Annotated in this window: 52 protein-coding genes and 1 pseudogene (2 of these 53 cut by a window edge); 25 read left to right on the top strand and 28 right to left on the bottom strand. The window is 49.7% G+C overall.

The annotated features are described in order from the left end of the window. From ACKFKH_RS10115 to ACKFKH_RS10125, 3 genes are all read left to right on the top strand, one after another. Nucleotides 1-450, top strand: partial view of a sensor histidine kinase gene (locus tag ACKFKH_RS10115; RefSeq protein WP_446858155.1) — the 3' end only. It extends 1,476 nt beyond the left edge of the window; 450 of the gene's 1,926 nt are visible here — the last part of the coding sequence; the start codon falls outside the window, past its left edge; the stop codon is at nt 448-450. A 473-nt stretch (nt 451-923) separates the two neighbouring features. After that, nucleotides 924-2,120, top strand: coding sequence for an ATP-binding protein (locus ACKFKH_RS10120; protein WP_446858156.1), 1,197 nt, complete (start codon nt 924-926; stop codon nt 2,118-2,120). A gap of 316 nt (nt 2,121-2,436) precedes the next feature. Beyond that, nucleotides 2,437-3,492 carry an adenylate/guanylate cyclase domain-containing protein gene (locus ACKFKH_RS10125; RefSeq protein WP_446858157.1) on the top strand — a complete coding sequence of 352 codons (1,056 nt, stop codon included), beginning with the start codon at nt 2,437-2,439 and terminating at the stop codon, nt 3,490-3,492. A 295-nt stretch (nt 3,493-3,787) separates the two neighbouring features. On the opposite strand, the gene tpiA is transcribed toward ACKFKH_RS10125, so the two are convergent. Beyond that, complete coding sequence (gene tpiA / locus ACKFKH_RS10130) at nt 3,788-4,513, bottom strand: triose-phosphate isomerase (RefSeq protein WP_446858158.1); 726 nt, start codon at nt 4,511-4,513, stop codon at nt 3,788-3,790. A gap of 315 nt (nt 4,514-4,828) precedes the next feature. On the opposite strand from tpiA, the gene ACKFKH_RS10135 reads away from it, so the two are divergent. Then, entirely contained in the window at nt 4,829-5,347 is a 519-nt protein-coding gene (locus tag ACKFKH_RS10135; protein WP_446858159.1) for a nucleoside deaminase, read from the top strand. On the opposite strand, the gene ACKFKH_RS10140 is transcribed toward ACKFKH_RS10135, so the two are convergent. After that, entirely contained in the window at nt 5,333-5,461 is a 129-nt protein-coding gene (locus ACKFKH_RS10140; RefSeq protein ID WP_446858160.1) for a hypothetical protein, read from the bottom strand. The two genes, ACKFKH_RS10135 and ACKFKH_RS10140, sit on opposite strands and share 15 nt — an antisense overlap. 264 nt (nt 5,462-5,725) lie before the next feature. On the opposite strand from ACKFKH_RS10140, the gene ACKFKH_RS10145 reads away from it, so the two are divergent. Next, a complete protein-coding gene (locus ACKFKH_RS10145; protein WP_446858161.1) occupies nt 5,726-6,685 on the top strand; it encodes an orange carotenoid-binding protein in 960 nt (319 codons plus the stop codon). Between the two features lie 334 nt (nt 6,686-7,019). Next, a complete protein-coding gene (locus ACKFKH_RS10150; RefSeq protein WP_446858162.1) occupies nt 7,020-7,346 on the top strand; it encodes a hypothetical protein in 327 nt (108 codons plus the stop codon). A gap of 128 nt (nt 7,347-7,474) precedes the next feature. Here the strand turns inward: ACKFKH_RS10150 and ACKFKH_RS10155 are convergent, their stop codons facing one another. Further along, complete coding sequence (locus tag ACKFKH_RS10155) at nt 7,475-8,341, bottom strand: hypothetical protein (RefSeq protein WP_446858163.1); 867 nt, start codon at nt 8,339-8,341, stop codon at nt 7,475-7,477. 58 nt (nt 8,342-8,399) lie between these two features. Between ACKFKH_RS10155 and rlmD the strand changes: the two genes are divergently transcribed. After that, on the top strand, nt 8,400-9,800 hold the full coding sequence (rlmD, locus tag ACKFKH_RS10160; protein WP_446858164.1) for a 23S rRNA (uracil(1939)-C(5))-methyltransferase RlmD: 1,401 nt from the start codon (nt 8,400-8,402) through the stop codon (nt 9,798-9,800). Between the two features lie 114 nt (nt 9,801-9,914). Next, complete coding sequence (gene lpxD / locus ACKFKH_RS10165; protein WP_446858165.1) at nt 9,915-10,985, top strand: UDP-3-O-(3-hydroxymyristoyl)glucosamine N-acyltransferase; 1,071 nt, start codon at nt 9,915-9,917, stop codon at nt 10,983-10,985. Between the two features lie 25 nt (nt 10,986-11,010). Here the strand turns inward: lpxD and ACKFKH_RS10170 are convergent. The 3 genes and pseudogenes from ACKFKH_RS10170 to ACKFKH_RS10180 all read right to left on the bottom strand — a co-directional run. Beyond that, nucleotides 11,011-11,124, bottom strand: a pseudogene (locus tag ACKFKH_RS10170) (helix-turn-helix domain-containing protein); the annotation flags it as partial. A gap of 596 nt (nt 11,125-11,720) precedes the next feature. After that, complete coding sequence (gene ddpX / locus ACKFKH_RS10175) at nt 11,721-12,386, bottom strand: D-alanyl-D-alanine dipeptidase (RefSeq protein ID WP_446858166.1); 666 nt, start codon at nt 12,384-12,386, stop codon at nt 11,721-11,723. A 134-nt stretch (nt 12,387-12,520) separates the two neighbouring features. Continuing rightward, on the bottom strand, nt 12,521-12,754 hold the full coding sequence (locus ACKFKH_RS10180; protein WP_446858167.1) for a hypothetical protein: 234 nt from the start codon (nt 12,752-12,754) through the stop codon (nt 12,521-12,523). A 204-nt stretch (nt 12,755-12,958) separates the two neighbouring features. On the opposite strand from ACKFKH_RS10180, the gene ACKFKH_RS10185 reads away from it, so the two are divergent. Next, a complete protein-coding gene (locus ACKFKH_RS10185; RefSeq protein WP_446858168.1) occupies nt 12,959-14,080 on the top strand; it encodes an AI-2E family transporter in 1,122 nt (373 codons plus the stop codon). 481 nt (nt 14,081-14,561) lie between these two features. Here the strand turns inward: ACKFKH_RS10185 and ACKFKH_RS10190 are convergent, their stop codons facing one another. Beyond that, complete coding sequence (locus tag ACKFKH_RS10190) at nt 14,562-15,488, bottom strand: LysR family transcriptional regulator (protein WP_446858169.1); 927 nt, start codon at nt 15,486-15,488, stop codon at nt 14,562-14,564. 178 nt (nt 15,489-15,666) lie between these two features. Between ACKFKH_RS10190 and ACKFKH_RS10195 the strand changes: the two genes are divergently transcribed. The 5 genes from ACKFKH_RS10195 (at nt 15,667) to ACKFKH_RS10215 (ending at nt 21,329) form a co-directional block, all read left to right on the top strand. Further along, a complete protein-coding gene (locus ACKFKH_RS10195; RefSeq protein ID WP_446858170.1) occupies nt 15,667-16,587 on the top strand; it encodes an SDR family NAD(P)-dependent oxidoreductase in 921 nt (306 codons plus the stop codon). 129 nt (nt 16,588-16,716) lie between these two features. Beyond that, nucleotides 16,717-17,748 carry an aldo/keto reductase gene (locus ACKFKH_RS10200; RefSeq protein WP_446858171.1) on the top strand — a complete coding sequence of 344 codons (1,032 nt, stop codon included), beginning with the start codon at nt 16,717-16,719 and terminating at the stop codon, nt 17,746-17,748. 180 nt (nt 17,749-17,928) lie between these two features. Next, nucleotides 17,929-19,245 carry a carboxymuconolactone decarboxylase family protein gene (locus ACKFKH_RS10205; RefSeq protein ID WP_446858172.1) on the top strand — a complete coding sequence of 439 codons (1,317 nt, stop codon included), beginning with the start codon at nt 17,929-17,931 and terminating at the stop codon, nt 19,243-19,245. 15 nt (nt 19,246-19,260) lie between these two features. Beyond that, nucleotides 19,261-20,631, top strand: coding sequence for a beta-propeller fold lactonase family protein (locus ACKFKH_RS10210; protein ID WP_446858173.1), 1,371 nt, complete (start codon nt 19,261-19,263; stop codon nt 20,629-20,631). A 269-nt stretch (nt 20,632-20,900) separates the two neighbouring features. After that, nucleotides 20,901-21,329 carry a hypothetical protein gene (locus ACKFKH_RS10215; RefSeq protein WP_446858174.1) on the top strand — a complete coding sequence of 143 codons (429 nt, stop codon included), beginning with the start codon at nt 20,901-20,903 and terminating at the stop codon, nt 21,327-21,329. A 142-nt stretch (nt 21,330-21,471) separates the two neighbouring features. On the opposite strand, the gene ACKFKH_RS10220 is transcribed toward ACKFKH_RS10215, so the two are convergent. From ACKFKH_RS10220 to ACKFKH_RS10240, 5 genes are all read right to left on the bottom strand, one after another. Further along, a complete protein-coding gene (locus ACKFKH_RS10220; RefSeq protein WP_446858175.1) occupies nt 21,472-22,551 on the bottom strand; it encodes a peptidoglycan-binding domain-containing protein in 1,080 nt (359 codons plus the stop codon). Nucleotides 22,552-22,658: 107 nt separating this feature from the next. Then, nucleotides 22,659-23,306 (bottom strand): DUF3318 domain-containing protein, encoded by a 648-nt coding sequence (locus tag ACKFKH_RS10225; protein WP_446858176.1) that lies wholly within the window; start codon nt 23,304-23,306, stop codon nt 22,659-22,661. A gap of 125 nt (nt 23,307-23,431) precedes the next feature. After that, a complete protein-coding gene (locus ACKFKH_RS10230; RefSeq protein WP_446858177.1) occupies nt 23,432-23,608 on the bottom strand; it encodes a hypothetical protein in 177 nt (58 codons plus the stop codon). A gap of 172 nt (nt 23,609-23,780) precedes the next feature. After that, nucleotides 23,781-24,137: a resolvase gene (locus tag ACKFKH_RS10235; protein WP_446858178.1), complete on the bottom strand. Its 357-nt coding sequence runs from the start codon at nt 24,135-24,137 to the stop codon at nt 23,781-23,783. A 218-nt stretch (nt 24,138-24,355) separates the two neighbouring features. Beyond that, complete coding sequence (locus ACKFKH_RS10240) at nt 24,356-25,111, bottom strand: DUF1350 family protein (RefSeq protein ID WP_446858179.1); 756 nt, start codon at nt 25,109-25,111, stop codon at nt 24,356-24,358. A 160-nt stretch (nt 25,112-25,271) separates the two neighbouring features. On the opposite strand from ACKFKH_RS10240, the gene ACKFKH_RS10245 reads away from it, so the two are divergent. Beyond that, nucleotides 25,272-26,849, top strand: a complete 1,578-nt coding sequence (locus tag ACKFKH_RS10245) for a sensor histidine kinase (RefSeq protein WP_446858180.1) — start codon at nt 25,272-25,274, stop codon at nt 26,847-26,849. 237 nt (nt 26,850-27,086) lie between these two features. Continuing rightward, nucleotides 27,087-30,557, top strand: a complete 3,471-nt coding sequence (locus ACKFKH_RS10250) for a HEAT repeat domain-containing protein (protein WP_446858181.1) — start codon at nt 27,087-27,089, stop codon at nt 30,555-30,557. Nucleotides 30,558-30,620: 63 nt separating this feature from the next. On the opposite strand, the gene ACKFKH_RS10255 is transcribed toward ACKFKH_RS10250, so the two are convergent. Both ACKFKH_RS10255 and ACKFKH_RS10260 read right to left on the bottom strand, forming a co-directional pair. Further along, nucleotides 30,621-31,364: a HEAT repeat domain-containing protein gene (locus ACKFKH_RS10255; protein ID WP_446858182.1), complete on the bottom strand. Its 744-nt coding sequence runs from the start codon at nt 31,362-31,364 to the stop codon at nt 30,621-30,623. Nucleotides 31,365-31,783: 419 nt separating this feature from the next. After that, complete coding sequence (locus tag ACKFKH_RS10260; RefSeq protein WP_446858183.1) at nt 31,784-31,984, bottom strand: chlorophyll a/b-binding protein; 201 nt, start codon at nt 31,982-31,984, stop codon at nt 31,784-31,786. Between the two features lie 323 nt (nt 31,985-32,307). On the opposite strand from ACKFKH_RS10260, the gene ACKFKH_RS10265 reads away from it, so the two are divergent. Then, the gene (locus tag ACKFKH_RS10265) at nt 32,308-33,942 is read left to right on the top strand and encodes a transglutaminase domain-containing protein (RefSeq protein ID WP_446858184.1); all 1,635 of its coding nucleotides are present in this window, start codon (nt 32,308-32,310) and stop codon (nt 33,940-33,942) included. 171 nt (nt 33,943-34,113) lie between these two features. On the opposite strand, the gene ACKFKH_RS10270 is transcribed toward ACKFKH_RS10265, so the two are convergent. The 5 genes from ACKFKH_RS10270 to ACKFKH_RS10290 form a co-directional block, all read right to left on the bottom strand. After that, nucleotides 34,114-34,617 carry a tetratricopeptide repeat protein gene (locus tag ACKFKH_RS10270; protein WP_446858185.1) on the bottom strand — a complete coding sequence of 168 codons (504 nt, stop codon included), beginning with the start codon at nt 34,615-34,617 and terminating at the stop codon, nt 34,114-34,116. Nucleotides 34,618-34,690: 73 nt separating this feature from the next. Further along, nucleotides 34,691-35,137, bottom strand: coding sequence for a type IV pilus biogenesis protein EbsA (gene ebsA, locus ACKFKH_RS10275; RefSeq protein WP_446858186.1), 447 nt, complete (start codon nt 35,135-35,137; stop codon nt 34,691-34,693). Nucleotides 35,138-35,248: 111 nt separating this feature from the next. After that, nucleotides 35,249-35,626, bottom strand: coding sequence for a type IV pilus biogenesis protein EbsA (ebsA, locus tag ACKFKH_RS10280; RefSeq protein ID WP_446858187.1), 378 nt, complete (start codon nt 35,624-35,626; stop codon nt 35,249-35,251). 273 nt (nt 35,627-35,899) lie between these two features. Next, nucleotides 35,900-37,810 carry a GTPase gene (locus ACKFKH_RS10285; RefSeq protein ID WP_446858188.1) on the bottom strand — a complete coding sequence of 637 codons (1,911 nt, stop codon included), beginning with the start codon at nt 37,808-37,810 and terminating at the stop codon, nt 35,900-35,902. A 257-nt stretch (nt 37,811-38,067) separates the two neighbouring features. Then, nucleotides 38,068-38,826: a DUF928 domain-containing protein gene (locus tag ACKFKH_RS10290; RefSeq protein WP_446858189.1), complete on the bottom strand. Its 759-nt coding sequence runs from the start codon at nt 38,824-38,826 to the stop codon at nt 38,068-38,070. Here ACKFKH_RS10290 and ACKFKH_RS10295 point away from each other — a divergent pair. Continuing rightward, nucleotides 38,825-38,974 carry a hypothetical protein gene (locus ACKFKH_RS10295; protein ID WP_446858190.1) on the top strand — a complete coding sequence of 50 codons (150 nt, stop codon included), beginning with the start codon at nt 38,825-38,827 and terminating at the stop codon, nt 38,972-38,974. The two genes, ACKFKH_RS10290 and ACKFKH_RS10295, sit on opposite strands and share 2 nt — an antisense overlap. 315 nt (nt 38,975-39,289) lie before the next feature. Here ACKFKH_RS10295 and ACKFKH_RS10300 read toward each other — a convergent pair whose 3' ends face one another. Then, nucleotides 39,290-43,501, bottom strand: a complete 4,212-nt coding sequence (locus tag ACKFKH_RS10300; protein WP_446858191.1) for a CHAT domain-containing protein — start codon at nt 43,499-43,501, stop codon at nt 39,290-39,292. Nucleotides 43,502-44,142: 641 nt separating this feature from the next. On the opposite strand from ACKFKH_RS10300, the gene ACKFKH_RS10305 reads away from it, so the two are divergent. The 3 genes from ACKFKH_RS10305 (at nt 44,143) to ACKFKH_RS10315 (ending at nt 47,733) form a co-directional block, all read left to right on the top strand. Beyond that, nucleotides 44,143-45,849: a CHASE2 domain-containing protein gene (locus ACKFKH_RS10305; RefSeq protein ID WP_446858192.1), complete on the top strand. Its 1,707-nt coding sequence runs from the start codon at nt 44,143-44,145 to the stop codon at nt 45,847-45,849. Nucleotides 45,850-46,221: 372 nt separating this feature from the next. Next, complete coding sequence (locus ACKFKH_RS10310) at nt 46,222-46,983, top strand: superoxide dismutase (protein WP_446858193.1); 762 nt, start codon at nt 46,222-46,224, stop codon at nt 46,981-46,983. Nucleotides 46,984-47,340: 357 nt separating this feature from the next. Continuing rightward, nucleotides 47,341-47,733, top strand: coding sequence for a DUF1499 domain-containing protein (locus tag ACKFKH_RS10315; protein WP_446858194.1), 393 nt, complete (start codon nt 47,341-47,343; stop codon nt 47,731-47,733). 103 nt (nt 47,734-47,836) lie between these two features. On the opposite strand, the gene ACKFKH_RS10320 is transcribed toward ACKFKH_RS10315, so the two are convergent. From ACKFKH_RS10320 to ACKFKH_RS10355, 8 genes are all read right to left on the bottom strand, one after another. After that, complete coding sequence (locus ACKFKH_RS10320; RefSeq protein ID WP_446858195.1) at nt 47,837-48,559, bottom strand: response regulator; 723 nt, start codon at nt 48,557-48,559, stop codon at nt 47,837-47,839. A 220-nt stretch (nt 48,560-48,779) separates the two neighbouring features. After that, the gene (locus tag ACKFKH_RS10325; RefSeq protein ID WP_446858196.1) at nt 48,780-49,181 is read right to left on the bottom strand and encodes a response regulator; all 402 of its coding nucleotides are present in this window, start codon (nt 49,179-49,181) and stop codon (nt 48,780-48,782) included. A gap of 44 nt (nt 49,182-49,225) precedes the next feature. Continuing rightward, nucleotides 49,226-50,029, bottom strand: a complete 804-nt coding sequence (locus ACKFKH_RS10330) for an alpha/beta fold hydrolase (RefSeq protein WP_446858197.1) — start codon at nt 50,027-50,029, stop codon at nt 49,226-49,228. A gap of 103 nt (nt 50,030-50,132) precedes the next feature. Continuing rightward, nucleotides 50,133-50,633, bottom strand: coding sequence for a DUF2243 domain-containing protein (locus ACKFKH_RS10335; protein ID WP_446858198.1), 501 nt, complete (start codon nt 50,631-50,633; stop codon nt 50,133-50,135). 20 nt (nt 50,634-50,653) lie between these two features. Further along, nucleotides 50,654-51,604 carry an MBL fold metallo-hydrolase gene (locus ACKFKH_RS10340; protein ID WP_446858199.1) on the bottom strand — a complete coding sequence of 317 codons (951 nt, stop codon included), beginning with the start codon at nt 51,602-51,604 and terminating at the stop codon, nt 50,654-50,656. A 170-nt stretch (nt 51,605-51,774) separates the two neighbouring features. Further along, entirely contained in the window at nt 51,775-52,686 is a 912-nt protein-coding gene (locus tag ACKFKH_RS10345; RefSeq protein WP_446858200.1) for a succinate--CoA ligase subunit alpha, read from the bottom strand. A 369-nt stretch (nt 52,687-53,055) separates the two neighbouring features. Continuing rightward, entirely contained in the window at nt 53,056-54,255 is a 1,200-nt protein-coding gene (locus tag ACKFKH_RS10350; RefSeq protein ID WP_446858201.1) for an ATP-grasp domain-containing protein, read from the bottom strand. 71 nt (nt 54,256-54,326) lie between these two features. Next, on the bottom strand, nt 54,327-55,238 hold the full coding sequence (locus tag ACKFKH_RS10355) for an SDR family oxidoreductase (protein WP_446858202.1): 912 nt from the start codon (nt 55,236-55,238) through the stop codon (nt 54,327-54,329). A gap of 349 nt (nt 55,239-55,587) precedes the next feature. Here ACKFKH_RS10355 and ACKFKH_RS10360 point away from each other — a divergent pair, with 349 nt between their 5' ends. From ACKFKH_RS10360 to ACKFKH_RS10375, 4 genes are all read left to right on the top strand, one after another. Continuing rightward, nucleotides 55,588-56,181: a sigma-70 family RNA polymerase sigma factor gene (locus ACKFKH_RS10360; protein ID WP_446858203.1), complete on the top strand. Its 594-nt coding sequence runs from the start codon at nt 55,588-55,590 to the stop codon at nt 56,179-56,181. Then, nucleotides 56,178-56,504: a hypothetical protein gene (locus ACKFKH_RS10365; RefSeq protein ID WP_446858204.1), complete on the top strand. Its 327-nt coding sequence runs from the start codon at nt 56,178-56,180 to the stop codon at nt 56,502-56,504. The genes ACKFKH_RS10360 and ACKFKH_RS10365 overlap by 4 nt, the downstream gene beginning before the upstream one ends. 199 nt (nt 56,505-56,703) lie before the next feature. Beyond that, the gene (locus ACKFKH_RS10370) at nt 56,704-57,219 is read left to right on the top strand and encodes a Spy/CpxP family protein refolding chaperone (RefSeq protein WP_446858205.1); all 516 of its coding nucleotides are present in this window, start codon (nt 56,704-56,706) and stop codon (nt 57,217-57,219) included. Beyond that, a protein-coding gene (locus ACKFKH_RS10375) for a YqiA/YcfP family alpha/beta fold hydrolase (protein WP_446858206.1) crosses the window boundary here: on the top strand, nt 57,216-57,671 show its 5' portion. 174 nt of this gene lie beyond the right edge of the window; only the first 456 of its 630 coding nucleotides appear in the window; it begins with the start codon at nt 57,216-57,218; its stop codon lies off the right edge, out of view. The genes ACKFKH_RS10370 and ACKFKH_RS10375 overlap by 4 nt, the downstream gene beginning before the upstream one ends.

Here is a 57,671-nt window from a genome sequence, read left to right on the forward strand (position 1 = left end):
CTCTATGCTGACCTGACCAAGACGCGCCAAAATTTATATAACTTGCTGAGTAATGCCTGTAAATTTACGGCTCAAGGCACGATCGCGCTGACGGTCGAAAAAGGCGCTGGGGCGGGTAATTCTCAACCCTCACCTTCCAAGGCTGATGCGTCACTCAAACCTCAATCGTTTATCATATTTCGCATTTCTGATACTGGAATTGGCATGACAGCAGAGCAGATAGAGAGAGTGTTTCAGGCGTTTACGCAGGCAGACGCATCGACGACTCGCAAATATGGCGGCACCGGGTTGGGATTGGCGATCGCCCAAAGATTTTGTCAAATCATGGGGGGCACGATCGCCGTCGAAAGTGAATATGGCAAAGGGTCAACCTTCACAATGTATCTGCCAGTCGGTCAAGACCCCAAAATTTCACTGTCCGCAACACGAGAGAAAATGCAGTCGCTCTAAATCAAACAACATAGCTTGCATCGATCGCAGTTAGTTTGAGAATTGCTAGAGAAAACACTGAAATATCAGCTAGATGACCAACGAAGCCGTTAAAAGTAATCACAAACGGGAATAACTAACTGAGCGGGACTGAAGATAGACCTTAGACGTTAGACCAAACATAAATTCGCTGAATTTGATAAATGTATTCGCTGCGTTTTTCCACTAGGAAACGCCCCCTAAATCCCCTACCAATGAGGAACTTTGAGCTAGAATTCTTCTCTTAAAGTCCCCCAGAATTGGGAGGTTGGGGGGCAAAAGATTCGATCGACGAAGCGAAAAAACTTGATCTCTTCGAGTTACCCGTAAGGGGCCGAACCAACGCTAGACCAAAGACCAAACATTAAAGTCCAACGTCCAACGTCTAAAGTCTAAAGTCCCGGCTACAACCCCGCCGACTGCCGTTAAAAACACGCATAACCCTGGATCGAACCATGAGCGATACCCTATGGATCATCAGCAGTGCCAGCCTTGTTTTCTTGGTGCAGGCTACTTTCTTATGTTTAGAATCTGGGCTGATGCGCCATCCAAAGTATCGGAGCGCCTTCAAAAAATTGACCGATTTTAGCAGTTCCGTGCTGTTTTTTTGGGCGGGTCATGGACTAATGTTTGGCGCTTTGATGGGATTGGTTTTGCTCACGGGCAAGTCATCTTTAAGCAGCGGTCTGGCCGTATTGACGGGGGCGATCGGGACTCATCTCATTCATCGATTCACAGCCTTACGGGGCACGGTTCACTCTGATCTAGACGCTGAAACTTCCTGCACCCAAATGTTTCAAGAGATCGCCCAGCGCAAACAAATCGAACAAGAACTGCAAGCCGCCAAAGAAAAAGCCGAAGCCGCCAACCGCACCAAAAGTCAGTTTTTGGCCAACATGAGTCACGAACTTCGCACACCCATGAATGCGATCATTGGCTACAGCGAAATGCTTCAAGAAGACGCGATCGAACGCCAACAAACTGAGTTTCTCCCCGACCTTCAGAGAATTCACGCCGCCGGAAACCATCTCCTGGGGTTGATCAACGACATTTTAGACCTCTCCAAAATCGAAGCAGGCAAAACCGAATTATTTGTAGAAAGCTTCGATGTCGCCCAACTGATCCAAGAAGTCGCCTACACCGTCAAGCCACTAATTACCCAAAATCACAATCAGCTAATTGTTTGCTGCCCAGAGGCGATCGGTTCTCTCAACGCAGATCTGACCAAAGTTCGGCAAGTTCTCTTCAACCTCCTCAGCAACGCCGCCAAATTTACCGAAAACGGCACCATCACCATCACCGTTGAGCAAAGCAGCCCATTCCCCAGTTCCTCCCTCCTCCTTCCTCCCCCCTCCCTCCTCTTCCACATCTCTGATACCGGAATCGGCATGACCCCCGACCAATCCACCACCCTGTTTGACCCCTTCACACAAGCGGACACCTCAACCACCCGCAAATATGGCGGCACCGGATTGGGACTGGCCATCTCTCGTCACTTTGTCCGTATGATGGGCGGCGATATTTTTGTCGAGAGCGCTCTAGACCAGGGATCGACCTTCACCGTCTCACTCCCGATCGTCGCTTCAGAATTTTTGCTCGATCGCGATGGCCCAATTAACGGAGACTCGATCACGCTTTGTGCGTCGCTCTGAAACTTTCTAAATCCCCTGATAAGGGCAGATTTTGAACCAGGAATCTTAAAGTCCCCCAAAATTGGCAGCTTGGGGAGCAAAAGCCTTCAACACCAGGGCTAAGAAACTTTACCAACCTTAATTAGCGCTCTCTAGAAAATTTTCCAGAAACCCATTTATCTTCGTGAAAAACGACTCAGGACAATCAGTTAGCGAATCTTGATTTTTTGAAGGGCAAAAAGCAGAAGGCATAGAATAATGAAACTAAGCTTGTAATCTAAGCGACGGGTTAGGTCAGATTGTGCAACTCGATGCAGCAGTAGAGCGGAACAGTGGAATGAGTGACGAACAGGGAACTGTGCTGATTGTGGACGATATTGAGACAAACCGCGATTTGCTCTCTCGTCGATTGAAGAAGCAAGGGCACACGATCGTAATGGCCGAAAACGGACAGCAAGCGCTATGTCTTCTACAGGAGCAGTCTGTCGATGTCGTGTTGCTCGATATTATGATGCCGCAAATGAATGGCTACGAGGTTTTAGAGCATCTCAAAGCCAATCCTGCCCTGCGCCATATTCCCGTGATCATGATTTCTGCATTAAACGATATTGAAAGCGTGGCGCGCTGCATTGAGCTAGGGGCCGAAGATTATTTGTTTAAGCCGTTTAACCCGACGTTGCTCAAAGCTCGGATCGGGGCCTGCCTCGAAAAAAAGCGGCTGCGCGACCAGGAGCAAGCTTATCTAAAACGTCTGCAAGAAGAACAAGAAAAGTCAGAACGCTTGCTGTTAAGCATTTTGCCCAAGTCGGTTGCCGAACAACTGAAACAAAGTTCCAGCACGATCGCTGACACCTTCCCCGAAGCGACGGTTCTGTTTGCGGATATTGTTGGATTTACGCAGCTTTCGACTCAGCGATCGGCGATCGAGATTGTCACTTTACTCAATAAGATCTTTTCTGCCTTTGACCAACTGGCGGATTTGCACGGCTTAGAAAAAATCAAAACGATCGGCGATGCTTACATGGTGGTTGGTGGACTGCCTACGCCCAATGAGTTTCATGCGGCTGCGATCGCAGCAATGGCGCTGGACATGCAGATTGCGATCGCCGACTTTAATCAAGAAACGGGCGAGTCTTTTAGAATGCGAATTGGCATTAGTACCGGGCCGGTCGTCGCTGGCGTGATTGGCACTCGCAAATTTATCTACGATCTGTGGGGCGACACCGTAAACATGGCCAGCCGCATGGAGTCGCAAGGCTCGGCCGGATGCATTCAAGTCACCGCTTCGACCTACGATCGTCTGTTCGATAAATACTGGTTTGAAGAGAGAGGGGCGATCGAGGTGCGCGGCAAAGGCGAAATGATCACCTACTGGCTCAGGGGCAAAAAGTAAATTTAAGGCAACCCTTCTGACATCCAGCCTGTAAATTTAACGTCAGTTCGATGAACGCTTCGCTTCGCTTTTAGATCCAGGAACGCCCCCTAAATCCCCCACGAGTGAGGGACTTTGAACCAGAATTCCTCTCTTAAAGTCCCCCAAAATTGGGGGGTTGGGGGGCAAAAGCCGTGAACAACGAAGCGGAAAACCTCTCATCGAATTCACGTAAATTTAACAACTTAAAATGGGTGCGTTTTGCATGGCTCAACACACTCTACCGATCACTTTGGGCAACCACGGGGCATTGACCCTACTTAAAATTGGCAATTCGGGCAAACCCTTTGGCATCGAGGCTGGCTCCGCCGACCAGAACACCATCGATTTCAGGTTGGGTCATGATTTCGTCGATGTTGTCGGGTTTGACCGAGCCGCCGTATTGAATGGTGACGTGGGGGTTGGTGAGTTTGCTGCGGATCAGTCCGATGACGCGGTTGGCTTCACTAGAGGCGCAAGTATCTCCGGTGCCGATCGCCCAGATCGGTTCATACGCGATCACCAGATTGTACTGGTTGACCTCTATCAGTCCTTTCTCAAGCTGACTAAAGATGTGAGATTCGGTATCGTTTGCGTCGCGCTGCTGTTTGGTTTCTCCGACACACAAAATCGGGGTGAGTCCTGCTTTTTGAGCGGCTTTGAGACGAAGATTCACCGTTTCGTCAGTTTCGCCAAAATATTGACGGCGTTCGCTGTGACCGATGACGACAAATCGCGTTCCTAGCTCGGTCAGCATGGAGCCAGAAATCTCGCCCGTGTATGCGCCTGCGGTTTCCCAATGGACATTCTGTGCGCCAATTTGGATGCGGCTACCATGCAGGCTTCTTGACAAAATCTCCAGATCGGTGAAAGGGACACACAGCACAATGTCTCGATCGTCTGGAATCGTCTCTAGCTCAGAAGTAAAGCCTTGCAAAAACTCTAGGGCTTCTGCCTGAGTTTTATACATTTTCCAGTTGCCAGCAATTACAATTTTTCGCACAGGTCGTCAGGTTAAAAGATCATTTATTGCATCATTTAGTCTACGGCTTTGGGGGATCACTTTTGCAAATCTGGCTAGAAGAAGCTAAGACTACGGTGTACACACAAGTCATTAATTGTCTCCGTTTGAGCCGGCTTCTGCCCCCTAAATCCCCCACGAGTGAGGGACTTTGAAATCTTGAGAAGTTTCTCTGCCTTCTAGAAGCCTTTCTTTCTCAAAGTCCCCCAGACTGGGGGATTTAGGGGGCGAAGCCTATCGCCAACCACAGATCGACCAACTTGTGTGTACACGGTAGAAGAAGCTAAGGAGAGCCGTTTGAGACATCTAGATGAACCGACACGAGAACAGATGATTCGACATTTGCGGCGATCGCACCAAATCGCCCTCCGCGCCCGTCAGTTTGGGCACCATCCGTTTGGGTCAATTCTGGTGGCTCCTGATCACGAAACGGTGCTATTTGAGCAGGGCAACGTCGATACGGTGAATCATGCTGAATCGGTGCTAATTCGCACAGCCTGGATGAATTTTGATTTTGATTATCTATGGAACTGTACGCTTTACACGACAGCGGAACCCTGCGCTATGTGTGCCGGAACGCTCTATTGGGCAAACATCGGTCGCTTAGTCTACGGCATTTCTGAAGCGCGATTATTGGAGCTGACGGGCAATCATACTGAGAATCCCACGTTAAATTTGCCCTGTCGATCGCTCTTTGAGCAAGGTCAAAAGCCCATTAAAGTGTGGGGGCCGATTCTTGAAGTTGAGGCAGAAATTGTGCAGGTGCATCAAGAGTTTTGGCAGGCCACAAGCTCTCCTGATTCAGCTTTCTCTTAAAATTGTGTGAATGCGATCGACAACCTCGCTACAGTCTACGGCGATCGAGTTGAGAACGCCTTCTAGATCAAGAGCGATCGAATTGATTTTGAAATCGCAGGGTGAATGACTCATTTGAATATTTGAAAAACGTATGAATTCTATTTGATTAAGAAATGTATCTAAACTTAATTTTAAAATAAGAGATAAGTAATTCCAATAGAGCAATTTCATTGTGCTTCGTGGCGTTTATCTATCTTGACCTTCTGAGATAAATATAGAAGCGTTTTAACTTTTGTAACGTTCTGTGATAATTTGATAACCGAGAGCAAAACAGCACTTCCAAGATGTCTTGCTTCGCCTTTGGTCAGTTGGAAACTTAATGAGGTAGCCTTTTTTATGGCGATTACTATTGACTCCGCTCGTGGCATTTTTCCCGGCACTTTGTCTGCTGATGCAGTGCCCGCATTGACCGCGCGATTCAACCAACTTAGCGCTGAAGATCAATTGGCATGGACTTGGTTTGCATTTCTGGAAATGGGTAAAACGATCACCGTGGCGGCTCCCGGTGCAGCGAGTATGCAGTTTGCCGAAGGCATTCTTAACGATGTCAAGCAGATGACCTTTGAGCAACAAACTCAAGTCATGTGTGACCTGGCAAACCACGCAGACACACCGATCTGTCGCACTTATGCCACTTGGTCACCCAACATCAAATTAGGGTTCTGGGATCAGCTTGGGAAATGGATGGAGCAAGGCATCGTCGCCCCCATTCCGACGGGTTACCAGCTTTCTGCCAACGCAAAGGCCGTCTTAGAAACCCTCAAGTCCCTGGATCAAGGACAACAGATCACGGTTCTGCGAAACTCTGTCGTAGACATGGGATTTGATGCAGGTAAGCTCGGCAGCTACACCAGAGTTTCTGAGCCTGTCGTCGCCCCCAAAGAACAGTCTCAACGTACCAAGGTCACCATTCAAGGTCTCAACAATCCAACCGTGTTGAGCTACATGAACAACCTGAACGCCAATGACTTTGACGAAATGATCAAGCTCTTTGTCGCAGACGGTGCGTTGCAGCCTCCCTTCCAGAGACCGATCGTGGGCAAAGATGCGATCCTGCGCTTCTTTAGAGAAGAGTGCCAAAACCTCCAGTTACTCCCAGAGCGCGGCGTGTCTGAACCCGCAGACGATGGCTACACTCAGGTAAAAGTCACGGGCAAAGTGCAAACTCCCTGGTTTGGCGCAGCCGTCGGCATGAATATGGCCTGGCGCTTTTTGCTCAATCCTGAAGGCAAAATTTTCTTTGTTGCTATTGACCTGTTAGCGTCTCCTAAAGAGCTTTTAAACCTGGTTCGCTAGGAAGCGCTTAAAGACAAATCAACAGGATCGAGAACGATCGCAATGGGCGCTCTCTTTGTCAGGGCGCTCAATTTTTCTAAGGATCGTGAATTGAATAAGATCGATGATTGCCTGGTTGCTTCGCCCCCTAAATCCCCCATTCTGGGGGACTTTGAGAAAGCAGACATTCTAGAATTTAAGGCAGTTTCGCGGTTCAAAGTCCCCCAAATTTGGGGGATTTAGGGGGCAGAAGCCGAATCAAACGAAGCGAAACCGCGAGAATTACAGATTGTTTAATTCACGATCCTAAGCATTTTTAACCCAACCTACAACCGTACAAACTTTAGACTGGATCATGCAAGTGACTGAAGCCGAGTGGACTGACACCGAAAAAAAAGTAGCCAAAACTGTTTTTGATAAAGCATACAACCGAGAAGTGGAGGCTTTGCTAAAACAAGTTCAAGAACAAGCCAGCACGATCGTTGAGTTGAGTGATCTTTGGAAATTACACGACTTTTTGAGTGCTAAGAGACATGAAATTGACGGTAAATACGACTATCAATATTCTGCTCTACTTTTTGTGTTTGCTGGATTGGTCAAAGAAGGCTGGCTACATCTTACTGAATTAGAGGGATTAGCCCAAGACAAGCGATCAAAAGTGATTGCCCTATCGCGCATGTAGTCTGACCGAATGTAGAGAGCTTTGTATTTGGAGCTTTCAACTTTTTGCGGAGATTGGATGCTTTGCACTTTTCGAGGTTGCTGAGATTTCTCTTGATCTAGCGATCTTCTGATCTGACAATAAATCATTCAAACTGGCAGAGTTGTTACTTCATAGTGAACGGTTCCCAGCCAGGGCGCTTGGGGCAATTGATAGGGCTTAAATCTTACGGGATCTAGGCCCGATTTTTGAATGAGAAAGGTTAGAAAGTGTAGAGAACCTTGAAGAATATCAGCGCCGATCGTTCTCTCTTTCTCCGCCCATTCAATCTTGAGTTTTTGAGTAAAGATCTTATTCAACGACTTCAAAACTCCTGAATCTGGAGACAGTTCTAAATAAGCAAACACACAACTACGAATTTCGGCTTCTAACTTAGCAGGATTTTTTAATTGATTGCCTTCAACCACGCCCGCAAAGCGATATTTAATCAACAGTTTGATCTGCTCCGACAATGCTTTTTTATCGTATTGCAAAATCAGCGTTGACAGGGGGATTTGAGTATTTGAATTGATGATGGCTCCCATTACAAACGCCGCCACATCCGCTGCATAATCAGAATTTGAAGCAAACCGATCAAGCGCTTCCCCCAGGTTTTTGAATTTTTCTGGAGTCGTGCGATAAAGCCCGATCGCTGACCCAATATCCCCAGCCCACGCCGTATGATCAGCCGTCCAGCGCGTAAAGTCTGACCAGCGTAGCCCCGGTTGATTAATTTGATCCGACAGCGAAGCAATTAGATGCCCAAGATCGGTCACTTCACCTGCTAAAGTAAGGTCTTGATTCAGCGTTCCTTCGATAAAAGCTTGCTCAAAACCAGTGGCGATTGTCCACATTTTTGTCGTGTAGCTAGGCTTGGTGTAGCCGCGCAAAATATTAGCAATTTCGTAAACAGACTTACCGGGATTTTGTCGCTCGATCGTTGCGATAAATTGCGAGACACTCGTTAGATCAGCCATATCTCAAAAAGAAACGCCACAATAGAGTTCGTCTATCTTACTTAACAGGACAATTTTTGTGCCCACTTCCCATCCCTCTGAAACAACCGACGCGACCAACCAGTGGCAGCAAGGAGAACTGGTCGAAGTCGAAATCACAGACCTCAGCGACAGTGGCGATGGCGTGGGTCGATTTGAGCAGCGCGTGGTTTTTGTGCCCGATACGGTGACGGGCGATCGTGTCTTAGTTCGTTTGATCCGAGTCAAGCCCCAGTATGCCCAAGGCAAGGTACATGAGCTTCTCAACCCCTCACCCCATCGGATTCGCCCCGGCTGCATTGTGGCCGACAAATGTGGCGGCTGTCAGTGGCAACATGTCGATTATGACTATCAGCTACAAGCCAAACGCAATCATCTCGTGCAGGCATTAGAGCGACTGGGCGGCTTTCGCGAGATTGATATCAATCCTGTTCTCAATGTTTCTGAACCGCTGGGCTACCGCAACAAAGCTACTTATCCGCTGCGGCGCTCCTCCACTGGACAGGTGCAAGCGGGATACTACCAAAAAGGCAGCCATCAGATTGTCAATCTCAATCAGTGCCCGATTCAAGATCAGCGGTTGAATCCGTTGTTGTCAGAGGTCAAACAAGACCTGCAAACTCGCGGCTGGGGCATCTATGACGAAACGCTGCATCGTGGCAAAGTGCGTCATCTGGGTCTGAGAATTGGTCGCCACACGGGTGAAATTTTGCTGACGTTGGTCGCCAGAGATGCCAATCTAGAAGGGCTTGAAGAACAGGCGCAAACCTGGTTAACTCAACATCCCAATCTCGTAGGCGTATCGCTAAATCTGAACGCCGATCGCACCAACGCCATTTTTGGCAAAGAAACGAGAACGATCGCAGGTCAGTCTTATCTCAAAGAAGAGTTTGCGGGACTCAAGTTTCAGATTCTCCCTGACACCTTTTTTCAAGTCCACACTGAGCAAGCCGAAGCCCTACTGCAAGTGATTTTGAGCCAGTTGGATCTTCAGGGTCATGAAATCGTTGTCGATGCCTACTGTGGAATTGGGACGCTTACCTTGCCGATCGCCAAAAAAGTCAAACAAGCGATCGGTCTCGAAGTCCAACCCGAAGCCGTCGAACAAGCTAAATTGAACGCCGAACTAAATCGATTGGAGAATGTCACGATCGAAACGGGCACCGTCGAAAAGATTCTGCCCTTGCTAGAAGTCCATCCTGACGTTGTTTTATTAGATCCTCCGCGTAGAGGCTGCGACCCGGCTGTAATCCAAACGCTGAGAGAGATGAAGCCCGAACGCATCGTCTACATTAGTTGCAATCCGGCCACTCTAGCCCGCGATCTCAAGATGCTCTGCGAATCAGGTGCTTACAAGCTTGAACGAGTCCAACCCGCAGATTTCTTCCCACAGACGGCTCACGTTGAGAGCGCTTCGTTTTTGAGAAGGGATGAGGGATGAGGGATGAGGGATGAGTTCTGAATTAGGAATAGAAAAGATGGAGCGGTGCAGTTTGCTAAAATCATCCACACTATTCGATATCACGAATTCATCCCTCATCCCTCCAACCCGTCTATGAAGTTCAGTGAAATTGTTGAAAGACTCAGTGCCTCTATCGTTTCACACAGCTTGTCGATCGCCCCTGACAACGATCCCGAAATCCTTGGCGTGGCAGCGATCGATCAGGCAACTCCAGGCACAATTAGCTATGCCGACGGTCATAAGTTTGGCTCACAAATTGACACGACTGGAGCCAGCGTTCTGATTTTGCCGCCTGACGAAACGCTACAGGCCAAAGCCAACGATCGCCACATTCCCTGGATTGCGACTCGTCAACCTCGATTGGTGTTTGCTCAGGCGATCGCGCTCTTTTATCAGCCGTTCAAACCTGCACCAGTCATTCACCTAACAGCCGTCATTGATCCATCGGCGCAAATTGGTAAAGAGGTGGCGATCGGGGCCCATGCCGTCATTCAGGCAGAAACTCAGATTGGGAATGGGGTGGTGATTCATCCCAATGTGGTGATTTATCCGGGGGCAACTGTGGGCGATCGTACCGTTCTTCATGCCAATTGTGTAATTCATGAGCGATCGCAGATTGGGGCAGACTGTGTAATTCATGCAGGAGCGGTGATTGGCTCCGAGGGATTTGGCTTTGTGCCGACTCGTGAAGGCTGGCTCAAAATGGAGCAGTCTGGCTACACCGTGTTAGAAGATGGCGTTGAGGTGGGCTGTAACTCGAATGTCGATCGTCCCTCAGTTGGTGAAACGCGCATTGGTCGCAATACCAAAATCGATAATCTGGTGCAAGTCGGTCATGGCGTGACGGTCGGAGAAGCCTGTGCGTTTGCGTCGGGATGTGGCATCGCAGGGGGGACGACGATCGGCAATCGGGTGATTCTCGCAGGACAGGTCGGAGTAGCGAATAACGCCAAAATGGGAGACGGTTCTGTCGCTTCTGCGAAAGCTGGAGTCCATAAAGATGTGCCACCGGGGATCACGGTTTCGGGCTACCCTGCGGTCGAACACAAGGTTTATCTCAAAGCCTCTGCGATGTATAGCCGTTTGTATGACATGTATCAGGCGATTCGACAAATTCAAAAACAGTTGGGAATTGAAGCGATCGGGCTAAAAGACAAAGAATAATCCTGTTGGAAGATAAGAGGCAGACACTCGACTCACTGATGCCCCAACTGCTGGCGATGTGAAAGTAGGTGCGATACTCTCGCCAATATTCCAAAGCGACCAGCACCCGATCCGCTAGCTCAAGCTTGGGTTTAGCTCCTGGTCTGGGTCTGGGTCTCCACTGGGGTTTGAGGGCAGCTATCATCTGCTTCAACGTGGCTTGATGGATGCCAAAGCGACGCTTGAAGGAGGCAGGTGAGAGGGTTTGAGCTATTATGTAGTTCATCATCAGGACGCTCGTAAATCGTTATAGTCCTGATGTTTCCTGATTTTTCGTGATTTGCAAAGAGGGGATGAAACTAATCTGCAAGAGGTCTAATCAAGACGTTCAGAAGTTGGGGCTTCCGATCGACTTGTCGGGTGAAGCTGTTTTACCTGGGTTTGTTCTTTCGGTGGAGCGATTTAGTAGTTAGGTTGTCGCTTGCTTCAGGTGCAATGATATAGCGACGCATCTTCAAGCCAATACGAACCCGTTAGTAGTACGATCGCCTGTCCCTTTCACGCTTTAGAATCTGATCATACAGGCTGTACAACGCTACCCAGATTGCAGCAGAGAACGCTACCACAAATATAATTGCTAGAATTAGTGATTCAGAATGATTTCATCTGGTCATACATCAACAACGAAGTGGGAATGGATACGCCGCAATTTTGAATGCTTTCCTGTGACTACCGAACTTTTCTAAATAGCCGCTTCTAAATCGCTTCAAACGAGACATCCGCAACTGGAAACTGTCTCCATTCAGTCGCATCAAAGTGCCACCACTCAGTTTGTAGCCCAACGAATCCGTGCTTTTCCATGATTCGCTCTAGCGTTGCTCGATTTGTTTTGACGGTATTGCTTAAACTATTGTAGTCGCGGTGAGCACGATCGCTAAACTCATCAAACTCAGTCGGCATTGCTAAATTTTTGCCTGTGCGATCGACCAGCGTCACATCCACCGCAGATCCTCGATTGTGTCTCGATCCATAAACTGGGTTTGCTACATAATTTGGATCAGGCTTGAGTTGCCACATGCGTTTTTGCACCGACAGCGGACGATAACAATCGTATACTTTGAGTCCCAACCCTTGCGTTTCTAATTCTGTTTGCACTCGTGATAACTTTTCTGCCACGCTGCTTCTCAAAAAGCATTTTGCCTGACGGTATAACTTTTGTTTTGTAAAATTATTTGTCGTTGCATAGCGAATATCCAATACAATATTTGGACTGATCGCTTGAAGATTTACAAATTCTGCTTTGGTGGCGCTAATAGACGGCTGACTCTGAGTGACAACCCCTTGCGGGTAACTCGAAGAGATCGCCCAGCCCACCAGCACAAAAATCAGCCAATTCAGCACTCTGGTTCTACATCTTTGCATTGCATCGTCCACTCTGATTTATCGGATGAGATCAGAAGCCAGATTGTTCCTGATCTCTCAACCGTTCTACTCTAGAGTGGGCAATTGCTCGAAAAAGTAGCGTTTTTAATACAATAAGACTAAATTCTGAACGCCTAACGAGTCTGAGACGTGAGCGTCACCCCCATCATCCCCCAGGTTTTAAGAAATTCTCGAAATAACTCCTGACTCGCATTGGACAGATCGCCATCTGGATCGATGATTCCCCCGACAATGACAGTGCCGCGATCGGTGCAAAAACAAAGACGCTGCCCCTCCTCATCCGGTTGGATAAACAGCTTCCCATACGCCAACACCTGCCCAGAACTGCCCGAAACTGCAAATCGCATAACTCAACTATTTTGAACACCATCGCTATTGTGACGCACGATCGTCCTCCCAAAAATCTGGCAGCGTGATTTAGTCTCACCCCCAATCACCGATTCGAGCGTTTGATGTATTCCTTTAGTTAGGCTTTTGGTGCATCTTCGCAGAAGTCTTGTCTCTTTTCTTTTTCGCTTTTTCTGCAAAATGGCATACTCAGTTAAGCCAGCATGGGAAGGAGTGAGATTGTGGGATTGGGAAAATGGGTTGGGCTTTTGGCTTTTGCGGTGTCAGCTTACATTTTGTGGCAGATTCATCAGGTTTTGCTGCTGGTGTTTGCGGCGGTGATTTTTGCCACTGCACTCAATAGTCTGGTGCGCCGAATGCAGCGGGCGGGCTTAAAACGAGGGGCGGCAACTGCACTCTCGATCGCGCTCTTCGTCATTCTCTCGATCATCTTTGTCGGGCTGATTGTGCCACCGTTTATCACTCAGTTTCAACAGCTTGTGGAATTGGTGCCCAAAGGGTTAGACAATCTTCAGAAACGGTTTCAAGACATGCAGGATATGATTCCTGGGTCATCACAATACTTGCCGGGCATTGATGATCTGATTCAACAAATCCAACCGCTAGCCGGGCGAGTCGTCGGAAACTTCTTCTCCTTGTTCTCCAATGTGCTGGCGGTTTTGTTAAATCTGCTGCTGGTGATCATTCTGACGGTCATGCTGCTGATCAATCCTCAACCTTATCGTCGAGGGTTTGTGCTGTTGTTTCCGTCGTTTTATCGGCGGCGAGCGGATGAAATTCTCGGACTGTGTGAGGTGGCGCTGGTCAACTGGGTCGGCGGCATTTTGATCAACATGGTGGTGATTGGGGTCGTCAGCGGCATCAGTTTGTGGATTTTGGGCGTGCCATTGGTGCTGGCAAATGCGTTGTTAGCCGGGTTGTTAGAAGCGATTCCCAATGTGGGGCCGGTGTTGAGTTTGGTTCCGCCGATGGCGATCGCCCTGCTCGATGCGCCGTGGAAAGCGGGCGCTGTAGTGATTTTGTATATTGTCATTCAGCAGCTTGAGCAGTATTTGCTGGTGCCATTTGTCATGTCAAAACAGCTATCGCTGCTTCCGGCGGTCACGCTCTTATCTCAAGTAGTTTTTGCCATCTTTTTTGGCTTTTTGGGATTGTTTCTGGCGATTCCGCTGGTGCTGGTGGGTCAGATTTGGCTGAGAGAGGCGTTGGTGAGAGATATTTTGGATGAGTGGAGGAACGATCGCTACGACAAGACTGAGCCGGAGTTTTTGCAAGCAGAGGAGCCTTTGCCGGAGCTAGAAGAAGGGATGAGGGATGAGGAATGACTTTGGACTTTGGACTTTTTTCTCTCGTTTGCCCACTTGACGGAATGAAAAATTCTCATATTCTCTCTGAAAGGCTGTTACTTGTTGTGAGACGAGGCAGCACTTTGACATCCCAAAAATCTGGTCAAAACTCATTAGTTTGCGCATTGTCCAGAACACAGTATAAACCTAAGCAGTTGATCCAGCAGTTCGGGTTGAAAGGTCATCGTACTCATGTCTTTGGTTCAGTAGTTCATTAGATCTCAACTTCTGACTTTGATGCAATTTATTTTACAATCCGGCCTTGCTGATTGGAGGGATGAATCTGTGGGAAGTGTTCATCTTTTCGCCCCCTAAATCCCCCAAAATTGGGGGACTTTGAGCCTTGGGTTTCTCGCCGCTTTGGGGCAATTCATCCCCTGATTCAGCAACGCCTACAATCCCTACTCTGAAGCTCAGACAGCAAATTGCGGCCCTAGAGGAACAGTCCAGATCTTTGGAGTCACGCCTCAGTTAAACTGTTTTGTCCGTTTACTGCTTTGCTGGAACAACTTTCAACTAAAAACTCGACAAAACATTGCACTTTGGGAAGCAAGTAACGATTGCTAGGAAAGATGGCGTAAATTCCCACATCATTCTCATCTTCGTATTCCGAAAGGATGTGAATCAGTTGTCCAGATCGCAGCGCCTGATCTGCCAAAAATGCCGTCACACGAGCAATGCCCAAACCTGCCAGAACCGACTCATACAGGGCTATCCCACTATTGACGGTAAAATTTCCACCCACGCTAATTTCTCTCACTCCAACAGGATCGCAAAAGCGCCATTGATTCAAGGTCGTTTTGTAGGCATTCAGGGCGAGGCAATTGTGAGTGGCTAAATCATCGGGAGTTGTGGGAGTTCCATAGCGATCGAGATAGGCTGGAGCCGCACAAAGAATCCGGCGATCGGAGACTAACCGACGGGTAATCAGAGCAGAATCTGCCAGTTCACCAATGCGAATGGCAACATCGATACTGTCACCCACAATATCTACTAAGTCATCGGTCAGCGCTAATTGAATGCTGAGGCGGGGATAGTGGGTCAAAAACTCAGGAATGCGCGTTAGTAGATGACGATGGGCGAACAGGGTTGAACAACTAACGTGCAGAACACCCTGCGGGGCTGCGCTGTGATGTTTTGCCTCGCGATCGGCTTCTTCTAACTCTGCCAAAATGCTGAGACAACGATTGAAATAGCGCTCTCCCACTTCGGTCAGGCTGAGGCTGCGGGTGGTGCGATTAAACAGACGGACACCCAACTGATCTTCAAGCTGGCTAATGCGGCGACTGATAGCTGATGGATTAATTTCTAATGCTGCCGCCGCTCTGGCAAAGTTGCCGCTGTTGACGACTTGCACAAAGACTTCTAAATCGTGTAAACGACTCATGATAATTAATGCGTTTTTAGCATGACAGTGGTGCCTGAAAAAGCCATTGTTATTTTTTTGAGCATGAATCTACACTTAGGCTATCGAAGCTTGTTTTGCAAGTCCATCATCAACCTCCGAAAAAACTTTCACAGAAACCACAGAATTTTGAGTCGTTTTTACACCCCAAAAACTAATGATGAAATGCACTACAAATCAACAGTCTAGCCGTCGGCAAGTGATTCAAACTGGGCTGGCTGGACTGGCAGGAGCCGCTACAGTTGGATTAACTCCGAATGGATTAACTCCGAATAGAGTAACGGCGAACGCTCAGCAGCCAGCCCCTCAGCCCACAGATGCAAAAGGGCGCTTTGCTGGAAAGGTGGTGATGATCACTGGCGCAACCTCTGGAATTGGGCGATCGGCGGCACTTGCCTTTGCTCGTGAAGGAGCGAAAGTTGGCTTCTGCGGACGGAGAGAAAACCTGGGTGCTGCGGTAGAACAGGAAATTCGGCAAAGTGGTGGCGAGGCGACTTATCTCAAAGCAGATGTGATCCAGCCGAGAGAAGTTGAATCGTTTGTCGATCGCATCGTGGAAAAATATGGTCAACTGGATATCGCCCTGAACAATGCGGGAGATATACTCTCCAAACCCCTCCACGAGATTACCGTTGAGGAATGGGACTGGGTTCAGAATACGAACCTACGGGGTGTTTTTCTTGCCATGAAGTACCAGATTCCACACATGCTGAAGCGGGGTGGAAATATTGTTATTACTGCCTCACAGCATACTGTCGCAACTCGACCGGGGTTTTCTGGCTATGCTTCTGCAAAACGGGCGCTCTTGGGTTTAGCACAAGCGGCAGCATTGGACTACGGGCAGCAAGGGATTCGAGTGAATGTGCTTTCACCTGGAATCACGGATACGCCGCTATTTCAGCGATCGACCGGAGGTTCAAAAGAGAAAGTAGAAGCGGCTCGACAGTTGGCAGATGCACTGAAGCGAATTGCCACCGCAGAGGAGATTGCCGAAGCAGCATTGTTTCTTGCATCCAACGATTGTCCCTACATTACAGGTACGTCTCTTCTAGCTGATGGGGGTATGATGTCCGGTCTGTAATTAAAGGTTACAAAATCATAATCATTGTGTCGTAAAAGTCATGTCACAAATCTCTCAACCTCTACGTCGATCGTGATTCACAACCTCACGACAAAGTTTTTCAACACTTATCAACGAGGATAATAACTCATGGAGTACCGCTTTCTGGGCAAATCTGGCTTTAAGGTTCCTGCGTTAAGTTTTGGCGCAGGTACTTTTGGTGGCAAAGGACCGCTTTTCAGTGCTTGGGGTAATACGGATGTAGATGAGGCGAAACGCTTGATCGATATTTGCCTTGAGGCTGGCGTGAATATGTTTGATACCGCCGATGTCTATTCTGACGGAATCTCGGAATCTATTCTGGGGGAAGCAGTCAGATGTCGCCGCGACCAAGTAATTTTATCGACTAAAATTACGCTTCGTGTGGGCGAAGGTGCAAATGACGTTGGAGCTTCTCGCCATCACCTTATACAGGCTACTGACGCTGCACTCAAACGCCTTGGTACGGACTATATCGATCTGCTGCAATTACACCACTTCGATGCGATGACACCCATTGAAAGCGTGATGTCAACGCTTGATGACCTAGTGCGTGACGGGAAAGTGCGCTACCTCGGAGTATCCAATTTCTCTGGCTGGCACCTCATGAAATCTCTGTCTGTCGCAGATCGCTATGGTTACTCGCGCTATGTCGCCAACCAGACCTACTACTCACTGATCGGTCGCGATTATGAATGGGAGCTGATGCCATTAGGTCAAGACCAAGGTGTTGGGGCTGTTGTGTGGAGTCCGCTCGGTTGGGGACGTTTAACCGGAAAAATCCGGCGGGGACGGCCTTTACCTGAGGACAGTCGGTTACACGATACGGCTAAGTTCGGGCCGCCAGTTGATGATGAGCACTTGTATCGGATCGTCGATACGCTCGACGAAGTGGCGGTAGAGACCAATAAAACCATTCCACAGATCGCCCTGAACTGGCTGCTGCAAAGACCCACCGTCGCGACTGTTCTAATTGGTGCGCGCAACGAGGAGCAGTTGAGGCAGAATCTTGGGGCAGTCGGCTGGAACCTCACCCAGGAGCAAATTGCAAGACTAGATACGGCAAGTTATTTGACACCGCCATATCCCTATTACCCCTATTGGAACGGGCAATTTTCCGAACGAAATCCGCCACCTGTATAAACCCCGAAAAGAGAAATGCAAAGTTGCCGCTGTTCATAACTTGGACAAAGACTTCTAAATCAACGAAAATTTTCGATCGTTTTCCACACCATACTGGCGTTTCTCTTTTGGCAGATGGGGGCATGATGTCTGGTCTGTAGTTGAGATTCACAAAATCACAATCATTGTGTTGTAAAAATCATGTCACAGACTGCTCAACGAATGCGCCGATCGCTGCTCACGTCTGCGATCGCAACACTGACAACTTTTGTTCTAGGAATCTTTACTAAAAAAGTGCAAGCTCAACCCAGCGATAGCTACACTCGCGGCATTGAAACGCTCAAGCGAGTCGGGGGTAATGATTACGATCGCGCTACTCGCCCACTGGAAGCATTTTCACCAGATTTAGCCCAAATGGTTGTGAACCATGTGTTTGGCGATGTTTTATCTCGACCCGGACTCGATTTGAAACAGCGAGAAATCGCGATCGTGGCGGCATTAACTGCGATCGGCTCGGTACGTCCGGCACTGAAGTTTCATATTCATGGAATGCTGAATGTCGGCTGTACGCCTCAAGAAGTGGTAGAGACGATTCTGAATGCCGTTGTGTATGCTGGCTTTCCAGCCGCGCAAGATGGCATGACGATCGCGCGGGAAGTGTTCAAAGAACGTAACCTTCAGTTCAAGCCTGTTTCAGCCAGACCGGAGGGCGATCGCTACCAGCTTGGGATTCAAAATTTGCAGCAAACAGAAGGCGATCGAGTTAAAACCATTGCCACTCGGTTTGCCACCCTTGCCCCCGATTTACCCCGGTTGATCATCGAATTTGCGCGGGGTGAAATTTGGAATCGGCGCGGACTCAGCCTCAAATCTCGCGAGTTTGCCACGCTAGCGATGGTCACGGCTCTCGGCAATCAGAACAATTCAGTTGAGGCTCACGTTGAAGGGGCATTGCGGGCGGGCGCGACAGAGACTGAAATTAAAGAATTGCTGATGCAAATGACCGTGTATGCAGGTTATCCCAAAACCCTGACTGCCATTGCTGCCGCGCAGCAGAAACTTGTCGCTCTCAAACAACAGGGAATTCCGCCTGCTAGTCCACAACCAGAGCTAGAAAGTCGGCGGCAGGCAGAAAGCAATGAGACTCGCTACCGCCGGGGTTTAGACGCTCTCAATCAAATTAGCAAAGCATCGGGTGAGGCAGTGGTGAACAGCTTTGAAGATATTGCTCCTGACCTCGGACGCTACATCGTGGAATTTGCCTATGGCGATGTCTTTTCTCGTCCAAATCTCGATCTAAAAACCCGTGAACTGGCAACCGTTTCTGCCTTGACTGGGTTGAATACCACGGCTTCAGGGTTACCGCTCAAAGTCCATATCAATGGAGCCTTAAACGTAGGAGCCAATCGTCAGGAAATTGTTGAAACTATCCTACATATGCTTCCCTATGTTGGCTTTGTGAAAGTGCAGCAAGCAATGGCTGTAGCGGAAGAAGTGTTTAAGGAACGAAGTGCTTAAGTTAATTCAAAGACCATGAAAAACTTTAATCTGAGCATCACCCGCAGCGCGATCGCGTTCATCATTGGTTGTCTCACATGCATCTCAATTTCAACTCAATTGAGCAATTCCCAACCCACACAGCAGTTGTTGGAATTTACAGGACGCTACATTGCTGCCATTTCAGATGGTGATTTTCTTGCCAGCACCTATGCAGATGGTAAGTTGCCTGCTCAAGGGGTGAGTGATCAACTCTCGATCGTGACATTACTTCCGAATGGAAAACGAGAAACGATCGCGCAAATTAATGCTTCAAATTCAGTGATTGGAGCGCCTTATGCGCTGGCGCTATCACCCGATCATCAAACTGCATTTGTCGTTGAAACCCTTGGAGCGATGCCAGCGAATGCGACTCGAAGAGAGCAACTTCCTTCTGGCAATCAATTGGTGGCGATCGATGTCTCTAATCCTCGTCGTCCCATTGTTCGAGATCGAATTGAAGTTCCTCCTAAGCCTGAAACGGTTCATGTTCATCCCAATGGAAATTTACTAGCAATTTCAACGCAGACTCCAAACAAAGAAATCGTTCTAATTCCAGTTCAGAACAATCAACTCGGTCAACCGACAGAGTTTTCCCTTCGTCAGATCGGAATTCAACCTGACCCAAAGTATTTCCAAAATGGATTGTACGCGAGTCAAGTTCAGTGGCATCCGTCTGGAAAATATCTAGCTGTAAATCTGGACTACCGAGATGAAATTGTCTTTTACGAAGTCGATCGCAACGCTGAAGGGGCACTGCAACTGTCTCCCTGGGGTTCACCCGTGAAAGTTGGCAAAGACCCGTTTACAGGACAATTCACTCCTGATGGGCGCTTCTATCTCAGCAGCAATTGGGGGCGCAATTTTGGTGAACAAATCAAAACCTTGGAACAACGATTACCCGAAACGCGAGGAACAGTATCCGTCATTCAACTTGCTCCATTGAATACGTCTGGAACACAGCATCGGGTGGTTTCAACTGCGATCGCCGATCTTTCACCCGAAAGTTTGGCAATCAGTCCAGATGGCTCAAAGGTCGTGACTGTAAATATGCGTGGGACTGCCTTCCCGACTAATTCACCTCGATTTACCCGTCAAGCGACCTTGAGTTTGATGATGCTCGATCGCGCATCAGGTCAACTCACGAAGCTCAAGGATTATCCATTTGAGGGAATTTTGCCAGAGGGTGCAGCTTTCGATGCCAGCGGTAAGGCATTAGCCGTCACGGTCTATGACTATTTCACCCCAAAACCTGAAGGTGGAATCGAATTCTGGCGAGTCATCGAAAAGCCAACTCCAGAGCTACAACGAACAGGATATGTTGTTGATATGGGTCGGGGTGTTCATCAAGTATTAGTCGCTCGATAACGTTTCGGTTGGGCGGCCGTAAATATCCTCGACATCCACACGAAGATTTTGCGGTAGTGAGATCAAGCGAATTGTTATACGGCTGTGAACTCGGTTCTCGTTATCCCTCTAATGTCACGCTAGAAGAAGTAAAATCACCAAAAAACGACGTAGCCTTTTTCCGGCAAGTATTTTAGCGTGAATTCGATGAAATCCTTCGCTGCGGTGATCGCTCCGGGCTGCCCCCTAAAATCGCAGTTCTCAATCTCACTATCAAAAACGATTATCACTTGTTTGCCTCTGTCAAACCTGTCGAGCCATCTCAATGGCTAAAAGATCTCTTATCAAACACCATTGACCTGGCCGCAACCATTAGCACCGAGAAAGCCAGATCCGAACTCATCATTACTCCCATCCTGCTTGAGGTTCGCGGAATGTTTTTAGGCAGCGTGGGTTATTTTTCTGGCACCACCTTCAATGTTGACGAAGCCAAAAGCCTCACAGGAGTGTGCGATTTCTTGCTAACCGCCAGCGCCAATCAAGTTGTGATTGATGCCCCCGTCGTCGTGATCGTAGAAGCAAAAGACAACGACATTCGCTCTGGGCTGGGGCAGTGTGCAGCAGAAATGGTAGCCGCCTGGATCTTCAAGATCGCCAGGGGCATCCCGATCACATCATCTGGGGCGCAGTTTCCACAGGAACCAACTGGCGGTTTTTGAGGCTGACAGATGGCGGCACTCTGGAAGTAGACTTAAGCGAATACGCGATCGCCCAGTTGCCCCAAATCTTAGGAATCCTCACCCAGCCCTTCAAACTCAAAGCGGCAGAGTTGTGACCGTCAAAGAACTTTTGCGCCTCCGCCTAAAACCCATCCACCGACCAGTGCGGCGGATCATATTCCAGTTTGTAAACTCCATAGGATGCACCCACCGTCCAGAGTTGAGGATTGTCGTTGCCGTTGCGCGGACTGCCGATACTGACCGTTCTACCTGAGCCGTTTCTAATATTGAGATTGCCTTGCCAGTCGATCAGCCAATCGATCGCCAGCGCTTGAGTGTGACGCGATCGCAGCGCCGCCGGATTGCTCCCAATCCCATACGCTTCCACCATTTGCCGCGCAGCCTGTAGCGATCCCGCGTTGCTGTAGTGCACCCAGTCAATATCTACCCCACTCATCGACGGCACATTTTCGGGGGCAATGTCTCGATTGTTGATAGAGACGCTGTAGTGCATCATGTAAGCCCGCTCTGGAGGTCGATACGTGTTCGTAATCTCGATCGTCGCCCCCGCATCTCTGAGCGCCTTTTCAAATGATTGCACCCGCTGCCGAAACGGAGAGGCCAGATCATCGATCGACCGACTCGCCGGAAAGAATCTCACCCACTGGGCCCCACTCAATCGAGCGCGAAGCCGTCTCGCATACTCCGTCAAAATCTCCAACCCAGGCGTAAAATCGCTGCTCAATTTCTGCTTGGTTGCCGTCGAAAGCTGCTGCTCTAGACGCGATCGAAACCCCACATCCAGAATTTTGTACGCCTCTGACAACCCCTTAGCGCTCCTCGCCCCAAAGTCACCATCCGCACTCAGAGCAGGATTGAGCCGACCGATCGCATTCAAGCTGGTTTGCAGATCTCTGACTTCAGACGGCCCATAGTTAAGGTAGTCCAGCAACATGGCTGGGGTCAGGTTTGCGACGCGATAGATAAACCCTTGAGCCAGCGCCTTACTATAACTTCCGGCCCCGACAATGCCATCTGCGGTCAGACCGTTTTTCTTCTGAAAGTCACGAGTTACGCGATCGGTCGCCGGGCCAAAACTGTTGTCGATCCCGCCGATCGGATAATTCAAATCTTGCAAAAAACGCTGCCACGCGCCAACAGCGGCCCCCGTAGACCCGACTCTCAAAATGGGTAATTTGAGGGCACTAATCTTAAAAGCCATACGCTCACCTGTACAGAAAAATGGGCAACAGACAGGCTTTTTAGTATCGCCTCAATCGTCCGCTACCCATTCTCTTTTCCAAAAAGGTTTAGATTCGGTCGCAAACTCTACTCAAAGTCGTTAGGAGCCGAAGATTTCATCTTAGCTTTTGCCTTGGCTGCACTTTTCTTCAGCGCATTGAGACGAGCTTCATACTTGCTGCGGAGCCGCTTTTTGGGAGTCTGGTCGATTAGCGTTTTGAGAGCACTTCCCAAACTTTTGTAGGCGTTGGGCAAGGTGTAGCCAAATCGAGTCGCGAGCGCGATCGCCCGTTCGTCAGCATCGGCGGATTCTTGCAGGTTACGCTCACTATTGTTTTTCTGATAAAGACGAAAGCCAGCTACCCCAGACAGCCCCAGGGCCAAAATCAGCAGCAAGGCATCTTGTACCCACAGTTCACCAACCGCGCCACCAAGACCGATCGCCAGAGCCGCCATTTCCCAGCCATCTTTGGGGATGGTGTCTGCCTGAATCCGAGCAACCTCGTGCCAAAACAGAAGATTTCGCTGGTCGATTGCCAGTTGATCCCATTTCGGCATGTCGATTTGGATTTCAACTTCGTCCCGGCCGATTTCTTCACTGGTAATCAGCGTCGGATTGACGGCAGTTGTGACTTCGATCGTCACCCAACTCTGCAATTCGGGCGGCAGCAACGTCTTTAAACGCCGCAGTTCGCTCATGTCGGCCCTGGCAGTCGAGGTTGCATACGATGTCATTGATCCAGCCCCAGAACAATATAAATAACACTTCCCTTGATCATAGCGATTGCACGGATCATTCGGGTAAGGTCTATCTATTTTGCCGGATCTGAATGAAATGCTGCAAGACTTTGAAGCGGAAGCTATTTCACGTCAGCGACAGGAGTGGGTTGAATGGTGGGTGAACTACTGGGTGTGTAGTGACCAATCATCAAAATTGGGAGGATCAACGTGAGCAAGGCGATCGCCGTCCCAATAATATTCGCCATTGTGTGAGTAGGGTGTCCTGATGGAGTGGTAGGCGGACTACCAGATTGCATAAATTATTTAACCAACTCAACTAGACTAACGTCAGAAAACGCGCAGCTTTCATCATTTAGCCCAAAATTAGAGAGAAATCTTTCACTCACATAAATAATTCTAACGGGATTTGGAGGGATTTTTACTTTTGGTTAACAATCGCAACTTAAGCAACTCAGGCGCAACTTAAGGTCACGATCGCGCTTTAAGGGTTTGATGAATGTGTTGCAACTCGGTCAAGATGGCTTGCAGCAGTTCTTGAGTGGCGTTGGACTGGGGTTCTTGGACTTCGATCGTCACCTGTTTAATTCTCAAGACATCTTTTGCAAACCGCGCCACTTCGTTGGGGTGAAACAGCAAAATATCGTTGGGACTCTCTCGCAGTTCTGCGTTCAGCTTTTTGGGATCGTAGGGCGGATTTGCTTCGTCGGGATTAGTGTTGGCATAACGGTAGACTGAGGCTCTCGATCGATTCAGCGCTTTTTGAACGGCATCGACATCCATTAACCCCAGCGTAGCGACCCCAATCTCAGAGTGTGTCAGCGTCATGTATGATTTCTTGTATTTGGACGCGCAAATCTTACCATAAGACGAGGGACAGGGATGAGGGTGAAAGAAGGGATGAGGGATGAGGGATGAGGGATGAGGGATGAAATGCTGATAGAGCTTGCTCAAAATCCCAAAAATTTCACCAAACATTTTCAAGCTCAACCTTTTAACTCCGCAACTTTATCTTGGTTCATCCCTCATCCCTCATCCCTCATCCCTTAAGAAAACGGGTTGAGCCACAGGAGAATGGCTTTTTCGAGTTGGGCGAGTTCGCGGTAGACTTCTTGGCGCATCCACTGAGCGATCGCGTCAAAGGGTGTGAAGTCTTTTCCTGCTTGCCATTTCATATCTTGTCCTAGAGGGGTTACATGACTGCCGTTGAGCGTTCTGAGCGAGTTCATGCCAGGAAAGCGCTTTTCTAGAATGTTGGATAGCGGAACGGACTGGTCGATCGTATCGTTAGAAAATTTCACCAGCAAATTGCGTCGGACTTGGTAGCGATCGCCAATCATTCGATGCGTCTCAAGCGGTGACGGAGTGAACTCGACCGGGAAAACAGTGGAAAATTGATCAACTAAAGGAACGGCTTCCTTGGCGGAGAAATTATTGTAGGAGATCAAAATATTGCCCGATCGCTCTACCGAAAACAGACTGCCGATTAATAAGTGCAGCTTGCAGCCCATGCTGTGTCCCATGCCGTAAATCGGAAGGTAACGGTTGAGGATGCGAGTTTGCAACACTTCTAGCGCTATGTTGAAGCTTTTGAACACTGATCGGGCAATCTCAGCATGATCAAACGTATTGACAAAGGGAGTAGCGACGATCGCATAGCCCTGGGTTGCCAAATATTCCAATAGGCGGCGGTAGGTGAGATGGGGAGCAGTGGCCACAAATGCGCCGCCCAAAAAGTGAACGATCGCCACAGGTCGCGCCGGGACTAAAACCCAATTGCCAGAAATTTCTTGCCAGTCCATTCAGCTTTTTGATTACCAAAACATCTATCCTCATTCTGTCTAGCTTTTTACGTCTTCGCTTCGACAGTTAGCCGTACATCAATAGAAACTCGAATTCGCTGCTAATCTTTCAAAAGGCGGACATTGCACCTCGATCGGTACGGTTCTACACTCACCGATCGTGCTCAAATCTAGATACGCTCGTAGTCAGGTAGCGGTCGAATGTATTGAACGGATTATGCACGAGTGGATTTTACCAACTCTCAGTGAGATTTTGACTTCGCCAACAACGGGTGATCAGCTTTTAGCGCCGTCTCCCAAAAATCTCTCGGTAGCTCAACAGCGAGTCAGAGCCGAGCGGGAATGGTTTGGCGCGATCGCCGCTTTAGAAGTCTTGCTGCAACAAAATCAGCAGGCAATGTCAGAAGATTCTCAAGTCAAAGGGGTGATCCTGGCTGGGCCGTTGCCTGTTTTGGGTCAGCCTGAGTTGTTGGCAAACTACGCAACCTGGTCTTTTACGTCTGATCCGATGGCGACGTTGATGGGGTTGCCGTTTCAGTTGCCGCCTGCTTTGGGTGAGCCATCGCCTTGTGAAACCAATCCTACGTTGTCGCTGTTGCCCGGAGATCCGCTGGCGGCGGAGCAGTTTTGTTTTGCCCTGACCGATCGCTTTAGTCTGGCGATGGTGCTGGGCGAAGATGCTGACGGCAATCCTCAGTTTTCGTTTTCGTTTGACCCTGACTGTGTGGAGCGGGTTTGGCAAACGTTGCGCCTGCGAGTGGTGTTGATGAATGCGTATCAGGTCGGACGATTGGATCGGTTGTTTCAGCAGTTTCCGCCGATCGCGCCTGACTATCGACTGGTGACTCAGTTTAGCCATCAACTGCTTGCCCACCTTCCCGATATCGAAGACTCTAAAGAGTCTCAACTCAGAGAAGAACAGATTGGAATCGCCCTACAGAGAACACGCCGACGCGCTAGATCGGCCTCCACTACGTCCGCGATTTTGTCGTCTCCCCAAAGCCTTGATGTCGAACTGCTGCAAGCGATCGCTCACGAAGTCAGAACGCCCTTGACGACGATTCGCACGCTGACCCGATCGCTGCTCAAACGGCGAGACTTGCTGCCCGATGTGATCAAGCGGTTAGAAATGATCGATCGCGAGTGTAGTGAACAAATCGATCGGTTTGGGCTGATCTTTCGAGCCGTTGAGTTAGAAACGTCGGCGACAAAACTCGAATCAACTTCCCTAACTCCGACTTCTCTAACCGAAGTGTTGCAGCAGAGCATTCCTCGATGGCAAAAGCAAGCCAGTCAGCGCAATCTGACGCTAGAAGTGATTTTGCCGCAACAGATGCCGCCTGTGGTGAGTGATCCGACGATGTTGGATCAGGCTTTGACGAGTTTGATCGATCGATCAGCGCGCAGTTTGCCCTCCGGAAGTTGCATTCAAGTCGAGGTGACGCTGGCGGGGGATCAGCTTAAATTACAGCTTCAGTCTCAAATGAGTCCAACTGAGCATCACGAGGCCAAAACGCGAGGACACTACAAACCCTTGCTCAAGTCGCTGGGTCAGGTGTTGATGTTTCAGCCAGAAACGGGCAGTTTGAGTCTCAATTTAACGGTAACCAAGAATCTGTTTCAAGCATTGGGCGGCAAGCTGATTGTCAGACAGCGCCCCGAACAAGGTGAAGTGTTTACGCTGTTTTTGCCATTAGAACCCGGCAGTATCCATTCAGGAACGCTGCACCACATCTAAAAGAATTTCATAAGAATTTCATGAAGCTGGCCGCGATCTGGCAAAACTACTGGGGAACAATTACGGTATCAGGGTTGCCAAGTATTACCGATCGCAGTCATCGTAGGAAATTTCTACTAGATTTTACGCAGATAGCCTTTGAAGGTTTCACTTAAAGGTTTCACTTAGACGCGATCGCACCCCCAATCTTTTTACGGCACCCCTGCATCGACTACCCATTTTTGCAGGCGTTCTGGCATGGCTACGCGCACCCGACAAAACTTTCTTCTGATCTTGAGCCTTTTGTGTCTGTCGATCGGACTTCATCCGACCCAAGGACTCGATCGCCTCGACGCGACTGAGATTTCATCGTCCCAACTTAGCAAACTGGCCGATCGCCAGTCTCCAGATGGAGTGGCCTCGCTCAAACGGCTGGGAGTTTCAGCAATTCCAGCCCTGGTGAAGGTGGCTCAAAATCCTCAAGAAAAGCCAAAAGTGCGATTGTTTGCGATTCAGATTCTGGGTGAAATGGGGGCCGAAGCAAAATCCGCGGTCTCGATGCTGGCAGAATTGGTGCGCGACCGTAATCTGTCTATTCGGGTCAAGGCGATCAAGGCGCTGGCGGAAATTGGCAGCGTGGCCAGTTCTGCGGTACCCGATTTGACAGTGGCTTTGTCGGACTCAGATCCCCAGATTCGAGGCGAGGCGGCGACTGCTCTCGGAAAAATTGGCGAAGCCTCTAAGTCAGCGGTTCCAGCCCTGGTGGCGACGCTCAACGATTCTAAACTGGCGGTGCGGCTCAAAGTGATCTACGCGCTCTCTAACCTGGGAGCAGACGCAAAATTGGCCGTTCCTGATCTGACGCAAGCCCTCTCTGACCCTCAAAAAGAAGTCCAAGTGGGGGCGATCGTCACGCTAGGCAAGCTGGGGTCGGAATCTAAGGGATCGGTCAAAATCCTCGCTCAGTTGCTCACCGATGGCGATAAAGATATTCGACTCAAAGCGATTACCGCCCTGGGAAGTATTGGCCTAGACGCGGGGGCAGCCGTACCAGAATTGACGAGAGCATTGCGACACAGCGATCGAGACACGCGATCATTTGCAGCTTTGACCCTGGGTAAAATTGGATCTGAAGCAAAGTCAGCAACTCCCGAATTGACCACCGCGCTGTCGGATTTAGATAAAGATGTGCGTCAGTATGCGGCGGCCGCTTTGGGCAAAATTGGACTAGAGGCAAAGTCTGCCCTACCTGAATTGGTGAAAGCGCTCAAAGATGAGAATCCGGCAGTGCGCTTGAGTACGGCGGCCGCTCTGACTCGCATTGCAGGCGTTTTGCAAGATAAAGCCCGATCGCTCAACACGACAGAGCTATCCGACGCTTACACCAATCTCGAAAAAGCGTTGCCCGTTCTTGAAGATGTCCAGGCAGGATTTAGCGAAGAAGTGCTGGCGGCGGTGCGGCGTTCTCTTAGCGTGCTCAAAAATGAGAAAGAGTCGCGGCTATTTGAACGGGTGTTTGAATGGGGACAGTCTAATCCCGCGATCGCGAGCATTCTACTCTATCTCATGACCATGCCGTCTTTGTGGGCGATCGTCCTTTTAGCACGTCCCTTATGGCTGCTCAAACTCAACAACGCCCTCAAGCCCTACACCGATTTTGAGATTCCCAGTCCGCTGGGTGGCAGCGTCAAAGTTCCCCTGCGGTTTGTGTTATTTGTCGGCTGGTTTCACTATCACCCACGGGTTTTGGATGCCTGGGTTCGTCAGCAGATTGACGTAGCGCGAGAAGCGTTTGCCCACAAAAATACGGTGAGCGATCGTAAGGTTTACATTCCGATTCCCGTCGTGTTGGATGGCAATACCGTTGCTGAACTGGCCAGTCACGATTTGCACACGACCTTTTGGGATGGGCGGCAGTGCCTCTTGATTTGGGGAGAAGGCGGCATTGGCAAGACTAGTCTGGCCTGTCATTTGGCCAAGTGGGCGATGGCGGATGATAAAACGTCGCGGCTCTGTCGTCATCGCATGTTGCCCGTGTTGATCGAACAAGAATTAGATTTTAAGCTGCCGGACGATAAGAATCCTTTTCGGGAGGCGATTCGCGGCCAACTGCAAGCCTTGATCGATGCCTCTGATCCTCTATCTGACGAGTTTCTCGAACGGCTGCTCCGGCAACGCAGAATTGTGGTGATTGTCGATCGCCTCTCCGAACTCAGCGAAGCCACCCGCGAACAGATTCGCCCCGGTCATCCTGACTTTCCGGCAAATGCGCTGATTGTTACGTCACGAGTCGAAGAAACCCTGGACGAAGTGCCCAAGACCACAATCAAACCACTTCGCATCGAGGGCAACCGCCTATCTTCCTTTTTAGAAGCCTATCTAACTCAACGCAGCAAACGAGAACTATTCACCGATTCTGAATATTTTGATGCCTGTAGCCAACTGTCCAAGATGGTCGGTCAGCGCAACATCACCGTTCTGTTGGCCAAGCTCTACGCTGAGCAGATGATCGCCAAAAAAGAAGACGTTGCCGAAGAAAATCTGCCGGATAACATCCCCGATCTGATGCTCAGTTATTTAAATGAGTTAAATCGGGATGCCACGCCAGACGAACCCGACAATCTCACCGTTCATGAAGATGCCAAAATCATTGCCTGGGAATGCCTGAAACAGTACTACCATCCTGCGCCTGCCAAGCGAGATACCATTCTGGCAGAACTGGAAGCCGCGACAGGTGCCGATAGTGAAACGGTCAAAGCGCGACTCAAACACTTAGAAAAACGACTGCGGGTGATTCAGGCGATCGGGCCCGCTCAGGATCAGATCTGTTTTGCCCTCGACCCGTTGGCCGAATGTCTCGCAGCCTTACATTTAGTCGAGCTTTACACCAACCAAAAACCCCTCTGGGACGACTGGCTGCTGCTGGCGGACTCGATGCCCGGTGCCCCCGAAAGCATTCAGGGCTTCCTTTTAGCGATGCGAGATTGTTGTTTGACGCGCGCCGAAGAAACTGACGTGCCCGACTATGTGTTAGAAGAATTGGGCAAACGAGTCGGGCTGAGTGCCGAAACCCTGCGAAAAGCTCAAGTTGACCAGCGAATGCGCCGTCTTGCTCCTCAACTCTCAACCGGGGACACGCTGCTGAGACTGGATGCCATTCGTGAATTGGGAGAACTGGGGCCAGCGACCAAAGCGGTTTTGCCTGCTCTGATTCGAGAATTTCAAGACCGAGACTGGCGAATTCGGCGAGAAGTGGCGAGAGCGATCGGACAAATCGGCCCCGAAGCGAGAACTGCCATTCCAGCCCTAATCGAACGGTTGCGAGATGACGATCGCCGGGTGAGTGGAGAAGCGATCGCAAGTTTGGGCAAGTTGGGCACGATGGCCATTCCTGCGTTGATTGGTGCTTTAGAATCAAAGCCTGCTTATGTCCGCAGTACGGCGGCCTGGGTGTTGTCCAGTTTTAATGCGACCGCGAGAGGGGCCATTCCCGCTTTGACGGCGGCACTCAAAGATGAAGATTGGCAGGTTCGCTGGGTGGCGGCCTATGCGCTGGGGTGTATTGGCCCAGAGGCTAAGTCAGCGATTCCCAGTCTGATCGAGGCCTTTAAAGGAGAGTACGAACTCGTCAGCAAAGAAGCCAGCCGCACCCTGTGGCGCATTAGTGGAGAAGCTGAAGCGATCGTCGCGGCTCTAGGCGAGATGGGAAATGGGCGAGAGGATAATTAGGGATGAGGGATGAGGGATGAGGGATGAGGGATGAGGGATGAGGGATGAAAGCTCACAAATTCGTTACTTATGAATCTTCTTGATTGGCTTGACGGACACAATTCCATAGTTGAGCTTTAACTTTTGGATGGCGGCATTGGCGGCTTGCATCACGCTGCCCGACGAACTCACTAGCGCCTTTTGCAGATAGGGCAACCCTTTTTCTGACTGAATCGAGCCTAACGCTTTGATAGCAAACAGTCTCACCTGCATACTAGAATCCTGAGTCAGCTTGCCTAAAATTGGGATCACTTTTTCTACCTCGGTTGTGACCCTGTGGGGAGAGACAATTTCGCCGATCGCCATTGCTGCATATCCGCGAATCACAGGACTCGAATGTCGAGTGTATTGAATCAATTTGGGCAAATGTTTGAGTTGTTTTGAGCGACCCCAGGCCAAAACCTCCTGGCTGATAGTCTCTAAGCTGGCACTTTGAGGACGGCGCGGATCGTGAATCGCTGGAGGCAAACTGATGTCTTCAACGGACGATCGACGGATTTCTTCTGCTTCGATCATCGGTTCGGGAGTTGGGTCTGAGACCGCTTCTTCGACTTCCCACGGGTCGGCGATCGGGGGCGACTGATAGGATGATTTTGGCTTCTCAACCGTCGCAACTGGCGGCAGAGATTGGGGCAAAGATTGGGGTAAAGAAGGCTGAACTCGCTCGACGACTTGCGCTTGCTTATTCTTTTTCTCAAAGCGCGAATAGCCAAAAATCGCCCCACCGACCAGGGCAACAAAGGCTGCCAACGCAATAATCTGTGCCATAACCTTCTCCAGGATTTGTCAATCTCACCATTTTGAACTATCCCACTAAAGGTAGAGACTCGCTTTAAATTTTTGAGTCAAAAACGTCCCCCAAAAGGCATTCGTTCTCATTGATGCATTGCCGAAGGCACTTAACAGCATTCGCCTGGTTGACTGACAAAACTTTTTGCTTGGCGGTTAAAACCGCAGCTACGAGAACAAAATCCGCCGTCGCGGATTAACAACCCCCTAGATAGGTCTAGTCTGCGAAGGCAGACTTTGTTCTTTTAGGCGCGTTGCCGAAGGCACTTGCGAAGCTAACAGTATTCGCCAGTCTCAACCACCTAAAGTCGTCAAAAGAATAGGAACAGCCTGCTTTCTGCAAACCATTCCCACTTTTTGACTATTTGACTAAATGTTAATCGACGTTTGCCAACGGACTACTTAACCATGTTCAATACGTCACGCACAACGCTAAAGCCAGCCAGATCCCAGACCAGGTAAGCCAAAAAGCCAATCATCGCTAGGCGACCGTTCCAAAGCTCGGCTTGAGGACTCCAACCAAACAGAAAAGCGTTACGGTCTTTGCCATTGTATGCAGTCGAAACGGGAGGTAAATCGGTGCTAGTGGTAGATTTCATGGGAATGCTCCTAGGTGCTTCACATTTCTTAGCTTTACACTTCTTAGCATAAGAGGCTTCTCCAAAGGTAAAGTCTATCTAAAGGCACAACCTAAATGATTCCTGATGATTCCTTTTGCTTTTGAGGCTGGAGAATGGGCGATCGCTCTCAAACTTAACTTCTCTGACCATGCTATTTTGCAGAGCGCCTCTCTAGATACATTGATCAATTGACAGTTATGTTTATGATCATTCGTATTTACGGATTACATTAAATTCCGATGCTTAATCTCGGCATCTCTCACGACCAGTTCCCTACTCATACCGCTCCTCACCCGATCCCGATGAGAACGATTCGCCCGATCGCTGTTTACGCCCTCAATGGATTGGCCGTCTGGCGCGATCGACTGTTGGCAATCGACTCCATTCGCGGGTTTTTGACGCAGATTGATCCCGCCACCGACAATACGACGATCGTCAACGCTTGTCATACTGAGCAATTTGTTGATGCGACTGGGTTGGCGGTTGCAGAGGACACCATCTGGTTTGCGCTAGAAAATAGCGTCTACTTTTGTAGCTTTGATGATCTCACCCCTCGATTGTTTGTCACGTTGCCTTATGCCGTCGATGGGGTGGGCGTTTGGCAGTCTACTGTTTATGTGACTTCTCAAAAGCTGGGCTACATCTCGATCTACCAGCGAGACACCAAACTCAAGATCACCCAGTTTCCGCTACCTGGAGTGGGCGCGACCAATCTGACTGTGCGCGATGAAGAACTTTGGCTGTGCGATCGCACCGAGCAGACAGTGTATTGTCTCGATCGCGCCACCGGAGAACTCAACTTCAGCGTATTGACTCCGTTTGAAAGTCCGACTGGATTGGCGTTTGTCACCGATCCCACGACTGGAAAGCCGACTTTATTTGTCTCCTACGCCAGCGAAGAGGTTTACATTCGAGACAATCCCAACGAAGACCCCAGCCACGAATTGGCCTATCGCGATCGCACGTTCATTCATCCGCTTCAATTTCGCTACGACAAACAAGGTCGATACGCGCTGTCAAATGGCTATCTGGTCGAGATGTCTTATGTCGAAGAATTGCTGCCGCTTGACGAAGTGAGCCTGGAAGATCTGGAATGGCGAATTGCGCTCCCCGCAGAAACTCATCGGCAAACGGTGCGATCGGTCGAAGCGATCGGCATTCCCTTTACCGAAGAAGTTCAGGCAGGTCAGCGGGTCGCCGTCTTTAAGTTTGACTCGCTCAAGTCTGACGAACGCCACATTTTTGGCTGGAAAGCGCTGCTAGAAGTGCGCGGGATCAAGTACCAACTCTCGCCAGAAGATGTGTACAAAGCGCCCGATCTCCCGCCTGAATATCAAGCCCAGTATCTGATCGACGATGACGAACTAGCAATGGACACGCCCATTATTCAAGCGGCGGCCAAAGAAGCGATCGGCACCGAAACCAACCTGCTGCGGAAGATTCTCAAAATTCGCAACTATGTCTACGATCGCCTCTCTTATGGGATCAAGCCTCACATTGATTCTCCAGATGTTGTAATCGAGCGGGGCGTTGGTTCCTGTGGCGAATATGTGGGCGTTTTGCTGGCACTGGCTCGACTCAATGGCATCGCCTGCCGGACGGTGGGCCGCTACAAATGTCCGCCCTACCCCGAACGTCAGCGCATTCCTCTAGAACCAGACTATAACCATGTGTGGATTGAGTTTTACGTGCCTGGATTTGGCTGGCTGCCAATGGAGTCAAACCCGGACGATATTATCGATCGCGGCCCTTATCCCACTCGCTTTTTTATGGGGCTGCCCTGGTTTCATGCAGAAATCGGCAAAGGGATCACATTTGAGTCGCTGAGAAGTGGCGGTGTTCCGGTCGGTGATTTGTTTGATTTGTCGATCGGTGATCTGGCGCTCAATCACGTCCGATTCATGATCCTGGAAGAACTACCCGCTTTGGAGGGATGAGGGATGAGGGATGAGGGATGAGGGATGAGGGATGAAAGAAGCCAAAATCTGGGCGAAGATCCTTCAAAATTGGCAGCTTGCGGGCAGAAGTGCTGAACACCGCAGCGAAAAAACTTCGTCGAACTTCTCAGAAGTCGCCCTTCTCACTGGTACGTTTTCATTGAATTCGCCTTAAAGCTTTGGCAGTAAATGCCGAATGATTTTTGCTTGCTGAGGGTCGCCCTTAGATTGGAAGGTGCTTTCGGCGGATCTTAAAAGTTCTCTGGCTTCGTTGCGTTTGCCTTGTCGGGCCAGGGCTTGTCCTTTTCCTAGATAGGCAGCGACGAGGTTAGGGTTCAAGTTGAGGGCCTGGTCGTAGGCGGCGATCGCTTCGATCGAGCGGCCCTGTTTAAACAAAAGACCAGCTTTGGCTACATAAGCTTCGGCATAATTTGGAGACAGCCGGATTGCTTGCTCAAAGGCGGCGTAAGCATTGACCGCATCTCCCTGCGATCGCGAAACAAATCCCTGTTCTAGCGCAGCGCTGGCTTGTGGTTTTGGAGGTGCACCCTGGGATTGGGAAGAAGAAACCTGTGTCAAAATCAAGCTGAGAAAAGTCAAACTCGCGATCGCAAGGGGGCTGTGGGTAAAGCGCACCGTTTTGTCGAACCTGATTCTCAACGCTGGCGGTTTCATTGAGGCGACACAATGTTTGGATTGCAAAAATCTATCACAAAAAAACAGCCTCAAAAAGCCCTTTCATCAGAGCTTAATCTTCAAAGCGCAGGAGCTTGCGGTAAAACGATCGCGAAAAGTCTGTAATCTGCCCATTGCTTTGTCTGTATTGCATCAGCACCTCGATCAAAAAATCAACAAATTTGAAGTTTTCCATTGTGATCTCGTAGCTCAATTCGGCTTTGCCATCAAACTGAATCCGACAGAGACACAGATCCGCAGGCAAGGGTGAGACATTCCAGGTAGCGATAAAGGGAATGTCTGAGGCTCCTTCGATGTTGCGTTTGCCTTCGATCGCTCCCGTCTGGTGTAGCGAAACGGCATCGGGCAAGACTTTCTTTTTGTTAGCTGGGTAGTAAGGCAAATAAAGCCCTACTTGCTGAATAGAAGCAGGCTGTAACTGCTCGATCGTCATGCTGAGTTGTAAAAAGGACGCGGCGATGATCCCTGAAGAATGAGCGACCCCTTGTGGGTAACTCACAGAGATCGCTTCCTGCTTATTTTAAATTTATAAGAGGGAATTTTACGTATAAAGATTGCTGCAAAAGAAAAAAAATCACACTCCTACAGCGCAAATCATAAATTGATGAAGTTAGTCTTCTAGCTTAAGCAGCTTGCGATAAAAGGATTGAGAAAAATCGGCCAGACGAGTGCGGCGAAAATTCATCACAACTTCGATCAAGAAATCGACAAACTCAAAATTGGCCATCATGATTTCGTAGCTCAATTCAGCGTTGCCATCAAATTGCAGACGACAGCGACAGAGGTCAGCCGGAAGCGTAGACACATTCCAGGTTGCAATAAATGGGATGCTTTCAGCCCCCTCAATTTTTCGCTGACCTTCTAATGCGCCTTTTTGGTAGAGGCTAATCGCATAGGGTAGAAGTTGCTTCTTACTCGCCTGGGGATAGTAAGGAACGTAAACTCCGACTTGCTGCATCGGGGCGGGCTGAAGTTGCTCGATCGTCATGCTAAATACTACCTATTTCGTCAATCTAAGAGTTTGTTTAAGGTGACTATCCGACGGCTAAAACTTAGTTTGCCCAAATCAGCCGCTCTGTCACGCAACCTTTTATAGCATTTTGGTGCAGCCCAGGAGTCGAGCGATCGTCCATTAAAGGTAAAGAAAAGCAATCTCTCTTCTCATTAATGTGGATTCGAGACTGTGAATTTGATGCCGTTTTTTCGCTTCGCTATTGGTGCTTGTGCTCGCAACCTGCCAATTCTGGGGGACTTTCAGTCTCTAGGTGGTCTGTGCCACTTGCAAATAGTACTCAAATCGAGCCTGAAGCTGGTCTGGAGTGAGTGGCTGCGTCCAATATTCCGTTAGAGCGTGACCAAAAGCCCAGGCGTTTTTGTCGGGCGATGCAGAGTTTTCTAACAACAACCCCCAAAAGGACATCAGATCAAAGGTCGGCGGATTGAGTTCTTGAGCGGTCAGCAGATTAAACAACTCGTAAGCAAGTTGAAGTTTGCCAATCACAACAGGCAACTGCTCGATCGGAATCTTCTCAGCCAGCATCAGCGCCAGACTGGGTGAACCTGTCGTGAGCGTGGAAATAAAGCTGAGAATAGGACTTTTGAGGAAAGCGGCCAACCCCTGCGTGGTGGTCATCTGGAAGGTATAGCGAGCGATCAATCGGGCGGCGGCGATCGTCCGGGCATCCAAATTTCTCAAAAATCGGGCCAGCCGCAACTGTTTGGCGGGATCGATCAGATCCAACAGCGCGACCGACAACGCTTCGACTCCCCAAGCCTGACGACGATCGCCCCCCGTCACCAATGGCAACACCAGCGAACAGGTTTCTTGAAACACCCCCGATCGATACTCCGTCGCCTCTCGAATGGAGATTTCTTTGGGACGATCGCCCGATCGCCAGTCATAAGGAGGCTGCCACTCCCGAATCGGCCGCAATCGATCGACCTGGGTGACGATCGCCAGAGTCGGTAAATCTTTGACTTCAGCTTTGAGATCTTTGAGAAAGTCGAGATCCATTTGCAAAGCCGGATCAAGCGCGGGCGTAAGCAGCAACACTACATCTGCATGGGCGGCATGGTCGATCACCTGATCTCGCAATTCGCCCCGGTTGATCTGCTCGTAGCCAGGCGTGTCCCATAAGGTTAGCGCCTCTCCGGTGGAGGTTTGCCAGCGATAATCTTGCAGGCGATCGGTGCTGGGTAGAGCATCCACTTGAGCTTGAGCTTCGACAAACAGGGTGTTGATCAGGCTACTTTTTCCGGCTCCGGTGCGACCGACGAGCAGCAAATTGACAGGCTGTTGGGCGATTGCTTCGGGTGACTTGGTTTGAGACAGAATCTCGCGCAGCGTTTGGGTTTGGGCTTTTGGCAGGGCAGGTTGAGCCGGGGTGACGGTTTCTAGACCGGGGCTGGCACTGCCGCTATAGAGTGCGATCGCTTGTCTGCTTAAGTTTCTCAAGGCTGCTTCTCGTAGCAGTTGGTTGAGGTTGCCTAATAGCTCCTGGGTGGCGCGATCGCTGGTGCGTTGGGTGGCTGTGCGGGCGACGGCGGCGGCGGGGTTGAGCAACCATTGGGCCCAGTTCCAGGCTCGCCAGACTTTGCGGGCAGAGGGTTCTAGCTTCTGGTAGATTTCGTAGGCTTGATAGGCTTGTCCGATCGTCACTTGGTTGAGAACCGGCCCCAATCGCTGCATCCACTGATCCAAATCATCCACTGTGCCGCGTAGCAGTCGATAGGCCTGGGGAATGTAGATATTGAGTAAGGGCTGTTTGGTCTGGGGGTAGTAGATTTGGGCGATCGCGCTAATAAGCTGTAAACAGCGCTGCCAGAAGATGTTCCAGTCTTCCCACAGGGGGGGATCGCTGCGGGTTTCTTGCAGGATTTTTTGCAGCGCAGCATCGGCTTGCTGGCTCGAGACGGTGGCAGAGGCGCTGGTGGGAATGTCTGCTTGCTCGGCGGCCAGTTCGGTGACGATCGCTTCGACTTGAGCCAGGGCGGGACGTGTCCATTTCACCAAAAGCCAGCGCCAGCCTACAAAGACGACCCCAAAGACGGCCCAGATCCAGCTAAGACCCCACTCGTGAATCTGAAATCCGGCACTTAGGAGCAAAAAGCCAAAGACCAGGGCGATCGGAAGCCCCAACACTGCCCATTGCCAAATTTTGAGTCGCACCATTGTTCCGCCCCATATTGTCCATTCTCATGCTAGACAGCGAGGGGACGATCGACCGAAATTCTTTTAACGTCAATTTGGTCAAGCTTGGCGGTTCAAACCGCAGTGACGAGAACAAAATCATTTCGCGGATTAATGCCGATTAATAAAGCCTGAATCGGTCTAGTCTACGAAGGCAGACTTTGTTCTTTTAGGCGCGTTGCCGAAGGCACTTGCGAAGCTACTAGCATTCGTTAGCCTTTGTTTTATGAGCAATCCTTTTAGAGTCCTCGATCGGCGACTTGCAAAATCGGTTTGCTGCCCACCTGGGTGAGGAGAGACTTGAGTTCCGATCGCAGGTAGGCGTTTTTGGGATCTTTTTGGTAAGCCTCTAGCAGCGCATCCAGGGCATCGTACCAGATTCCATCGGCGGCAAAGGCGACCGCTTTTTCGAGATTGGATTTGCCTCGAATTTGGCGCTGTAGCAAGGGATTATTTACCCGTTGAATAAAGCTTCTGGCGTAGATTTCACTCGTGCCGCCTGCTTTACAGGTGACTAAGACCGTCCAACGATATTGCGTGCCAATCTTGAGCGGCTTTTTGGTCGGAAGATCAACCTGGACAATGCCCGACTTGGTAGACTGCAACTCTTTGACAAACACAGGTTGGGCAACAGCCGGATCAGACAGCACAAACTTCATTGACACCGTTTTGGGAGTCTCAATGTGCCAAAAAAAGCTGGGATTGCTGGCGGTGGTGACCAGTCCTTCGGCCGTGTCGGGAACGAGCAGCGTCAGAGCTGTGGGCTTAGAGGAGTTGTTATTACAAGTGACAATTTCCTGTCCTCGTCTGCCGCCAGAAAGGGTACTGCGAACGCTGCCAAGCTTGCGATTGGGTGTCCAGCGGACTCGACGAGTTTGAGCCGATGCGGGAGAGCCAATTTCTAAAGGACGAACCGTGAGATCGGACGGAAGGACAACGATCGAGCAGAAACTGATCGCAGCCAACGTCACGGCATGGAGCAATCTGAGGTTTGACATGGTTCTGAGTATCTGTGCGATGGGAATACACGGGATTCACGGGTCTAAAACAGGTCGCGCTCTAATGCTCCCTTTAACAACAAACCCCGTCTGTCACGCTCCGATCGGAGAATGGCACAACGGGGGCAGTTGGCAGAAAGCTCATTAGAATTGACCGAGAGGCTCAAATGATCGGAAATCACTTTAGGCGGGGGACACTTTTAGCCGGGCATCGATCGTCGATTTGAGGTGAATCCGACAGAGTTTTTGCCAGGGTTGCACCTTTGAGAAGTCTCCTGAGAAGTCTCCTGGATTCCCGATTTGCTCAGGGACTGGAGAAAGCGCAAAACACCAAGGCTTAACGGCATCAAATTCACATAATTGTGTTCTACAAAGTTTCTTGGCAAGAATCCGGAGGGTTGGGGATCAGCGATGGGGGCATGACCAGATGAGTTTCCTCAACTGATTTGTTAGATCTAAGGGCTTACCACGGGTTGCCAACGAGTGTGAAGGCTGACCAGTAGAAAGGATGGATGAAGGCGATCGTCTTAGCAGGAGTCAGATTAGCTGGGAGCGAAAATCTACCCTGGGATGTAATCAGGCTACCATTCTCGATTCGGACTTTGCCCGTGAGGAGTGACAGTTGTGCGCGGCGGAGGGCTTCGACACGGGTGGGGGCAGTTCTCAGTTCGGTATAAAATTCGCTCATCAGGGCGAGGGTGCCGATATCAGAGACATCCCACAAGCTGCCGAGGATCGATCGCACCCCCGAAGCGGCGGCCAATCCCGCAAATCCTAATTCAGCATCCGGGCTACCGACAGCAGTGGCACAAGCGCTCAAGACCAGCAGATCGATCGGAGGCTTATCGAGTTGTAGCGATCGCAGTTGACTAAATCGAATCTGGGTGTCCCAAAGCTGAATGTAGGAGCGATCGGGGGCACCCGCGTTGAATTGGGCATGGGTGGCAAGGTGCAAAATTCCAGGATTAAACTGCTGTTTTTGGGCGATCAGGGTTGCCAAAGTAAAGTCTTGATTGAGAAACCGTTTGCCTCTCCAAAGCTGTTGGCTGATGAGGTTGAGTTCGGTGGGGACAGCAGGAAGCGGGTCGAGAGCCTGAAAGCGATCGGCTCCCATAGCCAAAAGGGTTTGCCCGGTTAGCTGGGTCAGTCTGCGATCGATTAAAGACATGCTGGGGGTTACTGAGACGGCGTAGCGGCTAATGACAAAGCCAGTTTCGTCAGAGAGGGCGGCGATCGGGACGGTTCGCAATCCTTCATCTAGGCAGTAGATCAGGCTGACAATGCGGGCTTTTTTTAACTCAGGTTCGAGAGGTTGTAAAAGCCAGCCATAAAGCTGTTTGGACAGGGCAACATATCCATTGGGATCTTCTGCGTCAGAAGCCGCCAGTCGAAAGAGTTTTGCCTGCTGAGTGACCTGCGCGCGATCGGCCGTAGTGGAATAGCGGATGGCTTGACCTGTGGCGGTGATCAAAATCAAATCTAGACGATCGTCGTCCCGTTTTTGAGGGCGCAGCAGGGGGAAGATTGACTCCCCCTCTTTAGGTTCTCCTGTGGGCGGCGCGGGGGGAGTCGATCGCGGCACAAACATGGCGTAAATAATGCCCGTCCGAATGCCCTTTTGCTGCTGTACTTGAGTCAGCGTATTTTGAATGTCTGCGGTGCTCACTGGAGAGGAATTCGTCAAGCCAAAGTATTGCTCAAAGTCTCGATTTAAAGATTGCTCTAAACGGATAATGCCCTGATTGGGTTGAGAAAGCTGGGCAAGGGATGACAGCGCTGGAGACACGATCGTCAGATCAGTCGGATTAATTTTTGGGGCACTGATCGGATCGGGACTGACGGGATCGGCGGCAAAATTTGACTCAACTGCGCCGATGTCGATCGTGCCGCTGACAATTCGGATTGAACCTTGCTGATCGGTTGTAGGGGCATCGAGATTACTGCCTGCATCGATCGCGGGACTGCCCACTTGTAACGCCCGAATTTGTACCGTTCCGCTCTGGGTCAAGGGGGCAAGTTTGGGATCGATCGGGTTGGTGGCGGTGCCGACTAGCGGGCTGCGAGTAAAGCCTGTACGGCCGTTTGTGATGCCGATTAAATTATTGCCCTGATCGTTAAAGTTGCCTCGGACATCCGGCGAATTGGGGTTGGCGTTGGTGGCGACGATCGTGTTGCGAAGGACGGTCGCGGTCGCATTCGGTTCTGCATAAATTCCCCCGCCTTCCAGTCCTGCTTGATTGCTGGCGATGGTGCTGTTGAGAAGGGTGGTCGTGTTGGATGGATTTGATCGAGCAATGCCGCCTCCGTTACGGGCAGCCGTGTTGTTGGATAGGGTGCTGTTGACGATCGTAAAATTGCCTCGCCCAAACAGTCCGCCTCCATCGCGATCGGCACGATTATTGGAGAGACTGCTGTTGGTGAGAATCAGGGTGCTTTGGTCGTCGTTTTGAATGCCTCCACCATTGACCGTTGCGGTGTTGCGGTCGATCGTGGTGCCTGTGATGGTGGTCAAGCTGTTTAGGGAGGCTTCGATCGCGCCCCCAAATCCGGCTGTGTTGTTCAAAAATTGGCTATTGGTAACGGTTAGCGTGACTTCTGATCCTGAGATTCTGATGCCGCCGCCGTCAATGGTAGCGATGTTGTTGGTAAAGGTGCTGTCGTTCACCGTAGTGTTGCCTTCAGAAGTATCGAGACCGCCGCCATGAATCGCTGCCGTGTTGTTAGAAATGTTGGCGTTACGAATCGTCAAATCTCCTACGTTGTAAACGCCGCCGCCGCTTTCTCCGGTGGTATTGTTGGTAATCGTGCTGTTATTGATAACCAAATTACCTGCGTTCAAAATCCCGCCACCTGATCCAGCTATCGCATTCCCTCCAGTGATTGTCAGATCACTTAAGCCTACGACTGCTTCCGGTGCAATTTGTAGAATGCGAGCCGTTCCTCCTCCGCTAATCGAAGTGTTTAAGCGACTGGTTCCGCGAATGAGTACAGATTTATTCACGTTGATCGTTGTATTTCCGGTATAGCTGCCTGCTGAGAGGTTAATCGTTCGACTGCCGGAGACGTTGCCAATGGCGGCGATCGCAGATTGAATCGAGCTTGTGGGCGGCGTTGCTTCTGGATTAACTTGATTGAGATTAAACGACAAACTTCCTGTGCTATTGAGATTAATTGTAGCGTTGTCATTTTGCAAAAAACGTCGTCCAATCAGCGAGAGTGAAGCTGTTCCGCCTCCCGTTTGATTGATCGAGTCCGTCAAAGTAATGTCACCGTTGCCGCCCGTTCCGCTAGTGGTTGTAATCGTGACATTGGTTCCGTTGTCGATCGCTGCTGCAATAGTAGTCGGATCGATCGTGGTATTCGTGACTGGATCAAAGACTCCGCCTGCGAAAGCTCCGGTTCCACCTGCCACAATGTTGATGTCAGCAGGATCGAGTAGCCAGGTGTTTGCCTGGACGCGGGCACCCGTTATATCGAGGCGCTCTTTCCCAGACGTTTCGACCTGCCCTCCCGGTGCGGTGAGTGTGCCATAAAAGCGCATTGTCTGGTCAGCCCAGAGGACGATCGTACCGCCCCCATTGAGACCCTCGGCGCTGATCTGCGTCTTGTCATTGCCAAAAACAAACTGCGATCGCGGCAGTATTCCTTGTCCCTGATAGTCTCCTCCGATGCGAATTGTTCCCCCCGTTATTCCAGAAGCGTTGAGGGTGGCATCGACCAGTGCAATTTTGTCACCCAGCAGGGTGATCTGGGAGGGCCCGGCCGTCGCGGAATGAGTCAAAACCTGTCCGCTGATAATCGCTGTTCCGGGCTGGAGAATGATTCCTTGCGGGTGACTCAAAGCGGGAGAACTGGTCAGCTTGATCAGTCCATTCTCAATGACCACTCCGGTAGCATCGTTGAGCGCTCCTCCGGCGAGGAGTTGAGGCAGCGATTTTGGCAGTGTTGTGGGCGGTGATTCTCCCTGATTGGCTAACGGCAATTCTACACTCAGCAAACTCCCCACTTGACTAATGCGGACGCGCGCTTCTCCAGGAATGGCTGCGATCGTAATGTCACCCCCTGGAGCGCTCAGAGTTCCTGTATTTAAAACACTGCCTCCTAGTAACGTGAGCGACTGTCCCGGTTTGACAATGAGTTGACCTGCGTTAAAAATGCTGCCCGACTGCGGTGTGAGAAAGGCAAACTCGATCGGAGTGCCCCCCAGCTTGGCATAGTCATTGACTCCCGTTGCCCAAAACCACCGCCCATTGCCAAACCCAATCCCATTCGCAGTCGTCACCCCAAACGCAGCAGGCACATCTAATCGAGCACTCGCCCCAAACAACACCCCCGCTGGATTCATCAAATACAGGTTAGCGTTGCCGCCTGTTATCTGAATCAGCCCATTAATGATTGAGGCATCGCCCCCGGTCACCCGACTGAGAATGTTACGGATGCTCGGATCGGATCGAAAAATGGCAGCCTGATCAGCGGTGAGATTGAAGCGATCGAAGCTATGAAACAAGGTATTCCCCGTCTGAGTACCCCCCTTGATATTGAATTGGTCGCCTTGGGGCGTGACGATCGTGCGTGTACCGTCGGCCGCAGGTTGGATCTGCGCCAGCGTTTTTAGGGGTAGCGAACCAAAAATGCACAAACCAAGCAAAAAAACTGCCCAACTTTGAGTGATCATGCGTTGCGATTTTTTAAGAAATGTGTGGTTGGTTCAGCAGCGAGTGGCAAGTGCTACCAAAAGATTTCGTTAGCGGTAGAGAATATTTTGATGGGTTAACTGATGGGTTAACTCGGAGTAGAGCAGCAGTTTCTGAGTGATTGAGGGCACGATCGGATAGAAAGCGATCTCAATTTTTAAGTCTTTATACTGATTGCAAAAGCTACAAACCAGTATCCGTATAGCTGAGTCTGTCTCTTCACGTTGTGCTTGAGATGCTTTATTCTGACAACATTGGGGCAAAAGGTGGATTCTTGAAGTCGTTTGCGAGGTATGGATGATTATAAAGGATTGAGTTGCTGGTTTGGTCTGGCGACTTTTAAATTCTTCGCTAAACTGTTAATCTAGAAGTCTCAGTAATCCCCCTTATATTAAATCTTCAAAAAGCACACAGCTTCTGACCTGGCTGAGAATTTCCTTCAAACCATAATTAAGCTGACTCTTACTAGGCTTTTGGGTCTACCCAAACAAACGCTGTGACTCGCTCTGATCAAGTTTTTTCTCTAATCGTCTGTATCTTTAAAAACCGTCACGTCAATGCTCTTACACTCAGTTAGTCTCACCGTTGTCCATCTGTTAGCGATCGAGGGTCAAAAAGTTTCATGACGCGAGCGTTTTGGCTCTCAGGCATCACCACGGCAAGCTGTATTGTTTTGCTGCGGGCGCTGGGCATCTTCCAACTCTGGGAACTCGCCGCCTACGATCGCCTCCTGCAACTGAGACCTCCTGAACCGGACGACGATCGCATTGTGATTGTGGGCTTTGGCGAAACGGATTTGCGTGCGTTAGGCAGTTCTCAAATTTCTGATCAGGTGATGGCTAAATTGCTGAAGCGAATTCGAGCGCAACAGCCCCGCGTCATCGGTCTAGACTTTTTTCGCAGCCTGCCCACGCCACCCGGACACCCCGAACTGCTCCAAGTCTTCAAAACGACTCCTAACTTGATTGGCATTGCCAAAATTATCGGTGACCAGCAAGGTGCGGCGGTGGCAGGCAATCGGGTGTTGATTGACGACGATCGCATTTCTGCAAGTGATGTGGTTGTCGATTTTGACGGACGGGTGCGGCGGGGGTTGCTTTATCCTAGTGCCGAGGGGCCGACGGCGATCGAGTCGTTTGGGCTGCGGCTGGCCTTAAATTATCTAGAAGCTAAAGGCATCAACCCAGATCTCCCATCTCCCGTACTCAAGCTACAGACTGTCACCTTTCCGAGCTTGACGCAGCACGATGGAGGCTATGTCAACGCAGATGCGGGAGGCTATCAAATTTTGCTCAACCCACGGGGGAGAACGGGCAAATTTCGCATGATTTCGGCGATCGACATTCTAGAAGACCGCATTCCTGATCTATTGCTCAAAGATCGGATTGTGATGATTGGCAATACCTCAGTTGGCGATTCGGATGTGTTTTTTACGTCCTATAGCAGTGCGTCTGGCTCCAGCCCTGAGCCAATGTCGGGTGTTGAGCTTCATGCCAATGTCACCAGTCAGATTATTAGCGCTGTTTTAGACGATCGACCGCTGATGCAAGTGTTGCCCAAGTGGGCGGAATGGTTGCTGATTGTGCTGGTTGCTTATGTCGGGTTTTGGATCAACGCTCGTCAGGTTGCTCGTCCCCACAAAATTGCCTTCACGCTATTGCTGATGTCGGGAGTGGTTGCGTTGAGCTATGGGTTGCTGATTGTGGGCTGGTGGGTGCCTGTGGTGCCTGTGTCGATCGCGATTCTTACATCCGCAACGGTGATGACGGCGGCTGAGGCCCAGCGTTTGAGTATTTTGTCGAGTCAGGATGAGTTGACCCGATTGGCTAACCGACGCACGTTTAATGAGTGGCTAGAGCGAGAATGGTCACGATCGCTGCGATCTCAAGGGTCTCTGGCGCTGATCATCTGCGATGTCGATTACTTTAAGCGGTACAACGATACCTATGGGCATCCCAAGGGCGATGACTGTTTGCGGCGGGTTGCAGATGCGATTCAGCAAGCGGTAAAACGACCAACGGATCTGGCGGCTCGCTATGGAGGAGAGGAGTTTGTGGTGCTGTTGCCCAATACTGATGCTCAAGGAGCGTTGCAGGTGGCAAGGGCGATTCAGCTTGAGGTACAGGCGCTGCAATTAGATCATGTGGGGTCGCGGGTTTCTCCGTTTGTGACCCTGAGTATGGGGGTGGCGAGTCTGGTGCCGGAGGCGAGTTTGTCGCCTGAGATGTTGGTAAACGCGGCTGATGCGGGGTTGTATGAGGCAAAGCACAAAGGACGCAATCAGGCTGTGTTTCGGGTGGCACAGCTTCCGGTCAAAAAAGATAGTTGACGAAAGAATTTTCGGTGTTACTGAATCAGGGGACGAATTGCCCCAAAGCGGCGGGAACCCCAAGGTTCAAAGTCACCCAATTTTGGGGATTTAGGGGGCGAAAAGATTAACACTTCCCACAGATTCATCCCTCCAATAAGCAACGCCGAATTTCCCTACTTGGGTAGATGTGACGGGCGGCGACGATCGCTAAACTCGCGATTCATGCAGGTTGATGCAAGATTGAACGATAGTGTTTGCATTGGGGCTGAATGTTTGCCACAGATAACGATTTTGTTTAATTTGCGATTCTAAGCTGCGAGCCTGGAATAAATGTGTTTTCATGGCGTTGTTTCCTGTTGTCCAATGTCCCAACTTTGAGGTCTAGCCTTCATGAGAAAGTTTTTTCAGCAGATCAGCTTGATTGCGATCGGAGTCATGCTGTCATTTCTGCTTGTCAGCTATCAGGCAAACGCTCAAGCCCCTTCGATGCCCAAACCTACAGCGGCTCCAGCGGCTTCTGCGGGACTGAGCGCTAATCCTGCGGTGTTGCCCCCTCTGCCTTATGCCTACGATGCGTTAGAACCTTATATCGACGCGCAGACGATGCAGTTGCACCATGACAAACATCATGCAACCTATGTCAAAAATATGAATGATGCCCTCAAAGAGTATCCCGATCTGAGCAAGCAAACGGTTGAATCGTTGCTGCAAAAACTCGATCAGGTGCCCGAAGCGGTTCGCACTAAGTTTCGCAACAATGGCGGCGGACATGTCAATCACTCGATGTATTGGCAAATCATGAGTCCCAAAGGCGGTGGCGCACCCACAGGCGAGCTTGCCCAAGAAATCACCAAAACCTTTGGCAGCTTTGAGAAATTTAAGGAACAGTTCAATAAAGCAGGAGCCGATCGCTTTGGCAGTGGATGGGTCTGGCTGGTGCACGATCGCAGTGGCAAACTTCAAATCATGTCAACGCCCAATCAAGATACGCCTGTGATGGAAGGTCTATACCCAATCATGGGCAATGATGTCTGGGAGCACGCCTATTACTTAAAGTATCAAAACCGTCGCCCTGAATATTTGAGCAACTGGTGGAACGTAGTCAACTGGACAGAAGTCGGACGGCGCTATTTGCAAGCAAAGGCAGGATAACTGAATAGCTCTGCCCCGAATTCAATTAACGTCATTTGGACAATTATTAACTCATTAGGGACTGTGGGTCTAATAAAACCGACAATTGCTTAGAGTGGATTGAGAGACGCGAAACGCACTAATTTCAATCATTAGTGGTGCGTTTCGCGATTACTCAACCTACTCTACAAAATTCGATATTATTTAATTCTCATTCTTAAGAGTGTTGACTTGCAATCCATTTAAGCTTTCTATGCCAACGTCCCTCACTCGCAGATTTAGGTTCTTTCTTGTTGAAACATTGCACTGAAGGATTGCATTGAATTCACGTTAAAATCTGCATGTTCTATTCAATCTGTTTTATTTAATGTGATGCCGATGTTTGCAGGAAAACGACCCACAACGCTAGGGGTAAAAGATGGTCAATTGTCACCCTGTCCCGATACGCCCAACTGTGTGTGTAGTCAGGCTGGAGACGCAGAACATCAGATTGCCCCTTTGAGCTACTCATCTGCACCAGAGCAGGCGATCGCCCAACTCAAACAAATCATTGAGTCGCTGCCCAAAACTCAAATTGTCATCGAGCGCGAAGACTATCTGTATGCCGAGTTTACCAGCGCCCTAATGGGATTTGTAGATGACGTAGAGTTTTACCTCGATCGCTCTACCAATGTGATTCAGGTGCGGTCTGCGTCTCGATTGGGCAAAAGCGATCTGGGTGTCAATCGTAAACGGGTTGAGCAGATTAGAACCCTACTGGCTAATTTGTAGAATCTTTGTACAAGATCTGTTCTAAAGGATCTTGTAGAGGTGCGTCAAACCGTTTTCCCAAACTTCTGCATTCTTTAAGGGAACCCCAATTCGTGATGCGCTTTTATCTAACCAGTCCGGCTCTCAACGCACGCACGGCTACCTGAGTACGATCGTCTGCACAGAGCTTGTTTAGAATATTTCGCACATGGGTTTTGACCGTGCCAACCGTAATGTACAGTTTCTCTGCAATTTGAGCGTTACTGCATCCATCGACAATCAGTTTGAGAACTTCTAACTCTCGCTCTGTCAGGGGATACGTTAGCATCATTTCGCTGTCTTCATTGGAGAGGCGATTGATGTTAATCGTGCTGTTGACAGAATTTTTGCTGGAAGTTGGTGGCTCTTGTTGAACCTGATGTAAGACAATTCTGGCGATCGCCGGATCGACCCAGGCGTTTCCTTCGGCAGTTGTTCTCACGGCATCTGATAAGCGCGTCAGACTGGCATCTTTCATGCAGTAAGAATCTGCTCCAGCCGCAAAGGCCGCCAAAACGACCTCCTCGTTGTCTTGCATCGTCATGATCAAGATTTGAGTTTTGGGAGTTCCATCTGCGGTTGGCTGTGACTGCTTAAACTGCTGAGTCAGGTCGATTCCAGTCATATCCGGCAGGCCCACATCAACGATCGCCACATCAGGACGGGTCGCTTCTAGCATTTTTAGTCCCGATCGGCCATCTCGCGCCTCACCCACAATTTCAATTTCTGGCTGCTGTTGTAAAACGGCACGAATACCAAATCGAGTAAGGTCATGATCCTCGATTAAAGCCACACGAATGGTGTCCATCGCTAACTCTCCAAGCTCTGCCATAGCGCAGATACAAACTATCAACAAGGTGTCTGAGAAGAAGACTCTTAAACTACAAGAATCCCTCTAGTTTCAAATCCTAAAAGGTTTCTTCAAAGTTTTCTGTCTATCTTGAGATAGAGCTTGTTTAGCCAAGAAAAAGTTTAGAAAATGCTTTGCTCTCGGTGAAGTTAGCTTTTCGGGATTTTAAGTGAGATTTTTAGTTGAGATCAGGGTGAAGAATTGTTTGAACTCTCGTTAACAACTCATCAAATACAACAGGTTTGTGAATCAACCCATTGACACTAACTTCATCCACTTGAGGTAGAGAATTTGAGTCGTACCCTGTTACTAACAAAATGGGAATAAAAGGAAGCTGCTGGTTTTTACGAATATGTTTTGCAACTTCATAACCATTCATGCCTGGCATCATCACATCTAGCAAAACTAGATCAGGCGGTTCTAACTCAATTTTTTCGAGCGCAGAATAGCCACTGTCTGCGACTTCGACCTGGTAGCCTTCAAGTTCTAGAAGAGTTTGCAGTAAGAATGAGTTGTCGGCAACATCATCAACGACAAGAATACGGTCAACCACAGAATTGTTAAATAGAGAGCAGTTCATCGCTCGTATGGGTAGAAATACTAATTAGCTTAAATTATGCCCCCTTAAGCGATCGTAACGCCTCTTACGGAAGACGCATTGTGCTCGATAAATTCTGAAACGATCGCGGTGAACTTCTCTGGATACAATAGATTCCACTCATGGTATCCCTCTTCGACGATCGTTAGTTTGGAGTGTTTGATACGGCGATGAAATTCTTGACCAGACGAAAGGGGAGTTGTCAGATCTTTTCGTGACCAGAGTAACAAACAAGGAGCCTGAATTTGAGAAAGCAGCGGGGTGAGGTCTTTTTCTAATGAAAGAAATAGCGCTTGAATAAAGTTGCCAGTGTTAAAGACTAAATTAGGCAGAAAGACTTGAGGAATCTCAACGAGTTGTAACTGTAGTTTGGGAATTGATATCTGTAAAGGCATCTCGATCGCTCGGCGCAATAGCACTTCTGGAATAGATCCGGAGGGGATTCCTGTAGAGCCAACCAGCACCAAACTTTGAATTTTCTTGGGTGCAAAAGAAGCGATCGTGACCCCAATTCCGCCTCCAAAGGAGTGACCGACTAAATGAACTTTTGGAATGGCGATCGTGTCTAAAAAAGAAACCAAAATATCTGAGTAATGGGCGTAGCTTTCGACTAGTTCGGAGCGTGTTGATCCGGCAAAGCTAGGTAAGTCTGGGGCAATAACGTGATGGTTTTGAGACAGAAGTGTGAGAATTTCGTGATAAGGCTGCGCTGAGATCCCCCAACCGTGTAGAAATAGAATCGGCGGAGTTTCTCTAGACGGATCGCTTTCTAAATAGCGAATTTTGCACTCTTTTAGATCGACCTGCTTGGAAACTAAATTTGGTTTCAAGGTGAATCTTCCTCTTCAAATTTAGCTTGATCGTAGCGATCGTTACCTCATTTTTCTTCACCCTTTATGATGAGCAGAGATTAATACATCTGATTGGCAATCTCTAACTTTTGGAAGACAGTGGTTTGGGTCGGGCGCGATCAAAAAGCAACCAGCCTCCCATCATAAATAGAATCCCCAGAGCCAAAAATCCCAGATCCCAGGCGGTTTGATGCGGCCCATACTTGACGTGGTGAATGCCCAAGATTTGGTGATTAATTAAGCCTTCGATCAAGTTAAACGAGCCGAATCCGAAAAGAACTAAACCACTGAGAAATTTGGGCGACTCAGGTAGCTGTGGTCTGGCCCGCCATAAGAGAATGAGTCCAGCGATCGTCAATCCATAGGCTCCCAGGTGAAAGATTCCATCCCAAAAGGTGTTGGCTTCGAGATCAGCAAGGCTATCAGTCGGACGAATACTTGTCAGCAAATGATGCCACTGCAAAACTTGATGTAAAACGATTCCATCAAAAAATCCTGCGAATCCCATGCCCAACAAAATTCCTCCAGCGGCGGCTAGTCTAAAATCTGGATGCGTTGCTACATTAGGTTCGATTGTTTTCATAACTCGTTACTGATTTTTATTTAAAGAGTTGATTGCGAATAAGCCGCAACTTCAAACGCAAACGTATCACCATGACTCACATAATGTACACGGTCTGATAATCCAGCTTGCTCAACGGCCTGCACAAATTCTTCTAAGGGTGACTTGAATACAGTGTAGTCATTAAAGTGAATGGGAATAGCCCGACGAGGAGAAATAATTTTAATCATCTCGACTCCTTGCTGAGCATCCATTGTGACTAAAATTCCAAAGGCTCTGGTGCCTCCTAGATGCAATAGGGCCAGATCCACATTCGTGAATCGTTTTGGGATCTCTCTAATCTGGTCATAGACTAGCGTATCGCCTGTGATGTATAAGCGAAATTTGGTGTCTCCAGGGGTTGGCTGAAACTCCAACATACTGCCCATGACATTGGGAAGCAGTGCGGACATGATTCCGGGGCCATGTCTCCCAGGCATCGCCGTGATCTTTAGCGAAGCAGTTCCCTTGTTAACGGTTAGCGTGTCCCAGGTGTCGAGTGGATAAATTTCACGAAAGCCGATTTTTTTCAGCGATTTCTCAGCGTGATGAGTCGTGACGATCGCCACTCCTTTATCTAGTTTTTCTTCGGCAATCCGATCAAAGTGGTCATCATGTTTGTGAGACAACAAAACGAAATCGATCGGGGGCAAGTTTTCGATGTCGATCGCGGGGTTAGTCTGCCGAGTCGAGGTTAACCCGTATCCCAGGTGAATGTGATCGCCCTGATGCAAAAAATTGGGGTCGGTCAAAATCGTGAATCCGGCATAGCGCAGAATTACGGTGGCGGTGCCGATGAAGAAGATAGAACCCCGTTCAAAATCGGGTGGCTCGGTGCCAGCAGGCAAGGTAAGGCTGTTTCCTTGAGTCATGGCTTTTGCAGATTCTTGACTTAAAGCGTAGGTGCGATCGCGTTCCTTAACTCCTATCCAAAGCAGGAGATGTCGCGTCAATTCCTCCGTCCTTTTGCCGTAGAATCTGGGTGAATTCGATGAAGCGCTTCCCTCTATTCACCATCTGAGCAATGCCCCACAAGCCAGATTTGAACTAAAAGTTTAACCCGCGAAGGCGGGTTTTGTTCTCATAGCTGCGAATTAATTCGCCAGGTTTAAATCTACAATCGTTACCCAGCCGATCGCCGTGCAGGAATTTTCAGCAATTTCTTGACCATCGTGGGAATGTCAGAGGGGCGATCAACAATGGGAATTTTGGCACGTTTGAAGGCGCTGACTTTACTCTCGGCAGTGCCAATGTCTGAACCAAAATCTCCCACCTGCAAATCAATGATTGCGCCAGCATGCCCCATTCTTCTGCCTCTGGGGGCGCTTCTGCCAGCAATATAAGCAATCACAGGCTTATCGATCGCTTCTGCAATGTAGTGGGCGGCAGCTTCTTCGCTGTCTCCTCCAATCTCGCCGACCAAAACAATCACATCCGTCTGCTCATCTTCGTCGAGAATCTGGAGCCATTGTGGAAATGACGAACCGACGATCGCATCTCCTCCGATACTGACGGCGATCGATTGTCCCAGTCCAGCTTGTGTCAGCGACCAGGCGACTTCATAGGTCAAGGTGCCGCTCCGACTGATCAATCCAATCGAGCCAGGGCTGTACAGTTCGGGAGGATGAATACCCAGTAGCACTTGACCCGGCACAATCACACCGGGACTGTTTGGGCCGACAATTAGCGTTTCGGTCGCTTCTGCCTTGCGAATCAGCCGCACCATATCCAACGGAGGCATTCCCTGACCAATCAACACAATTTGGCGGACTCCGACCGCGATCGCTTCTAAAGCAGCATCCAGCGCTGAATAAGGAGGATTGCAAATGATTGCCGTGTCGATCGCACCAACCAGGGGAAGCGCCTGCTCCAGCATGTCAAACACTGGGATCTCATGCAGCATCTGCCCTCCAAATCCTGGACTGATCCCTGCAACAATATTGGTGCCGTAGGCCTGCATTAAAGGAGCATAGGTGATGCCCAGAGGTTCCATGATGCCCTGCACGACAACTTTACTGTGTGGGGTGAAATTCATAAAATTCTAAGAAGGTGGATAGAGGAGTGAGTCAATCGAAAGTCTTTTGCTTGTAAGAGCGTTTGAGTAAATAGCTTTTGAGTAAGTAACTATAGAATGACCAGAATGGGGATGCAACTCTCCCTAAAACAGGTTTTGGGGCAGGCGTGTCGGAAGTTCCTACGCACAAAGATGGAGAGGTTTTCGGCAATTTGGCATAGTCGATAGAGAGGCTATGACTGGTACTATGACGCAGCCAGGTTTAAATTTCTGCTGAGTCGATCACAATTTTTGAAGTTTCTAAGCTGAAAGACTAATGACTCAAACTTTCAGCGAAAGATCCGTAGAAGTACTTATTCAACTGTAAGTTAAGAAGCGCTTAATTTTTGATTAAGTCCCCTTTTTATTTGATTTGCAGAGCGCGATCGCTTGCGAAACGGCGGTATCCAAATCTTCGCTAACAAAGGCCTGAGTGGCAGACAGGCGCTCATTTGCCTCAGATAGATGAGACCCGACTAAACGGGCAACCAGAATTGGAGGGCGATTGGCTCGATTGAGTGTCAAGTCATCTCTTGCTTCGCTGATATTGCGAATGTTGTGGGTGTGGCGTTGTAGAAACCGCGCGATCGCCGCTGCCAATTCGTCACAAGAAACCGTCCCACTAATCAAGTTGATCAAAATAACGCGCACTTGTTTGTTTTGAGCAATCAGATCCAACCCTTGCTCTAGTCGATCTGAGAGAGAATGTTTGAGCCAGATGTTGTGAGTTTCGCCGCCAATATTCATAAAGCTGGCTGGTTTTCCTCCTGACTGACACACGAGATCCATCGTGGCCATCGTTAGCCCTGCGCCGTTACAGAGAATGCCAATTTGCCCTTCGGGATCAAGGGTAGAACTGACTTCGGGAAGCCGATCGGGGACGGGAACGATCGGCTTAGAATGCATGGCCGCCAATGCCGGATGTCGAGCCAGTGCATCATCGTTGACGGTGACTTTGCCATCAAGGGCCATCACTTCACCCGTCGGACTCACGCCCAGAGGATTGATTTCGACCAGATCCAGGTCTTTGTCTACAAAGAGACGATACATCTTTTCGACGATCGCGCTGACGGAGTTGATCAAGGCTCCCTGCAAGCCCATTTTGAGAGCGAGACGACGCGCATAAAAAGGTGAAAATTCTTGATCGACGACGACATGCTGCATTTCATCGATTGCCGACTGCACATCAATACCGCCTTTTTGCGACCCCAACAGAACCGGACGACGAATGGATCGGTTTAGCACAACCGCTAGATAAAGTTCTTGGTCAGAATTGTATTTGGCCTCGGCTAACAGCACCTTGGGATATTCTCCCAAAATGGGCAAGTTAAAAATCGTTTGCGCGGCGGCCACGGCATCGATCGTATTCTCGACAAATCGCACTCCCCCCGCCCGGCCGCGTCCCCCTGTATAAACCTGAGATTTGATCACGACAGGATAGGGAATTTTTAGCGCTTTCAGATCCCTGGGACGATCGATTTTTTGGGACGGCAAAACGGGGATGCCCATCTCCCGAAAGAGTTCTTTAGCTTGATATTCGAGAAGATCCATTGCAGAGGGGGGTGAGGGTTGAGGGTGAAAGATTGAACGGCGATGGGGTCTGCGGATGGGTTTCTTTGAACTCATTGTTTTGGACTCCTTTGTTGGGCTTGCCAGTCTTTTGCCACGAGGTCGATTCCATAAAATCTCTGCCAAAACTTGTCTACCAAACTGGTCGGCAAAACTTTGGTCATCATGAACAATAAGAAGTTTCCGCTGGTGGCAGCAACATAGCGCGGTTTGGGATGTTGGGCCGCGATCGCACGAATGATCACGCTGGCGACTCGTTCTGAAGTCCAGGCTCGACTACTGGTTTGCTTTTCGAGATCTTCTAGCTTTTTGAAGGCTGCGCGATAGGGTGATTTTTCGGGGTTCTGAATCGTGCGATCGACTTCTCGATCCACCACCTCAAAAAATTCTGTACTGACGGGCCCTGGCTCAATGACGCTGACCCGAATATTAAATGGCTCTAATTCTTGCCGCAGGGCATCACTGAGGGCTTCGATCGCAAACTTAGACGCACTATAAAGTCCCCCAAACGGAAAGGCGATCTTACCACCCAGAGAACTGAGGTTAATAATTTTGCCGCCTCCCTGGTTTCGCATAATCGGGATCAGGGCTTGAGTCAGGGCGATCGTGCCCAACAGATTAACCTGAAATTGTCTCTGAACGGCGGCTGTAGGAATTAGCTCGATCGGCCCCATCTGCCCATAGCCTGCATTATTGACCAGCACATCGACCCGCTGAAATCGAGCGATCGCTGCGTCCACCAACGCCTGAATCTGTTCGACTTGAGCGATGTCAGTGGGTACGGTCAGCACGTCTGCCCCCGCCTTGCTGCAATCCTCTGCAACCTGTGAGAGTTTTTCTACGCTGCGAGCCGCCAATACCAGGCAAATCCCAGGATAGTGGGTGGCCAAAACTCGCGCCAGGGCTGCACCGATGCCCGCAGATGCACCTGTAATTAAAATAACTTGCTCAGAAAGAGGAGACATGGGATCAAGTTCAGTATCAATTTGGGGGATCTTATTATGGATCAATCTACGGAGCGATCGACTTTTAACGTGAATTCGAGGAGGGTTTTTCGCTTCGATGTTCTACGCTTGTGCTCCAAGCTGCCAATTTTAGAGAACTTTCAGACAAGATTTCCGATTCAAAGTCCCTCAAGGGTGCCTCAAGGGTGCCTCAAGGGTGGAGGATTTAGAAGACGTTGCCAGATTTGCGATCGGAGACGTTCATTGAACTAACGTTAAGTTTGGATTTGACGGGTTAGTGTTGAACCCTTTCCTTTTTGTTCCCGTCTAAAGGGTATAACGAATCAATCCGGTGGAGGCAGATCCACAGGTGTCAGCTGCGTCGATTGAAGTGATAGCCAATCATCCGTCTCACAGTCATTCTGAGGGGTCTGATCAAGATCTGGTGCAGCGATGTATCCAGGGCGATCGACAAAGTTTTCGGCAACTCTATCAGCGACATCAGCATCGCGTTCGAGGAATTTTGTTTCAGATGTGTGAGCCTGCCATGTTAGACGATTTGGTACAGGAGGTGTTTTTGAGAGCCTGGAAGGGGCTGCCCAAGTTTCGTCAGACGGCTCAGTTTTCGACCTGGCTTTATCGCATCGCCTGGAACGTCGCCTCGGATCAAAGACAGCTTGCTGCTAAAGGCCGATCGCGGTTTGAAGCGTTGACCCGTGAAGCGCCCACTCAGCAAGACGCGCCCGATCTCATGGAGTTGCACTATCAAGATCTGGTGCAGCGAGGCTTAAAAACCTTGAGCTTTGACCACCGCACGATTTTGGTGCTGCATGATCTAGAAAGTCTGCCTCAAAAAGAAGTGGCTGAGATTTTAGAGATTCCGATCGGAACGGTAAAGTCTCGCTTATTTCATGCCCGTGCAGCGATGAGACAATTTCTGCAAACAGAAGGAGTGCAGATATGAGCCAGTTTCCTGACGATCACGATCTTGTGAAGTTTTTACGTCAACATCGCCCCGTTTCGCCTCCTGCGTCTGAGGATTTAGAGGATGCTTTGATGTCTGCGCTTCCAGAGATGGCCCCTGCTCAAAGGCCGCGTTATTTATGGGTTGTGCCTTCGGCGATCGCCGCCACCCTGGTCGCCTCTTTCCTCAGCTACCGCGCCTTTCTCCCTCCCCAACCCAGCCCCACCGAACTCGCCTCTCTGGAAGACTTTATGGAAACTAACTGGCACAACACCGTCAACGATTCAGATACCCCGTTTCTCCCTGTCAGTGACGAGCAGTAAGTTAACGTCAATTTGAGGAGATTTTTCGCTTCGTTGTTCGTGTCTTCTGCCTCCTAACCCCCCAATTCTGGGGGACTTTCAGACAAAACTTCTGGTTAAACGTCTCTATTAATCAGAATTTACTTAGCTCTCCCGACTCTGTAACAAACTTCTTTTTTCATCCCTCATCCCTCATCCCTCATCCCTCCCCAAAATTCCCATGTTCCGCCCCTTGCCCACGATCGCCGCTGCCCTGATTCTTCTTGGAGGTGCTGTAGTGTTTGCTAGACCGACTCTACAAGGCTCTGCGCCTGCGTCTTCACCGGACACGATCGCTGCAAGTGAGCCACAAGAGGTTGCCCAAAGTCCTGATCCCTTAGTGAGACAGCGGGGGATGGGTTGGTTAAGAGACTTGGATCTGTCGCCTGACCAGATGCAGAAGATTCGATCGATTCGTAAGCAGTATCAGGACAAGTTGGTGAGTCAACGCCAAGCGGCCCGTCAGTCACAGCAAGAATTACGTGCGTTGATGGCGGGAGATGCCAGCGTTGAGGCGATTCGGCAGAAATATCGCGAAGCACAAACGCTAAGACAGCAGGTAGCAGACACTCAGTTCAACAGCATGTTAGAAATGCGTCAGGTTTTGACTCCTCAACAGCGACAAAAATTTGCTGAACGCATGGATCAACGCGGGAATCCAGGGATGCGTCGTCCAGGAAAGGGTAAAGATTTGTGACGTTTTATTATCTGCATGGGTTTGCTTCGAGTCCCCGATCGCGCAAGGCTCAAGATCTCTACGAGCACTTTACTCAACAAAATCTCACCCTTCACATTCCCGATCTCAATCAAAACGATTTCACACATCTGACGCTGACTCGCCAGATTCAGCAAGTGCAGTCTAGCTTTTTGCCGGGGGAATCTGTCACCCTCATCGGTTCTAGCTTTGGAGGACTGACCGCTGCCTGGTTGGGAGAATTAAATCCACAGGTCGATCGCTTGATTCTCTTGGCCCCCGCCTTTGACTTTTTGGATCACTGGCTGCCCAAGTTGGGATCGCGACAATTGCAGCAGTGGCGATCGGGCACCCCCTTGTTGGTCTATCACTACGGAGCAGATCGTCTGTTGCCGCTGGATTATCAATTTGTCGTAGATTGCAGTCAGTATGAGACAAGTCGGTTGCAGCGCTCA

It is taken from the genome of Phormidesmis sp. 146-20 (genome assembly GCF_052939475.1).

Excerpts from the sequence above, each read along its gene's own strand:
- ACKFKH_RS10180 (WP_446858167.1), bottom strand. The coding sequence starts at position 12,754 with ATGCGATTTGCAGTTTCGGGCAGTTCTGGGCAGGTGTTGGCGTATGGG.
- ACKFKH_RS10230 (WP_446858177.1), bottom strand. The coding sequence starts at position 23,608 with ATGCAATCTGGTAGTCCGCCTACCACTCCATCAGGACACCCTACTCAC.
- ACKFKH_RS10305 (WP_446858192.1), top strand. The coding sequence starts at position 44,143 with ATGACGCGAGCGTTTTGGCTCTCAGGCATCACCACGGCAAGCTGTATT.
- ACKFKH_RS10355 (WP_446858202.1), bottom strand. The coding sequence starts at position 55,238 with ATGTCTCCTCTTTCTGAGCAAGTTATTTTAATTACAGGTGCATCTGCG.
- ACKFKH_RS10315 (WP_446858194.1), top strand. The coding sequence starts at position 47,341 with ATGTTTGCAGGAAAACGACCCACAACGCTAGGGGTAAAAGATGGTCAA.
- ACKFKH_RS10225 (WP_446858176.1), bottom strand. The coding sequence starts at position 23,306 with ATGACATCGTATGCAACCTCGACTGCCAGGGCCGACATGAGCGAACTG.
- ACKFKH_RS10295 (WP_446858190.1), top strand. The coding sequence starts at position 38,825 with ATGGTTCTGAGTATCTGTGCGATGGGAATACACGGGATTCACGGGTCT.
- ACKFKH_RS10155 (WP_446858163.1), bottom strand. The coding sequence starts at position 8,341 with ATGGCTGATCTAACGAGTGTCTCGCAATTTATCGCAACGATCGAGCGA.
- ACKFKH_RS10335 (WP_446858198.1), bottom strand. The coding sequence starts at position 50,633 with ATGAAAACAATCGAACCTAATGTAGCAACGCATCCAGATTTTAGACTA.
- ACKFKH_RS10265 (WP_446858184.1), top strand. The coding sequence starts at position 32,308 with ATGAGAACGATTCGCCCGATCGCTGTTTACGCCCTCAATGGATTGGCC.
- ACKFKH_RS10310 (WP_446858193.1), top strand. The coding sequence starts at position 46,222 with ATGAGAAAGTTTTTTCAGCAGATCAGCTTGATTGCGATCGGAGTCATG.
- ACKFKH_RS10235 (WP_446858178.1), bottom strand. The coding sequence starts at position 24,137 with ATGACGCTGACACACTCTGAGATTGGGGTCGCTACGCTGGGGTTAATG.
- ACKFKH_RS10320 (WP_446858195.1), bottom strand. The coding sequence starts at position 48,559 with ATGGACACCATTCGTGTGGCTTTAATCGAGGATCATGACCTTACTCGA.
- ACKFKH_RS10365 (WP_446858204.1), top strand. The coding sequence starts at position 56,178 with ATGAGCCAGTTTCCTGACGATCACGATCTTGTGAAGTTTTTACGTCAA.
- ACKFKH_RS10270 (WP_446858185.1), bottom strand. The coding sequence starts at position 34,617 with ATGAAACCGCCAGCGTTGAGAATCAGGTTCGACAAAACGGTGCGCTTT.
- ACKFKH_RS10195 (WP_446858170.1), top strand. The coding sequence starts at position 15,667 with ATGAAATGCACTACAAATCAACAGTCTAGCCGTCGGCAAGTGATTCAA.
- ACKFKH_RS10325 (WP_446858196.1), bottom strand. The coding sequence starts at position 49,181 with ATGAACTGCTCTCTATTTAACAATTCTGTGGTTGACCGTATTCTTGTC.
- ACKFKH_RS10120 (WP_446858156.1), top strand. The coding sequence starts at position 924 with ATGAGCGATACCCTATGGATCATCAGCAGTGCCAGCCTTGTTTTCTTG.
- ACKFKH_RS10140 (WP_446858160.1), bottom strand. The coding sequence starts at position 5,461 with ATGAGTCATTCACCCTGCGATTTCAAAATCAATTCGATCGCTCTTGAT.
- ACKFKH_RS10370 (WP_446858205.1), top strand. The coding sequence starts at position 56,704 with ATGTTCCGCCCCTTGCCCACGATCGCCGCTGCCCTGATTCTTCTTGGA.
- lpxD (WP_446858165.1), top strand. The coding sequence starts at position 9,915 with ATGAAGTTCAGTGAAATTGTTGAAAGACTCAGTGCCTCTATCGTTTCA.
- ACKFKH_RS10150 (WP_446858162.1), top strand. The coding sequence starts at position 7,020 with ATGCAAGTGACTGAAGCCGAGTGGACTGACACCGAAAAAAAAGTAGCC.
- ddpX (WP_446858166.1), bottom strand. The coding sequence starts at position 12,386 with ATGCAAAGATGTAGAACCAGAGTGCTGAATTGGCTGATTTTTGTGCTG.
- ACKFKH_RS10125 (WP_446858157.1), top strand. The coding sequence starts at position 2,437 with ATGAGTGACGAACAGGGAACTGTGCTGATTGTGGACGATATTGAGACA.
- ACKFKH_RS10260 (WP_446858183.1), bottom strand. The coding sequence starts at position 31,984 with ATGAAATCTACCACTAGCACCGATTTACCTCCCGTTTCGACTGCATAC.
- ACKFKH_RS10350 (WP_446858201.1), bottom strand. The coding sequence starts at position 54,255 with ATGGATCTTCTCGAATATCAAGCTAAAGAACTCTTTCGGGAGATGGGC.
- ACKFKH_RS10250 (WP_446858181.1), top strand. The coding sequence starts at position 27,087 with ATGGCTACGCGCACCCGACAAAACTTTCTTCTGATCTTGAGCCTTTTG.
- ebsA (WP_446858187.1), bottom strand. The coding sequence starts at position 35,626 with ATGACGATCGAGCAACTTCAGCCCGCCCCGATGCAGCAAGTCGGAGTT.
- ACKFKH_RS10210 (WP_446858173.1), top strand. The coding sequence starts at position 19,261 with ATGAAAAACTTTAATCTGAGCATCACCCGCAGCGCGATCGCGTTCATC.
- ACKFKH_RS10190 (WP_446858169.1), bottom strand. The coding sequence starts at position 15,488 with ATGAGTCGTTTACACGATTTAGAAGTCTTTGTGCAAGTCGTCAACAGC.
- ACKFKH_RS10205 (WP_446858172.1), top strand. The coding sequence starts at position 17,929 with ATGTCACAGACTGCTCAACGAATGCGCCGATCGCTGCTCACGTCTGCG.
- ACKFKH_RS10200 (WP_446858171.1), top strand. The coding sequence starts at position 16,717 with ATGGAGTACCGCTTTCTGGGCAAATCTGGCTTTAAGGTTCCTGCGTTA.
- ACKFKH_RS10300 (WP_446858191.1), bottom strand. The coding sequence starts at position 43,501 with ATGATCACTCAAAGTTGGGCAGTTTTTTTGCTTGGTTTGTGCATTTTT.
- ACKFKH_RS10255 (WP_446858182.1), bottom strand. The coding sequence starts at position 31,364 with ATGGCACAGATTATTGCGTTGGCAGCCTTTGTTGCCCTGGTCGGTGGG.
- ACKFKH_RS10240 (WP_446858179.1), bottom strand. The coding sequence starts at position 25,111 with ATGGACTGGCAAGAAATTTCTGGCAATTGGGTTTTAGTCCCGGCGCGA.
- ACKFKH_RS10290 (WP_446858189.1), bottom strand. The coding sequence starts at position 38,826 with ATGTCAAACCTCAGATTGCTCCATGCCGTGACGTTGGCTGCGATCAGT.
- ACKFKH_RS10145 (WP_446858161.1), top strand. The coding sequence starts at position 5,726 with ATGGCGATTACTATTGACTCCGCTCGTGGCATTTTTCCCGGCACTTTG.
- ACKFKH_RS10220 (WP_446858175.1), bottom strand. The coding sequence starts at position 22,551 with ATGGCTTTTAAGATTAGTGCCCTCAAATTACCCATTTTGAGAGTCGGG.
- ACKFKH_RS10285 (WP_446858188.1), bottom strand. The coding sequence starts at position 37,810 with ATGGTGCGACTCAAAATTTGGCAATGGGCAGTGTTGGGGCTTCCGATC.
- ACKFKH_RS10345 (WP_446858200.1), bottom strand. The coding sequence starts at position 52,686 with ATGAATTTCACCCCACACAGTAAAGTTGTCGTGCAGGGCATCATGGAA.
- ACKFKH_RS10185 (WP_446858168.1), top strand. The coding sequence starts at position 12,959 with ATGGGAAGGAGTGAGATTGTGGGATTGGGAAAATGGGTTGGGCTTTTG.